Here is a 56,639-nt window from a genome sequence, read left to right as displayed (position 1 = left end):
TGGATGAGGCTGTCGAACCACATGGTCCTGTCCTCCGTCTCCAGCTTCACCGCCTCCGGATAACCGCCCGCGCACATGAGGTTCAGGTAGTCGAGCGGCCGGAACTTGGACGACGACCCCTGGCGCAGGCTTTCTGGATCGCGGAAGGCCACGTCTACGAATCCGTCCGGGGTTCCGTGCAGCTCGCCTTGGGAGAACGGCCACAGGTCGAGCAGTACGGCCCGGCCGGCGAGAGACTCCGACAGTCCCGGCACCGTGAGGAAGTCGGTCGAGCCGGTGAGGAGATACTGTCCCGGCTTCGGCTCGCGATCCACCTCGAATTTGATCGACCGGACAAGGGCATCGCCGCCGAACTGGATCTCGTCGATAGCCCGGGGCGGTGCCCCGTACTGGACGAACCCGGCCGGATCCACGAGTGCGGCGGCCAGTACCCTGCTGTCATCGAGGCTGCGGAAGGTCCCCGGACGATCAGCCAAGATCTGCCGGACCAGCGTCGTCTTGCCGCACTGACGCGGACCGGTGACGATCACAACGCGGAAGGCGTTGAGCGACCGCTCCACCCTCCTCCTGATCCGCCGACCCACCTCATTCATCACGCCTCCCGCGATGTCACCATTCCGGATCTATCTATGATGACAAGTTGAGCATGAGCCTACTGACAAATTCACACAGCTCCTATTGCTAAAAATGCACCTGGGGTCCGGGGCTGAGCTGGCGTCCCCCGGGCTTACCGATCTGACCTGGGTATCGCGAGGCGAGGGGGCACGGCGCAACGGCGGGAGATGGCCACGCCGGCCAGGCACAGGGCGCCGCCTGCCAGCGTGAGCGGGCCGGGCACCTCGTCGAGCAGCAGCCATGACATGACCACGACCAGCGCGGGCACCACGTAGGTGGTCGCGCCAAGGCGGCCGGCCGTAGTGCGGGCCAGGGCGAAGGCCCAGGTGGTGAAGGCGAGAGCGGTGGGGAAGACACCCAGATAGAGCATGTTGAGCGTCGCCGGTAGCGGGGCGCGGGCGGCCTCCGACACGAGGACGCCGGTGAAGGGCAGGCAGGCCACCGCGCCGATCGCACAGCCGAACGTGGTCACCTGCAGCGCACCGGCATGTCTGAGCGCCGGCTTCTGCGCGACCACGCCCCCGGCGTAGGACGCCGCGGCCACCAGGCAGAGCAGCACTCCGAGCACGGGCGCGCGACCGGCCCCGGACATCGAGACCCCCACGACCACCGCGCCGACGAAGGACACCGCGATGCCCGCCGACAGCGGGCGCGGCAGACCCTCCCCCAGCAGCCTGGCGCCAAGCAGCGCGATGAGGATCGGTCCGATGTTGACCACCATCGCAGCCGTGCCCGCGTCGACCTCGCGCTCGCCCCAGTTGAGCGCGACCATGTATCCGCCGAACCACAGGACCCCCGAGATGACGATGCCCGGCCAGGCGGCCCGCGCGGGCCATCCGGTACGGCGGACAAGGCTGATCACTCCCAGCACCAGGGTCCCGGCGAGGAGCCGTCCCAGCGCCAGGGCACCCGGCGAGTAGGCCGCACCGGCGCTGCGGATGGAGACGAAGGCCGAGGCCCAAAGCACGACCGTGACGCCCGCGGCCGCCGCGGCGGGCCAGGCCGCCCGCCGACGCGATGAGATTTCCATGCGGCGAAGCTAAGCCGCGATCGTTTCGGTGTTCAGCGAAGCGTTTCCGGGCTGATGCCCAGGAGTTCCGCCAGTGCCCGTTCACCACCGGGCGTCACCTTCACCGCCCGGCCGGAACCTATTCGTACGCACCATCCCGCGTCGAACGCGTGGCGGCACAGTTCGGCCCCGGCCGTACCCGCGAGATGCGGCCTGCGCTCGGTCCAGTCCAGGCAGCCGCGCGCGAGTGGCCGCCGGGCCCGTTGCCGCGTCAGGGCCATGCCCTGCTCGCCGAACCAGCGCAGCCCCTCGTCGGTGAGCGCGAACCCGGTGTCCTGCCGCAGCAGCCCGCGCTCGGTCATCGCCTCGGTGATGGCGATGCCGAGCCGCCCGGCGAGGTGGTCATAGCAGGTGCGCCCACGCGCGAGGGCGTTGCCCGCGCTCACGGCTCGGAGCGTGTGCGGCCCTTCCTCCGCGGGCTTCGTTGCCGTTTGTACGGCATGCCCGGCCAGGTCCTCGATGAGGTGGGCGATCTCCGGATCCGCCAGCCGTACGTAACGGTGACGGCCCTGCCGTTCCTCGGCGAGCAGCCCGCCCTCGACGAGCCTGCCGAGGTGTTCGCTGGTGGTGGAGGCGGCCACGCCGGCATACCGCGCGAGCTCGCTCGCCGTCCACGCGCGGCCGTCGAGAAGCGCGAGACAGAACGCCGCCCGGGTTTCGTCGGCGAGCAGGGCGGCCATCGCGGCGAGACGGGCCCCCACGCGCTGCGCACGAGCCGCGCCGACTGGACCTTCTGTACGAGCCATGCCCCCAGCATGCGTCACACCCACTTCGGCCACGACCGAACGTCGTCCACCGGGCCGGTCGTCAGCGACGGCTCCTGCCGGGGCTCGGCGACGGCGACGGCGTCGGCTCGGCAGTCGGCTCGGCGGTCGGCTCAGGTGTCGGCTCAGGTGTCGGCTCAGGTGTCGGCTCGGCAGTCGGTGAGGGAGACGCATCGGGCGCCCCCTCCGGGGTGGCCGCGGGCGTCGGCGTGGGCATCGCCGAGGACGGGACGCAGGTCGGTCCCTCGGTCAGCGACAGGTCCCCATCCTCCTCGACGGGCCGGAGCGGCAGAGGATAGGCGTTGCGGATCGGCGGTTCGCCGTCACAGGGGATCGCGAGCTGCTGGTCGTGCATCTCCGGGTCGACCGTGGTGATCGGCCGACCGGCCTGGTCGTAGAGCCGCACGTTGCGCAGCGGGGTGCCGTCCTCGGCGTACGGGAAGATGTTGTACACGTCGCTTTCGCCGAACGTGGCGGCGTTCGCCACCCACACGTTCCCGGACGAACGCGGCGGGTCGTTGTCGAGGGCGACGTACGATGGCCGTCGGACGTCCGCCAGCGCGATGAGCACCAGGAACACGGCCAGCGCGTTCCCCCCGAGCAGCAGCAGCCGTCCCCAGGTCCGCGCCGCCGGACGCGTGGACCGGCCCAACCACACCGAAGCCCAGATGACGGCGAGCGTGAACACCCACTCCGCCAGATCGTCGGGAAGGTATCCGGGAGTGGGGAACTGGGCCAGCACGCCTATGGCGATCGCGTAACCGCGCAGCACCCACCAGGCGGGACGCAGCTCCGGTGCGAACGCCGCCGCCTGCCGGTAGGGCGGCAGTCGGAGCAGCCGGTCATGCACCCCTCTCGCCGTGGCGGTCACCCGTCTGCCCATCCGACCGACGATGGGCGGTTTCTCGTTCCGGGTCCGCCCCCCGTAGGCGGCCCGTAACTCCGCGGCGTACGCCTCGGGAGAGCCCAGACGTTCTTCCAGGGGCAGCCCGTGCTCGGCCGCGACCTCCGCGAGGTGATCGTCGAGGTCTTCCAGCAGAGCCTCCCGGTCCTTCGCCGGCAGGTCGGCGAGGGCCTCGCGCACGGCATCGGCGTACGCCTTGGGGGTCATCGGGGAATTCATCACGAAGGGACCTCCTTGAGCAGGTCGTTCATGGTGTTGGAGAACGACCGCCATGTCTTGGCCGAGGAGTCGAGGAGCGACCGGCCCACGTCGTTGAGGCCGTAGTACTTGCGGTGCGGTCCCTCGTCGGAGGCGACCACGTAGGAGGTGAGCGCACCGGCCCGGAAGAGCCTGCGGAGCGTTCCGTACACGGAGGCGTCGCCGACGTCCTCCAGCCCGGCCTCACGCAGGCGGCGCACGACGTCGTAGCCGTAACCGTCACGCTCGGCGAGCACCGCGAGCACGGCGAGGTCGAGGACGCCTTTGAGGAGCTGACTGCTGTCCACGCATCGCACACTACTGCGCAATGCATAATAGCGGCAAGATCTCCGCCCTGAGAGAGGAGAAGACGGTGAGGTCAGACGAGAGACCAGGCGATGCCGTCGAGGATGTCGTGCTCGCTGACGACCACCTCGCGGAAGCCGTACCGGCCGACGATGCGGCCCAGGATGAGCGCACCGGCGCCGATGACGTCGACCCGGCCGGGGTGCATGACCGGGACGGCCGCCCGCTCCTCGTGGGTCATCCGCAGCAGCCGGGCGCTCACCTCGTGGACCCGCTCGGCGGGAATGCGGGAGTGGTGGATCCGGGCCGGGTCGTACGCGGGCAGGCCGAGCGCGATGCCCGCGACCGTGGTGACCGAGCCGGCCAGGCCGACCAGCGTACGGGCGTTCCGTACCGGGACCGCGGCCTCCACCCGGTCCATGGCCGCCTCGATGTCCGTGATCGCGGCCTGTACGGCCTCGCGGCTCGGCGGGTCGCCCGCCGACGTGAGATGCCGCTCGGTCAGCCGGACGCAACCGATGTCGACGGACATGGCGCCGGTGACGACGCCCTCGGCCGTCCCCGCGACTGTGCCGACGACGAACTCCGTCGAACCGCCGCCGATGTCCACCACCAGGTACGGCCCCTCCGCGGCCTCTTCGGCTCCCTCGGCGGCCAGACCGCGGGTGGCGCCGGTGAACGACAGCCCGGCCTCCTCCGCCCCGGTGACGACCTCGGGTTCGACGCCGAAGATCTCGCGGACCCCCGACACGAAGTCGGCCCGGTTCGCGGCGTCACGGGTCGCCGAGGTGGCGACCACGCGTACGGGCATCCCCACCGGCGTTCGAGCAGGCTCATCGCCCGGCGCGGCGTGCTCCCTGATCAGCTTGGCGTAGCCGCGCATCGCGGCGAACGTGCGCTCCAGCGCCTCCGGCGCGAGCCGTCCGGTCCGGTCCACGTCCTGGCCGAGCCGTACGATCTCCATCCGCCGCTCGACATCGGTGAGCCGCTCGCCCGAGCTGCCCGCGATGATGTCCGCGATGAGAAGCCGGACCGAGTTCGTCCCGCAGTCGATGGCCGCGACCCGCGTCATGAGTCCTCCTCTTCGCTGCCCGGGGCCGGGGCGGCGCAGGGGCCGTCGGCCCACCATTCGGGCAGGGCGTCGAGCGCCTCCCGACCGAACGGGTTGGCGCCGGGCACCGCGAGCTCGTGCGCGACCAGCGCGTGGAGGCACTTGACGCGGTCCGGCATGCCCCCGGCGGTCTGCGTGCCCCGAGGCAGCGGCTCCACGCCCTCCTCGTCGGCGGCGCCGTCCCGGCGGGCGAGGTAGTCCTCATGCGCCGCCAGGTAGGCGGCGGCCAGCTCGGGCTCCTCGGCGAGCCGATCCTGCATCCGCCGCATCAGCCCCGAGGCCTCCAGCGTGCCGATGGCCGACGCCGCCTTCGGGCAGGTCAGATAGAACAGCGTCGGAAACGGCGTGCCGTCGGGCAGCCGGGGCGCGGTCTCCAGCACGTCGGGAAGCCCACAGGGGCACCGGTGCGCCACCGCCCGCACCCCGCGCGGCGGCCGCCCGAGCTGCGCCCGCGCCGCCGCCAGGTCGGCCCGATCCACCACCACGTGGCACTCCCCCAGTCTCTAGTTCCGGCTCGCCGGAACGCTGTCGCGGCCCTGGTCCGCGGCCTCGACGGACTGCCACAGCGTGACGTACCACGCGGGCGGCTCCGGCTTCTTGCCGCCACCCTGGGGAGCGGACCCGGCCGGCTTCTGGTCGAGCACGACGTAGCACTTCGCGCCCGGCTCACAGTAGTGCAGCCGCTCCTTGAGCATCTGCTTGACGTACTCCGGGTCCTCGCGCTGCTTGCGCCGTTCCTCCAGCGTGCGCAGCCTGTGGAGGGCCTGCGTCTGCTCCTCCTCGAGCCGGGCGATCTCCCGCCGCTGGGCGATGACCTCCCGCGCCGGGTAGGCGAGGCTCATGGCGTTGGCGCAGACGACGACCGCGAGGATCGCCGCCCGCCCAGTCAGCTGCGGCCGTTTCAGCTGTGGTCGTTTCGCCAACGCCGATCAGCCACCCTCCGGCTCGTTATCCCTGGAAGCGGGGGAACGCGGAACGGCCGGCGAAGCGGGCGGCGTCGTCGAGCAGCTCCTCGATGCGCAGGAGCTGGTTGTACTTGGCCACCCGGTCGGACCGGGCCGGAGCGCCCGTCTTGATCTGTCCGCAGTTGGTCGCGACGGCGAGGTCGGCGATCGTGGTGTCCTCGGTCTCGCCGGAGCGGTGGCTCATCATGCAGCGGTAGCCGCTGCGGTGCGCCAGGTCGACCGCGTCGAGGGTCTCCGACAGCGTGCCGATCTGGTTCACCTTGACCAGCAGCGCGTTGGCGGCGCCGTCGCGGATGCCGCGCTCCAGCCGCTCGGGGTTGGTGACGAACAGGTCGTCGCCCACGAGCTGGACCTTGGCGCCGAGTGCGGTGGTGATGGCCTTCCAGCCCTCCCAGTCCTCCTCGTTCAGCGGGTCCTCGATGGAGACCAGCGGGTAGGAGCGGACCAGATCCTCGTAGAACGCGATCAGCTCGGCGGCCGACAGCCCCTTGCCGTCGATCGTGTAAACGCCCTCGGAGTGGAACTCGCTGGCCGCGACGTCGAGCGCGAGCGCGATGTCCTCGCCCGGGGTGAAACCGGCCTTCTCGATCGCCACCATGATCAGGTCGAGCGCGTCGCGGTTGGACGGCAGGTTCGGCGCGAAGCCGCCCTCGTCACCCAGGCCGGTGGCGTACCCCTTCTCCTTGAGCACGCCCTTCAGCGTGTGGTATGTCTCGGCGCCCATCCGCAGCGCCTCGGAGAACGTCTCCGCGCCGATCGGGGCGATCATGAACTCCTGGATGTCCACGTTGGTGTCGGCGTGCGCGCCGCCGTTCAGGATGTTCATCATCGGAACCGGCAGCAGGTGCGCGTTCGCCCCGCCGACGTAGCGGAACAGCGGCAGGTCGGCGCTGTCGGCGGCGGCCTTGGCGACGGCGAGGGAGACCCCGAGGATCGCGTTCGCGCCGATGCGGGCCTTGTTGGGCGTGCCGTCCAGGTCGATCATCGTCTGGTCGATGAGGCGCTGCTCCTCGGCGTCGAGGCCGATGATCTCCTCGGCGATCTCGTCGGTGACGCCGAGGACGGCCTTCTCGACGCCCTTGCCGAGGTAACGCCTCTTGTCCCCGTCGCGAAGTTCCACAGCCTCGAACTGGCCGGTGGAGGCGCCGCTCGGAACGGCGGCTCGGCCCGTGCTGTAGTCGTCCAGCAGGACCTCGACCTCGACCGTGGGGTTGCCCCGGGAGTCGAGGATCTCGCGGGCGGTAACGGCCTCGATGGCAGCCACGAACGCTCCTAGCAATATCGCGGACGGTTTGCCTACCGAGCCTATCGGTCTCTACTACTCAGTACGGCGAAGGCACCCCGATCACTGCGGGCTTCGTTCGCGCTCCCATTCCTCCACCCGGCGGCGGTACTCCCTGGCGGCCGCCCTCAGCTCGGCCTCGGGGTCGATCCCCGCCACCTGCGCCTGCCGTACCAGCTGGAAGAGCCGCGCGCCGGTGTCCGTGGGCAGGCCGTCGCCAAGCCCGTCAGTAACCGCGTCCGGCGCTCCGGCACGGCCGGCCCGGCGCAGCAGCTGGGCGGCGAGGGAGAGCGCGGGCTGGGCCATCGGCACGCCGCTGAGCGCCGACTTCGTCTCGCCCCTGGCGGCGCGCTCGGCCGCCTTGATCGCCTCCCAGTTGTCGCTGACCTCGGCGGCGCCGGACACCCTGACGTCGGCGAACACGTGGGGATGGCGGCGGATCAGCTTGTCCACGATCCCGGTGGCGACGTCGTCGATGTCGAACCCGTCGCCATCCTGCACCGACCTTTCCTGGGCCGACCTTTCTGCGCCCGTTCTCTCCTGGGCGATCCGGGCGTGGAAGACGATCTGGAGCAGCAGGTCGCCGAGTTCCTCCTGGAGCGCCCCGTAATCACCCCGGTCGATGGTGTCGAGCACCTCGTAGGCCTCCTCCACGAGGTACGGCACCAGCGACTCGTGAGTCTGCCCACGGTCCCAGGGACACTCACGTCTGAGGCGGTCCATGACCTGGACGAGATCGAGCAGTCTCGCCCCCGGCAGGTCGTAGGAGCCGGGTACGACCTCGATGACCGGCGGGTCGTCCAGGGCGAGGGCGGCGTGGCCGACGGCGCGCATGAACGCCTCGTCGCCGTCCTGCGCGGCCAGCCAGACGAGTTTCTCCGTACGGCTCCGGCGAGCGACGTCCGCCGGAGCCGAAATCGTGGCCGAAACCGCAGCCGAATCCGCGGCCAGGGCGATCACCTCGACCTTTATGCCCGCCTCGGCGAGGTAGGGCAGATAGGGGTGATCGGCGCGGCCGGTCAGCACCCGCCCATCGCTGAGCGCCTTCCAGGCCGCGGGCGTGAGCAGCCCCGGCGGCACCCGGGGCGAGGTCGTCACCACGATCAACGGCATGTCCCCACCCTAACCACCCCCACGCGTGATCTTGCGAATACCCGCAGACCACCCCACTGACCTGCCCGGCTACATTTCGTGATCTTGCAGAAACTCGCAGCAAGCCACCTTGACCAGGCAGGATGCCATCCGTGATCTTGCAATTGCAAGATCACGGCGGGTTGGGTTGGGTTGGGTTGTTTCTTTTTGGGGTCAGTCCTGGGGGACGGCCGCGGCGGGGGCGGCGGACTGGACGGCTCCGAAGCGGTCGTCGGCGAGGAAGATTCCCTGCTCGTGGTCGTACTTGCCGTAACGCGGGCTGAACTTGATCGGCACTGCCGCTTCGACCTCCTTGCCGAGCTTCTCCGCCGCGGTCCGCGGGTCGGCCGCGGCACCGGCCATCCGCGACCCCAGCTTCTGCTGGGTGAGCAGAGCGCGGATGACCGACCGGCCTTCCGACAGCGGGATGCCGTTCAGCAGCAGCATCTGGTTGACCGTCATGCCCTGCTGCTTGGCCTGGGTCTCGACGCCGATCAGCATGTCGTCGATCTCTCGATCGGTGACCTCGACGCCCTGCCCGCGGCCGTACTCGATCAACTGCCTGGTGGTGGCCATGGTGACCAGCACCTCACGGGGCCCGGGCAGCGGCGGAGTGGCGCGCTGCTTGTCCGCTCCGTCCAGGCCGTTTGCGGCCGCATCCTCATGCATGGACCGGACCGCGGCGTCAAGCTCGCTGGAGCTGACGCGTTCCTTGCCGACGATCGCCGCGGCACCGGCCTGCACGGGGGCGCAAGCGCTCAGCGGGCCGGCGGCGACCGCCGCGACCACGACCGCGGCCGCGACGCGCACACGGTACGACTTCACGTTCTGATCCTTCCGATAGCACCCGGCTGATGCCGATTTCTGGGACATCGCGGAGATTGCGAACGACCGCGGTCACTGTACCCGCATCGGCTCCAGGAACATGGCCTCGACCAGGTCCTCGCACCATTTGAGCAGGTCGAGGTCGCGCAGCGGCTGTCCGCCGATCGGCTTGGTACGCGGCACCGGCACCAGCAGGACGCCGGTCGCCTGCTTCAGGAGCGACTTGGGATAAAGCCGCTGCAACCGCACCTGCTGTGAATCTTTCAGCGACACCGGGGCGAACCTGATCTGCTGCCCCTGGAGCGTGACGTCCGTCAGCCCGGCCTCCCGGGCCTTCATCCGGAAGCGCGCCACCTCCAGCAGGTTCTCCACCTCCTGCGGCGGCCTGCCGTACCGGTCGGTCAGCTCGTCGCGCACCGCGGTCAGGTCGGCCTCGGTGCCGATCGCGGCGATCCGCTTGTAGGCCTCCAGCCGCAGCCGCTCCGACGTCACGTATCCGTGCGGCACGTGCGCGTTGATCGGCAGTTCGGCCCTGACCTCCGGCCGCTCCTCCACCTGCTCCACGCCGGCGAGCTTGGACTTCTGCTCCTGTACGGCTTCCGCCATCATCCGGACGTACAGGTCGAAGCCGACACCCGCGATGTGACCGGACTGCTCGGCCCCGAGGATGTTGCCGGCGCCGCGGATCTCCAGGTCCTTCATCGCGACGTACATGCCCGCGCCCATCTCGGTGTGCTGGGCGATCGTCGCGAGCCGCTCGTGCGCGGTCTCGGTCAGCGGCGCCTCCGGCGGGTAGAGGAAGTACGCGTACCCGCGCTCGCGGCCCCGGCCGACCCGGCCGCGCAGCTGGTGCAGCTGCGACAGGCCGTAGTTGTCGGCCCGGTCGACGATCAGCGTGTTGGCGTTCGGCACGTCGAGACCGGACTCCACGATCGTGGTGCAGACGAGCACGTCGAAGTCGCGCTCCCAGAAGTCCACCATGATCTTTTCGAGCTGGGTCTCGTTCATCTGGCCGTGCGCGACCGCGATCCGCGCCTCGGGGACCAACTCGTGCAGCCGCGCCGCGACCTTGTCGATGCTGCGCACCCGGTTGTGGACGAAGAACGTCTGCCCGTCGCGCATCAGCTCGCGCCGGATCGCCGCCGCGATCTGCTTCTCGTCGTACGGTCCGACGAACGTGAGGATCGGATGCCGCTCCTCGGGCGGGGTGAGGATCGTGGACATCTCCCGGATGCCGGTGAGGCCCATCTCCAGCGTGCGCGGGATCGGCGTGGCCGACATGGCGAGCACGTCCACCTGCGTGCGCAGGTGCTTCATGGCCTCCTTGTGCTCGACGCCGAACCGCTGCTCCTCGTCCACGATGATCAGGCCGAGGTCCTTGAACCTGACCTCCGGCGACAGCAGCCGGTGGGTGCCGACCACGACGTCGACGCCGCCCGACTTGAGGCCTTCGAGCGTCTGCTTCACCTCTCTGTCGGTCTGGAACCGGGAGATCGGCTTGACCGTGACGGGGAAGCTCGCGAACCGCTCGCCGAACGTGGACAGGTGCTGCTGCACGAGCAGCGTCGTCGGCACCAGCACCGCGACCTGCTTGCCGTCCTGCACCGCCTTGAAGGCGGCGCGCACCGCGATCTCGGTCTTGCCGTACCCGACGTCGCCGCAGATCAGCCGGTCCATCGGAGTCGGCCGCTCCATGTCGCGCTTGACCTCTTCGATCGCCTCGAGCTGGTCGTTCGTCTCGGCGTAGGGGAAGGCGTCCTCCATCTCCCGCTGCCAGGGCGTGTCCGCGCCGAACGGGTGACCCGGCGAGGCCATCCTGGCCGAGTAGAGCCTGATCAGCTCGCCGGCGATCTCCCTGACCGCCTTCCTGGCCTTGGTCTTGGCCTTGGCCCAGTCGGCGCCGCCCATCCGGTTGAGGGTCGGCGCCTCTCCCCCGACGTACCGGGTGACCTCGTCGAGCTGGTCGGTCGGCACGTAGAGCCGGTCGCCCCTGGCGTACTCGATCACGAGGTACTCGCGGGTCGCGCCCTGGATCGTGCGCTGCACCATCTCGACGTACCGGCCGACCCCGTGCTGCTCGTGTACGACATGGTCGCCGATCTTGAGCTGGAGCGGGTCGACCATGTTGCGCCGCCGCGACGGCAGCCGCCGCATGTCCTTGGTCGACGCCTTCTGCCCGACGAGGTCGAGATGGGTGATCACCGCCACGTCCGGGGTGATGAAGCCGTGGTCGATGCGGCCGGTGGTGACCCGCACCACGTCGCGGTCCGGCCGCCCGTCGAGCGCGGGCACGAGCCTGGCCGGCACGTCCACGCCCCTGAGCAGCTCGACCATGCGCTCGGCCGGGCCGTGGCCCTCACTGAGCAGGACGACGGCCTTGCCCGTGCCCAGCCAGCCCTTGATGTCGGCCAGCGCCCGCTGCGTGTCGCCGCGGTAGGCCTCCACGTCGTGGGCGTCCATCTCGGCGCCCTCGCCGAACGGCGCGATCGTCCACCACGGCCGGCCGATCTCACGGGCGTGGTCGCGGACCTCCTCCAGCGTCCGGAAGGCGGCCGCCCGCAGGTCGATCGGCGCCTCGCCGCCGGCCGCCGCGTTGATCCAGGACGCCTCCATGAACTCCTGGCTGGTCCGCACGAGTTCCACGGCCCGGGTCCGGATGCGCTCGGGGTCACAGACGAAGACCGCCGACCGCACCGGCAGATGATCGACGAGCAGGTCCATCGACCCGGCCAGCACCGGCGCCAGCGCCTCCATGCCCTCGACCGGCACGCCGTCGGCGAGCTGGTCCAGGACGTCCTTCAATGCCGGGTGCTCGTCCCCCAGGTCACGGGCGCGCCGCCGTACGTCGTCGGTGAGCAGGAGCTCCCGGCAGGGGGCGGCGAACACCCCTTCCTCGGCGATCTCGAGCGAACGCTGGTCGGCCACCTTGAACCAGCGGATCTCCTCGACCGAGTCCCCCCAGAACTCCAGCCGCAGCGGGTGCTCCTCGGTGGGCGGGAACACGTCGAGCAGGCCGCCGCGTACGGCGACCTCGCCGCGCTTCTCCACCATGTCCACGCGGTGGTAGCCGTTCTCGACCAGCCTCGTGACCACGTCGTCCAGGTCGGCGTCGTCACCGGCGCGCAGCCGTACCGGCTCCAACTCCCCCAGGCCCGACACGATCGGCTGCAGCAGCGAGCGGACCGGCGCCACGACGACCCGCAGCGGGCCGGCGTTCGGATCCCCCTGCACCGGGTGCGCCAGGCGGCGTAGTACGGCGAGGCGCTGGCCCACGGTGTCACTGCGCGGGGAGAGTCGTTCATGCGGCAGCGTCTCCCACGCCGGGAAGATCGCCACGGATGCCTCGTCGATGAGGCTGGTCAGCGCGGCGGCCAGGTCCTCGGCCTCACGCCCGGTGGCGGTGACGGCCAGCACGGGCCGTACGCGAGCGAGCGCGGCGACGGCGAACGGCCGCAGCGCGGGCGGCGCGACCAGTTCGGCGCCGGCACCCCCCGGCCCTCCGGAGTCCTCCAGCGCGGCGGCGAGCTTCGGTTCGGCGGAGACAAGGTCGAGCAGTCCGGAAAGAGACATCTATTGCCTTCTGCAGCCCCACGACGGCAAGCGAAACAACCCCGAGCCGAGATCGGACCGGGGGATTATCAGGCTATCCAGGCTACGCCTGTACGGGCACCGCCCGCGCGTACCGTCCAAATCTTGACGAGGCGAATCCACTGCCGATCGTACAAGCATGATTACTCTCGGTGTCATGTCTTCTCAGGTTCAATGGTCGTCCGTGGACCAGCGCGTGGATCAGGACGACGTGTTCAGCCAGCGGATCCGCGAACAGTGGACCGACCAGCTGGGCCGGCGGCTCGACATCCTCATCGCGGGATGCGGCCGGGACGGCGTCCTGGACGTCGGGCGGCACGAGCCTCGGGTCTGCGGGGTGGACGAGGATCTGCCCCCGCTGCGGGCCCATGCCGTCGATCGCAAGGACCTGGACGAGGTGCACCTGGGCGATCTGCGCCTGGTGCCGCTCCAGCCCCGCACGTTCGACGTGGTCTACGTGTCCTTCCTGCTGGAGCGCGTCCGCAACGCGGAGCTGGTCCTCGACCGGCTGGTCGCCGCGCTGCGGCCCGGCGGCCTGCTGCTGCTCAAGATGCGGGACCGGCGGTCGGCGTACGGCTTCTGCGCCCGGCTATGCGATCGTGCCGCCTCGCGATGGCTGCGGCGGATGCTGTGGCGCGGGCTGTCCCCGGCCGAATCCGTGGGGCCGCTCCCTGCGGTGTACGAGCCGCTGGCATCGCGCGAGGGCCTGCAGGCGTTCTGCCTGACCCGGGGACTCATGATCGCAGAGGATTACTCGGCGGTGAGCGGTCCGGCGCGGCAGGGGCCGCACCCCGGTCTGGTCGGCGCGGTCTGCCGGGCGGTGGCCGCGTTGTCGCGCGGCCGGCTCAACGGGACCGAGGACGAGATCGCCATGGTGATCCGCCGCCCCCAGAACCACTTCGCCCGCCTGATATGAACGCCCACTCGATGGTCTCCGCATGCCGTTGAATCCGGATAAGGTGCGTAGCCGACGGACCGATCGGAAGCGGTGACCCATGATCGAGTGGATTCCCGACGCCCGGGAGCTGGCCGACCTGGAGCTGCTGCTCTCCGGCGCCTTCGCCCCGCTGACGGGGTTTCTTACCGTCGCCGAGGCAGACGAGGTCATCGAGCACGGCCAGTTGCCCGACGGCGGCGCCTGGCCCGATCCCATCGCGCTCGCCCTCCCGGAGGAGATCCAACCCGAAGCCATCCGGCTCGGCGACCGGATCACGCTACGGGACCCCGAGGGCGCCGCGGTGGCCGTACTGACCGTGCGGGAACTGTCCGGAGACGGGGACGGGCACGGATATCACGTGGCCGGTCCGGTGGAGGCGCTGGACACGCCGGCGTACGGCCCGTTCGCCCGGCTGCGCCGTACCCCCGAGGAGGTCCGCAAGGAACTGCCCGAGGGGGAGATCCTGGCGGTGACCATGCGCGGGCCGCTGGACGGCACCGCGCTGGAGGACGTGGCGGCGACCGCGGAGGAGCTGGAAGCCACGATCGTGTTGCTGCCCCTCGTCTTCGGTGAGGGCGGCCCGGCGGTGGTGCGCGCCGCGCTCAAGGCGGCCGAGCGGCTGCCCGGCTCGACGGTGGTCGCCGTACCGCTCGCCCCGCGCGAGGACACCGAGATCGACCTGGAACTGCGCGAGCACGTGGCGCGCAACTACGGCGCGACCGAGCACTACGCGGGGCCGACGCCGGTCGCGATCCCCGGCCCGCCGCACCGCCGTGGGCTCGTGGTCTTCTTCACCGGGCTGTCGGGCTCGGGCAAGTCGACCATCGCCAGGGGCCTGCGCGACGCGCTGCTGGAGCGTGGCGGACGGACCGTCACCTACCTGGACGGCGACGTGGTCCGGCGGATGCTGTCGGCCGGGCTGACGTTCTCCCGGGAGGACCGCGACCGCAACATCCGGCGGATCGGCTTCGTGGCGGCCGAGGTCGCCCGGCACGGCGGCCTGGCCGTCTGCGCCCCGATCGCCCCGTACGCCGCGACCCGGGAGGAGGTCCGCGCCATGGCCGAGGAGGTGGGCGCCGACTTCCTGCTCGTCCACGTGGCCACCCCTCTGGAGGAGTGCGAGCGCCGCGACCGGAAGGGGCTGTACGCCAAGGCGCGGGCCGGGCTGATCCCGGAGTTCACCGGGATCAGCGACCCCTACGAGGAGCCCGACGACGCCGACCTCGTCATCGACACCACCGGCATGAGCGTCGAGCGTGCCGTGAGCACCGTGCTCGGCACCCTCACCTCCGGCGGCTGGATCCGCTGACCGGCCATCCGGTAGCCGGCAGGCCGAGGCCCGGCTCCATCAGCTCAGGGGAGCCACAGGTCGGGGCCGAGCCGCCGCAGCCGTTCCCGGGAGTCCGCATGGCCCGGCATCACCCGCTCGACCAGCCGCCAGAACTCCGCACCGTGATCGTGACGCCGCAGGTGGGCGAGCTCGTGCACGATCACGTAGTCGATCAGCGACGGGGAGTTGGTCCGGCAGGGGCAGGCACCGCCGGGGATGCACCGCGAGCAGTCTGCCGAACATCCCCAAAGCGAGCATCCACTTCCGCGCCATCATCCCAGGAACCCGCTCAGCCGGGGAGGTCGTACCACTGGGGAGCGGCGATCCCCTGCGGGTCGGGTGCCGGACCGGAGCCGGGGCCGGGGATCACGAAGAGATCGACGGTGTCGGAGCTGTGATGGCGGGACCCTTCGACGATCCAGTCGTCCCTGACCCGGTCGACTGGGACGGGCTGATCGAAGGAGCCGCCGTCGGGGCGGGTCCAGAGCAGGCGGTAGCCGACCTTCAGCCCGCGCCGCCCCGCCTCGGCACGTGCGGTCGCGACCGTCTTGCCATGCGTCGTGTAGCCGCCCAGCGCCTCCGCTCCGGAAGGATCGCGGGCGGGATCCTGTGCGTACGGTTCGCCCGGCCCGGCGGGGCGGCCGACCCCGAACACGACCTGGCCGGGGAAATCGGCGGGCATCCAGACCTTGCCGCAGAACGCCGAGGCGCACGGGGTCACCCGCTGCACCCCGATGCTGCCGTGCCATTTGAAGCCCTTGGGCACGATCGGGCCGATCAGGCCGCCCACCTCGGCCGGCGCCACCGGGACGACCTTCACGACGACGTCCAGCCCGACCGCGCGGAACGCCTCCTCGAAGCGCCGGTGGTCGGCGGCGGGATCGGTGATGGTGACGCTGAAATGGTCGTCGGTCTTCTTGATCGACACAGCCGCGTTGGCGTACTGGGTGGCCGGACCGCCCGGCAGGACACCGATGCCGATCGTAACGGCCGCCGCCACTGCGGCGATGGCCGCCGAGATCAGGACTGGCCGACGGGCGCGCCCTGGCCTCCGGGACAGCCGACTGCTCCGAACCTGGGTCGTCATGATCGCGTCGCGGAGCTCGCGCGCGCCGGGCCCCTGCGCCGGCGGGTGTGGCGCGAGGTCGATGGCCCGCACCAGGTTGTCGATGTCGTTCATGCCGCCGTTCATGCTTCCCCCATCGCGATTTCCGGGAAATGCCGCCGCTCCAACGTCGCCGTCAGGCGCCTGCGCGCGCGGTGCAGCCGGGTTCGGGCGGCGATCGCCGTACCTCCCACGACCTCCGCGATCTGCTCACCGGTCAGGCCCTCCCAGCAGGCCAGGGCCAGCACCTCGCGATCACGTTCGGGCAGTTCGTCGAAGGCCGCGCGCACATGCTCGAGTTCCACCGGCGTCACCGGGCGCTCGGCGGCCAGCTCCGCGCGCAGCCGCTCGGCGAGTGCCGCCCTGCGTACGGCGCCGCGCCGCTGGTTGGCCAGCACGCGGCGGGCCACGCCGTACAGCCAGAGCAGCGCCTTCTCGCCCTCGGGCACGTCGTCGACGCGCCGCCAGGCGGTGAGGAACGTCTCGGCGATGACGTCGGCGGTGTCATCAGGCGAGCCGGTACGGCGGGCGGCGTACTGATGTATCGCCGGGTAGTAGGCGTCATAGATCGCTTCGAAGCGATCTCGCTGTGACACGGGGTCTCCTCATCGAAAGGTGCCGGACACCCAGGTCAGTGTCCGGCGCTCTCCGATGTGTTGCAGACCGCCGCTCAGGCGGGCGGGACGGAGGGGGCGGTGAACTTCGGGTCGCGGGCCAGCCGGGAGAACGCCCTGCCGGCGCCCGGCGTGGTGTCGAAGCGGGTGTCTCCCCTGGACGCCACCGGCGAGTCGAAATAGACGAGCGCCTTGATCTGCGGGTAGTCGCCGATCTGCCGCTCGACCGAGGCGAAGAAGTCCCGCTTGTAGCGGGGCAGGCCGGGGCGTTCGAAGGCTCCCCACTCGGCGAGCATGATCGGTTTCGCCGGGAAGCGCCCCTGCATCCAGCGGTAGAAGCCCGGCCATTTCGGGCGATCGGACCGGGTCTGGCTCACCAGGCCCGCGAAGTCGCTCACCCTGCCGTCAGCGTAGGAATCGAAGGCCACCCAGTCGACCACGTCATCGCCCGGGTAGAGGCGGTCGAACCAGGGCTTGGACACCCAGACGGGCCCTCCCCTGTAGGTCATCACGATCACCGCGTTACGTACGCCCCGATTTCGCAGCCGGGTGACGACATGGCGATACATGGCCACATAGTCGGCGGCCGAGTAGCCGGCGCCGCGCCGTACGTCGGCCTCGGGCTCGTGCTGGATGGCCAGGAAGAACCGGCCGGGGAATGTCCGGACGATGTGGCGGGCCAGCCGGTCGATGCGCGCGTCCGCCTCTCCCCTCGCGATCTGCGCCCAGGTGCGGTCGGGCGCCGGCCTCCAGTTGATCAACAGCAGCCGGGGTCCCTTGGCTACCACACGCTCCTGCGGCGTCGGGAACAGTTCGTCACCACGGTGGTAGACGTGCACGATGTCGGCGTGGCGGCCCATCCGGCGCTCGGCCATCTCGGTCGCGCGCAACGGCCCCCGCCCGGAGAAGACGTCGGGCGCGATCCCCCACCACGCCCCACAGGTCGGGATGAGCTTGTCCGTCACCGCACAGGCGCCCGGCGTCGCACGCCCCGTGGGCCCGCCCACGCCCGTCGGCCCGCTTCCCCGTGCGTCCCTCCCCGCGCCGCCTGACGCCCCCGCCGACATGCCGTTCGAGGTGCCGCCCGACGCGCCCTCCGGCATACGCTCCGAGGTGCCGGACGCCACCGCGCACGCGGTGCACATCGCGAGGCATCCCCCCGCCATCAGTACGGCCAAGCCGACGACTCCCCGCATCGTGTCCCCTCTTCTCCGCAGCCCCCTGCGATTGGTCAGGATTCACCATTGCCCAACCGGTGAAGCCCCGGGACCGGTTTCCGCTATCTCGCCGAGGAAAAGTTGGCAGAAAATCATGAATAACCGGCAGGCAAAAGACCGTCTCGCCCTATAGTTCGGGACACGGAACCGAGGTAGGAGATGTTCATGAGTCTGCCACCGGACGGCCGGGGGCTCGCCGTCCACGGCCCGCCGCTGCACCGGAGGTGGCCGCTGCTCGCTATCTGGCTGGTCGGAGGGGTGGCCGGCGGTCTGGTGCTGCTCGCCGTGACCCCGCCCGAGCACCCCCTTGTCCCCCAACTCCGGGTGCTTCCGACGAGCATTCCAGACCAGGACAATCCACCGAGTTTCCGACAGCATGAACCTCTCAATCTCGACAGAAAATCTCAGATCGCGCATTCCACCGCCATCAACGGCATCGCCGCCGACATGTCGATAAATCGCGATTTCGACGAATTTCGAAATCGCGGCGGCATGCCGCCGGACAAACCGCTGGAATTCACACCGGAGAACACGTCAACTGGAGGAGGTCCTTCGCGTGCTGTCTCACCGGCTCGCCCCGCGGCGATTGGTCTCACACGTCCGGCGGCATCACGCGCTCGGCCTGCCGGAGGCCGACGATCCACGTGCCATCGAGTCCCACCTCAGTGAAGCCCTCGGCCAGCCGATCCAGATCGTCGTACGGCCGCCGGCCCGCCGGTCTCACGCCGCGCCCGCTCTGGAGGCGTACGGCCCTGCCGGACCGGTCGGCATCGTGAAAATCGGTGGCACGGAGCGGACCCGCGAGGCGGTCAGGCACGAGAGCGAAGTCCTCCGAATGCTCGCCGACCGGCCGCTGAAGACCGTGGTGCCGCCGACCGTGCTGCATCACGGCGCGTCGCGTGATCTCGACGTGTTGCTGCTGTCCCCCCTGCCCGTCCCGTCCCGCCTCTCCGTCAGATCCCGGGTGTCGGCGGACCTGCTCGAGGCGGCCGTGGCGGAGATCGCCACCCTCGGCCCGGTTGACGGCTGCGCCTGGCATGGTGATTTCACGCCGTGGAACGTGGCGGCCGCGGCCGACGGTCGGCTGCTGGTCTGGAACTGGGGGCGGTTCGGCACCGGGGTTCCGTACGGATTCGACGCTCTGCATTACTTCTTCCACCGCTGCCTGCGCCGGATGCGGCCACGGCAGACGGCCGAGGCCTGCCTCGCCCAGGCAGGCCGCCTGCTCGGGACGCCGGAGGATGCGCGCCGAACCGCCGCTCACTACCTGATCACCCTGGCCGACCGCCATCACCGGGACGGCCACGAACCGCTCGGCCCGCCGAGTGAGTGGCTCAACCCCGTGGTAGATCACCTGGAGTCGCTGATGTGAGTTCACGGCTGTCCTGGGCCGCAGATCCCGTTCTCCCATGCCCAGGCGGCTATCTCGACCCGATTGCGCACGCCGAGTTTGCGCTGCACGTTCGCCAGGTGGGTCTTGATCGTGGCCGGGGTCACGTAGAGCTCCAGGGCCAACTCCTCGTTGGTACGGCCATGGGCGAGGAGCCGTACGACATCGAGCTCGCGCTGGGTCAGCGGCTCGATGGGCCCGCGTATCCGCTTTCCGGCAGTGCGCGAAGGGGAAAGGCCACGGTGCCGAGGAGCCATGTGGGCGAGCAGGCGGACGGTGATCGAGGGAGAGATCAGAGCGTTCCCCGCCGCCGCCGCGCGCACCGCCTCGACCAGCAGGGCGGGTGAAGCGTCCTTGAGCAGGAAACCGCAGGCGCCGCCCTGCAGGGCGCCGTAGACGTACTCATCGAGGTCGAAAGTCGTGGCGATCAGGACGTTGAGAGGATCTCGGACGTCCGGTCCCGCCAGCAGCCTGGTCGCCTCCAGGCCGTCCATCCTCGGCATCCGGATGTCGAGGATGCACACGTCGGGTCGTAGCCTGCGCGCCTCCTCGACTGCCGTGGCACCGTCGGCGGCCTCGGCGACGACCTCCATGTCCGGCTGAGAGCCCAAGATCATGCGAAAGGCGGACCGGACCATCTCCTGGTCGTCAGCGATCAGTAGCCGGATCGTCATGTCGTCCATGGTCTCAGACCTGCGGAAAGCGTCCGTTCTGCTATTGATCGCTTCTGTGCTTCACCGGCAAGCGTGCCACTACTCGCCAGCCGGAACCGTTGTCCCAGCCGGCCGTGATCTGGCCGCCGACCTCCTCGACACGCTCAGCCAGACCGGTGAGGCCGAACCCGCCGTCGGAGCTCGCCGACGAACCGGGTGAGCCGGCGTTCTCGCCGTCATCGGTTACCGACACCTCCAACCAGTCATCGTTCCCAAGCCCGGCGGACACCGTGACACGGGTCGCAGCGACGGCGTGCTTGCGCACGTTGGTCAGCGCCTCCCGGGCAACCCCGCCGATCACCTCCACGATCCGCGGCTCGAGATACCGACCGGTCAGGCGGGGATCGACGGTCACCTCGATGAGTGGACCGGCCCCGGCGAAGTCCTCGGACACCTCCATCAGCAGCTCCGGCAGACCAGGCACCGGCCCAAGGGGAGCCGGCGTCTGGTCACGCAGCGTCCGTACCATGCTCCGCATGGCGTCCAGCGCTTTGCCCCCGGCATCCTCGATGCCGGCGAGCATCCGATCCAGCTCTTCCGGACCCTGGGGCAGGCCGGCCTCCGTGGCGAACCGCACGGCCTTGGCCTGCATGACGATCCCGGTGACATGGTGGGCGACGAAGTCGTGCAGATCCCTGGCGTACTCCAGTCGCTGGGCCTGCAGGGCGGCATCCAACTCCCGGGCCCGCAGTCTGTCACGCAGCCGCAGCACAAGGCCCGACATCACCATGAGCGGCAGACAGCACAAGATCGCCACCATGGCCAACGATATGGCGTTGCTCTGGTCTTCGGGGATCCGTACCGGCACCAGGAGAGCGGCCAGGGAGAGTCCCGCCGTCATGGCCACCGCCCGGAGCGGCGAGCAGCGGCGGACGGCCCGGGTGATGAGGAGCAGCAACACGCCCAGCTCGGTCATGCCGGGCGTGTGTTCAGGCCGCACGGACAACTGGAACTGCACCAAGGACAGCGCACAGGACGCCGCCACGGCCATGGCTGTGTAGCGGGAAAACCGCGCCGGTGGCACGACCAGCGCCACCACGCAGAGCGCACCGCAGGCGACGACGCCCACGGTTGTCGGAAGGAACCTGGTGTCGAGCCCCTCCAGCACCAGCAGCGTGGCCACCCCTGCGGCTGCCAGTGCGGCGAGAACCTGCTGGTAGAGGGGACGTGTTCGCCATTCGTCTATCACAGCAGGTGACGCTATCGCCGCCCCGGTCCGGCCACCTCAACCTTTCGGCCGAGTAGCCGGCCGAGCCGGTCGGCTTTCCGGTGGATCCGCCGCCCCCACTTCACATCCCAGGATTGGGACCCGGCAGGTGCCGACACGACCAAGAGACAACCACGAGGGACCGTGTCCGGAAGCCATCGGGCACCCCGGGGAGCAGAGTGTGATGAACCAGCTAATCGACCCCGTGCCGTCAGGGGCGGTCGTCGCAGCGGCCGACGATCTGACGAAGGTCTACGGCGAGGGTGAGGCCAGAGTCATAGCGCTGGCGGGGGTGTCGGCCAGGTTCCGCCAGGGCGAATTCACCGCGATCATGGGGCCGTCGGGATCAGGCAAGTCCACGTTCATGCACTGCCTGGCCGGCCTGGACACCCCGACCTCCGGCAGTGCGAGGATCGGCGAGATCGATCTGGGGCAGCTTGACGACGCGCGGCTGACCAAGGTGCGGCGCGAGCGCATCGGGTTCATCTTCCAGGCGTTCAACCTGCTGCCCACCCTCACCGCTTTGGAAAACATCACGCTGCCGGCGGCCTTGGCCGGGCAGAACATCGATCGGGAATGGTTGAATCACCTGCTGGCCACGATGGGGATCGGCGACCGTCTGGACCACCGCCCCGCCCAGTTGTCCGGTGGCCAGCAGCAGCGGGTCGCCTGCGCCCGCGCCCTCGCCTCCAGACCCGCGATCGTCTTCGCCGACGAGCCCACCGGCAACCTCGACTCCCGCTCAGGAGCCGAGGTCCTGTCCCTGCTGCGGTCCTCCTCCCGGGACCTGGGCCAGACGATCGTGATGGTCACCCATGACCCGGTGGCCGCGGCCCATGCCGACCGCGCGCTGTTCCTGGCCGACGGCCGCATCGTTCATGAGATGCCGCGGCCGACCACCTCCGGCGTGCTGGAGCAGATGAAGCATCTCGACGCCCACCAGCCCTCCGCATCGCTCTGAAGGACATCGATGTTCCGCGCGGCTTTCCGCACATTGCGCTCCCAGATTCTCCATTTCGTGATGCCTGCCATCGCCGTCGTGCTCGGCGTGGGGTTCGTCACGGGCTCATTGATCTACACCCAGTCCCTCGACGAGGCCATGACTCTGGCGACGGTCACCTCCCAGCCGGACGTCTCCGTCATCGTTCGCCCGGATGCGTCCCCCGACTCTCCCGACGTACCTCTCGATGGCAAGCTGCTGCGCCGGCTCCGGGCGCTGCCGGGCGCCGCGGCCGCACGTGGCACCGCCGAAGGCCGGTCCTTCCTCGTCGGCTCCGACGGCGCCCTGGTGGGCTCGCTCGCCTGGGCCGGCGGAGTCAACTACGTCGCCTCCGCCGACGGTCGAGACCACCACTATCCGATCACCGCTGGCCGCGGACCCCATGACAGAGGTGAGATCGCCGTCGACCGGCGATCGGCCGAGCGTGCCGGCTATCGGGTGGGCGAGCAGGTACGGATCGTCGTCAACGGAACGGCCCGAGATGCCCGGCTCGTCGGCGTCTTCACCGCCCACGACCCTCGGCTGACCGCGGGAGGAAGCCTCACCGCTTTCGACACCGCCACCGCGCGGCGGCAGTTCAGCCCCACGCCGGACGGCTACACGGCGATCACCCTGACAGCGGCTTCCGGAACATCCGAGGAGATCCTCGCCGAGCGGGCGGCAAAGCTGCTTCCTCCGGGGCTTGAGGCCGTCACCAGGTCGGCGTTGGACACCGAGGCCGCCCCCGCCGACGACAAATTGAGCATGCTGCTGCTCGGCTTCGCCGGCATCGCGCTGTTCGTCTCGACCTTCCTGATCGCCAACACCTTCACCATGTTGAGCGCGGCCCGTGCCCGCGAACACGCGCTCTTGCGTGCGATCGGCGCGACCAGGGGCTACGTCATGCGTCTCGTCCTGGCCGAGGCCCTGTTGGTCGGAACGATCGCCTCGTTCGCCGGTTATCTCCTTGGGATCGGCGTGGCGGCCGTGCTGAACACGCTGTTCGGCACCACAGTGGACGCGGCCCCGCCGCTGCGGTTCTTCACGGCCGGGCCACTGCTCGCGGCTTTCGCCGTAGGCATCGGCGTGTCCGCGCTGTCGGCCTACGTTCCGGCCCGGCGGGCATCGGCAGTGCCACCGGTGGCGGCACTGCGTACCGGAAGTCCGGCGACCCCCGCGTCGCTGCGTCGCCGCAACGCCGCAGGGCTGGCCGTCACCGCGCTCGGCGCGCTGCTCACCCTCGCCGCGATCGGCACACAGGATCTCCTCTACATCGGTCCGCCCGTCCTCATGGTCGGCCTGATCATCCTGACCCCGCTGCTGGCCGTGGGACTGGCCAAAGCGGCCCGCGCACCCCTGACTCGGCTGGCCGGCATGCGTGGCACGCTGGCCGCGGAGAACGCCCGCCGTAATCCCCGGCGCAGCGGCGCAACCGCCACCGCCCTCATGATCGGTTTCGCCCTGGTCTGCACGATCACCGTGGGCATCACCTCCCTGAGCCATCACGCGGAGCAGAAAGCGCAGAGCCAGATGGCCGGGGACCTGCGCGTCACCGCCGTCGACTTCGCCGACATCAGCACGGACACCGCCGCCAGGATCGCGCGGCTTCCCGGCGCCGAGGCGGTTACGCCGGTGATCGACGCCCCCATCCGCCTCACCGATGACGGATTCCTCTCGGCAGTCGCCGTCAACCCCGCCGGTGTGGCCCGGCTCGGCGCCATCACCGTGCTGCAGGGCTCCCTTGAGCACCTCGACGACGGCGTGGCCGTCACCGAAGACGCGGCAACGGCCCACGGCTGGCAGCTCGGCTCCCGCGTCTCCGGCACGTTCGCCCGCGATGAGCGAGAGATCGACCTTCCGATCGTCGCGATCTACGACGGGCCGGACACGTTCACCCCCGCCCTGCTTTCCACCCGGAGGTTGCCGACCGCCCGCACGGCGGCGGACCGGCCGTTCATCAGCGCGGTCTTCGTCAAGGCCGCCCCCGGCCGGAAAGGGTCGCTCCACCGCGACATCCAGCGCACACTGGACAATCCCGCGCTCCTCGTCCAAAACCGCGCGGAGGTCAGGCAGGAGGCCGGCCTCCCATTCGTTCCATTGATGAACCTCATGTACGCGCTGCTCAGCGTCACTGTCCTGATCGGCGCCCTGGGCGTGGTCAACACCATGAGCATGGCCGTCTATGAGCGTGTCCGCGAGATCGGCGTGCTGCGCGCGCTCGGCATGGACCGGCGGCGGGTCGGCGTCGTCTTGTGGCTCGAGTCGGCAGTGATCTCGGTGCTCGGCGCCGGACTCGGAGTCGTCGTCGGCAGTCTGATCGGCGCAGCGGCCGTGTTGAGCCAGGAGGGAGCCGCCCTTGTCATCCCCTGGACGCGGCTGGCGTTCTTCTTCGCCGCTGCCATCGCGATCGGCGTACTCGCCTCGCTGGGGCCGGGATATCGGGCAGCGCGGATCCCGATGCTGCGCGCTCTGCACTCACCCGTCGAGTGACGGCGTCGGCCCCGGGCCGTACCCGGTCGCCGCGGTTCGCCAGGGTCACAGCTGAGTAACGGTATGCTGTGATCTAAATCACACAATCTTCAGGTAAACCAATGCCTCCCGGTGGCCATGGACCGTCCTCGACGGAGGTGGCCACACGGGCCGCCGACGGGCCCGCGATGCTCGCGGTTCTCCCTGCCCAGACCCGGGTTTACTCATTTTCGCCGACGTTGCTTGCGATCACCCGAGATCCCGAAAATCGGAAAGCCTTTGACCCTACCCCGGCCAACTGAGCCTAAACATCGGGCCGTGGTTCATGACTCCGGAGCCTTGAAGCCAGTTCGCTAGGTTCGTGTTCCATGTCAGGCGAACGCGCCCCGATGCGGACGCAAAGTTCAGGAGATCCAAGAAACGCCTACATGGAGGAGCCGACGATTGACGATGGGTCGCGGCTGTGGCGCATCGCCCGCGACTCCGAAACGTTGGACGTGAATTCTCCCTACAGTTACCTACTGTGGTGTCGCGACTTTTCCGATACTTCGGTGGTCGCGCGGGATGGTAGTGATGCATGTGGTTTCGTGACGGGATTCACTCGCCCGAGGGCAACGGACACGTTCTTCGTCTGGCAGGTCGCCGTCGATCGCTCATGGCGCGGCCAGGGGTTGGCCAGGCGCATGCTCGACTGGCTCGCCGAACGGATGGTGGCCCGGGGGCATCGATACCTCGAAGCCACCGTGACCCCGGACAACACAGCCTCGGAGCGTCTGTTCGAGTCCTTCGCCAGGGACTGGGGGAGCCCGCTTGAGCGGCGTCCGGTCTTCGGAAGCGAGCACTTCCCGGCCTCCCACGAGCCCGAGGTGCTCTTCCGCATCGGCGCGCTGGAGCCCCAGAGCTAGGTCGACGGCCCCCGCCGGCCGTTCCGGACTTCGCGATATCAACCAAGGACACGGTGAATCATGGAAATCTTCGAACGACTCGAATCAGAAGTAAGAGGTTACTGCAGGAGTTGGCCCACGGTGTTCCGCACCGCGCTGGGAAGCCGCGTCTACGACGAGAACGGGCGGAGTTACCTCGACTTCTTCGCGGGTGCGGGAGCCCTGAACTACGGGCATAACCATCCGCAGCTGAAGTCGAGCCTCCTGCTCTATCTCGCCGACGACAACATCGTGCACAGCCTCGACAAGCACACGGTGGCCAAACGCCATTTCCTGGAGAAATTCCAGGAGGTCGTCCTCTCCCCGAGAGGGCTCGACTACAAGATCCAGTTCCCCGGCCCCACCGGCACCAACGCGGTCGAGGCGGCGCTGAAGTTGGCCCGCAAGGTCACCGGCCGCCAGACGATCGTCAACTTCACCAACGCCTTCCACGGCATGACCCTCGGCTCCCTCGCGGTCACCGGCAACTCCATGAAGCGCAACGGGGCGGGTGTCCCGCTGAACCACACCGTCACGATGCCCTACGACAACTACCTCGACGGCCGGACCCCCGACTTCCTGCTCTTCGAGCGCTTGCTGGAGGACAGCGGCAGCGGCATCGACAGACCCGCCGCGGTGATCGTGGAAACCGTACAGGGAGAGGGCGGCCTCAATCCCGCGAGCGCCCAGTGGCTGCGCGGCCTGGCCGACCTGTGCCGGCGGCACGACATCCTGCTCATCGTCGACGACGTGCAGATGGGCTGCGGGCGGACCGGCCCGTTCTTCAGCTTCGAGACGGCCGGGATCACACCCGACATCGTCTGCCTGTCGAAGTCCCTCAGCGGATACGGGCTTCCGCTCGCGCTCACGCTCATCCGCCCGGACCTGGACGTCTGGGAGCCCGGCGAGCACAACGGGACGTTCCGCGGCTTCAATCCCGCCTTCGTCACGGCCGCCGCCGCCCTGGACTTCTGGACCGACGAAAGGCTGCAGAAGGAGACCCTCGAGAAGGGCCTTCAGGTCCGGCAGGCCCTGAATCTGATCACGGCCGAGCACTCCGACGTCATCACCGGTGTGCGCGGGCGCGGCCTCGCCTGGGGACTCGTCTTCAACCGGTCCGAGCTCGCGCCGAGGGTGTGCGAAGCCGCATTCGAGCGTGGCCTGCTGATGGAGACGTCCGGCCCGGAGGGCGAGGTGGCCAAGCTGCTCCCACCGCTCACCACCTCCGACGAGGAACTCACGGAAGGGCTCGAACTGCTCGCCGAGTCCGTCCACGCCGTCTGCGCGAAACAACCCGCCTGATCGGCGGGCACCTCTGTGCCCGACCCGCTGAAAACCCGTGCCCAACCCTATGGAAGGAGTTTCCCGTGATCGTTCGCTCGCTGAACGACATCATCGGCACCGAACGCGATGTTCAGGCGCCGACCTGGTGCAGCCGGCGTCTCGTGCTGGCCAAGGAGCGGGTCGGCTTCTCGCTGCACGACACGGTCCTCTACGCGGGGACCGAGACCGAAATGTGGTACGCGAACCACATCGAGGCTGTGTACTGCATCGCCGGGACCGGCGAGCTCGTCAACCGCGAGACCGGCGAGACGCACCAGATCGCGCCCGGAACGATGTATCTGCTCGACGGGCACGAGCGCCACACCCTGCGGGCCCACACCGACGTGCGCACGGTATGCGTGTTCAACCCGCCCTGCACGGGACGCGAAGTGCATGACGAGAACGGCGTCTATCCCCTGATCATCGAGACCGGCTCCTGAAACGACGGAATTCGGAGGAAAGATCGGCATGCCCATGGACATCTATCCGACGCGTAAGACGATCGAACCGACCCTTGTCTTCCGGCGGGATCCGGTTGTGTACGGCGGACCGGAGGACGGCCCGATCGACGAGAAGACCCTCAAGGAATTCGGAGAGAAGGGGTTCCTCACCGTCGAGCAACTGATCGACCCGGTGGAGGTCGACCGGTACCGCGCCGAGTTGCGCCGTCTCCTCACGGACGAGGAGCTCAAGGGCGACGAGCGGGTCGTCACCGAACGACAGTCGCAGGAAATACGTTCGATTTTCGAGGTGCACCGCATCAGCGAGGTGTTCGCGGAGCTCGCGGCCGACCCGCGCATCGTGGGCCGCGCCCGGCAGATCCTCGGCTCCGATGTGTACATCCATCAGAGCCGGGTGAACTACAAGCCGGGTTTCGAAGGGAAGGATTTCTACTGGCACTCCGACTTCGAGACCTGGCATGCGGAGGACGGCATGCCCCGCATGCGCGCGGTGAGCATCTCGATCGCGCTCACGGAGAACTTCGTGCACAACGGCGGCTTGATGATCATCCCGGGCTCGCACCGCACCCTCGTCTGCTGCACCGGTCAGACGCCTGCCGACCACTACAAGGAGTCGCTGAAGAGCCAGGAGATCGGGACTCCGGACCCGGACAGCCTCAGGTTGCTGGCGGAGAAGCACGGGATCGAGCTGCTCACCGGGCCGGCCGGCTCGGCGACGATGTTCGACTGCAACTGCATGCACGGCTCGAACGGCAACATCACCCCGTTCCCCCGGTCGAACGTGTTCTTCGTCTACAACAGCGTGGACAACGTCTGCGGTGAGCCGTTCGCCGCGAAAACGCCGCGCCCGTCCTTCATCGCCTCCCGGGATTTCACCCCGGTCGGCTGACCGGTCCCGGCCCTTCGCGGGGGCCGTACAGTCCGGGCCCGACCCCGGGCCCGGCGGTACGGCCCTCCCTGCACAGGCCTCGCGAGATGAGTGCCGTCGCTTTACCCAGGTCACAGGTTGACATCAAAATGATGTGACCTCTCTCACAAAAATTTACCATTTCCGAGGCCTCGACCAAGGAGATCACGGATGTCGTCCCCGGTCGGCACCGTGGCCGGCCACACGGCGAGCCGACTGCTCACCCGTCAGCGAAACCCCTGGTCAGTGCGCGGACATCGGCTCCGCAGGCGGTGCCCACGTGATCCCGGACGAACCATGCGGCGACGTGAACCGGCCAAACGTCTCGCCCTACCCGGTGACGCCCCATGTCCAAACATCGGGGCCCGAAGTCGGCCGGGGCGGCCGCGGAAAGCCGTTCGCTAGGTTCGAGGCTCCACCGAGCGGCGGGACATGGTCCCATAAAGATCCGTTCGGGAGAGCAGTGACCGTAGCGACACGAACGGGAGCGGAATGTGACGGCCCAGAGGTGGACGCGTCGTGATTTCTTCAAGAGTTCGGGCCTGACGGCGGCGGCACTGGTCGGCGGCCCTGCCATGCTCGCCGCCTGCAGCCGCGTCGACGACGGTGGCGGTGCCACCGCCTCCGCCACCGCGGAGACCGGCGCCGACCCGCTCGCCCGGTTCCGGGAGGCGGGCAAAATCAAGGTGGGCGTCGCCAACGAGCAGCCGTACGGATATCGCGACAAGTCCGGGAATCTGACCGGCGAGGCCCCGGAGATCGCCCGGGTGATCTTCAAGGCGCTCGGCATCGACGAACTCGAGGCAGAGATCGTCGACTCCTTCGGTTCGCTGATCCCCGGGCTGCAGTCCAAGCAGTACGACGTCATCGCCGCGGGGATGTCCATCACCCCGGAGCGGTGCGGGCAGATCGCGTTCTCCAACCCCGACTACGCCGCGACCACCGCGTTCCTGGTGGCCAAGGGCAACCCGAAGAGCATCAGGAACTTCGAGGACATCGCGAAGGGCGGGGTGAAGGTCGGGGTGCTCGAAGGCGCCGTCGAGAAGGGCTTCGCGACGAGCAACGGGGTGGCAGGCGACCAGATCAAGGTCTTCCCCAACCAGAACGCGGCCTTCAAGGGCATCCTCGCCGAGCGGGTCGACGCGGTCGCGCTGACCTCGACCTCGCTGCGGTGGACGCTGGAGCAGCAGTACGCGGACGAGCCGTTGGAGGTGACCGAGTCCTTCATCCCGGTCGTCGACGGCAAGGAGGTGGTGGGCGCCGGCGGGTTCGGTTTCCGCAAGGAGGACACCGCCCTGCTCGACGCCTTCAACGCGGAGCTGAAGAAACTGCAGGAGGCGGGGGGCGTGCTGCCGATCATCGAGAAGTTCGGATTCAGCGCGACCGATGTCGAGAAGGCGGCGGAGCTCACCGCCCAACAGCTCTGCAGCGCCACCTGACGATCCGGACGAACCTGATGACGATCAGTCCATGCAGCGCGGAGCTGCCCGGGACCTTCGGCGAGGCGATGCCGTTCCTGTGCAAGGGAGCGGTGATCACTCTGCAGAGCACCCTGGGCGGCTCCGTGCTCGCCATCGCCATCGCCCTGCCCGTGGGGCTGATGGCGATGTCGCACCGCGGCGCCGTACGGGCGGTCGCGCGCGTCTACATGGAGTTCTTCCGCGGCACCTCGGTTCTGGTGCAGCTGTTCTGGCTCTACTATGCGATGCCCATCCTCACCGGCTTCCAACTGGACAAGTCCTTCGCCGGCATCCTGGCGCTCGGCCTCAACCTCGGCGCGTACGGCTCGGAGGTGGTGCGCGGCGCGGTGCGGTCCGTGTCCCGGGGTCAGCGAGAGGCGGCGATCGCGTTGAACTTCTCGCCATACCACCGGATGCGATACGTCATCCTGCCGCAGGCGTTCGTCGGAATGATCCCGCCGATGAACAACCTGCTCATCGAACTGCTCAAGGCCACGTCGCTGCTGTCGGTCATCACCGTGGCGGACCTGACGTACCAGGGCAGGCTGCTGGTGAACTCCGGCAGTGACCAGCTGATCGTCTTCGCGCTCCTGCTCCTGATCTACTTCCTGTTCTCCTACCTGATCACGCTGATCATGCGGTTCGTCGAGGGACGGGCCGCACGCATGGTCGGCCGTGACGGACCTCAGGGCAGGCCGCGCAGAGCGTGGCGCTCCCCGCGGCCGCGCCGGCCCGTTCCCTCGGTGGAGATCCCGTCAGTGGAGATCCCGTCGGCGGAGATCCCGTCGGCGGAGACCCCGTCCGTGGAGGGAGCCCGATGATCTGGGACTGGGACTGGACACGTGAGATCCTCCCCGAGCTGCTCACCCAGGGGTTGCTCGTCACCGTCCAGGCGACGCTGGGCGGCGCGGTGCTCGCGTTCGTCCTGGGACTCTTCGTGGCACTGCTGCGCCGCTCACGCAACCCGTTCGTGAGCCGCCCGGTGGGCGCCGTCATGGAGTTCATCCGCAGCACGCCGCTGCTGGTGCAGCTGTTCGTCGTCTACTACGTGCTGCCCGACTTCGGCGTCAAGATGACCGCGCTGATGACGGGGATCATCGGGCTCGGCCTGCATTACGCCTCCTACACCTCCGAGGTGTACCGGGCCGGCATCGACGGGGTGCCGAAGGGGCAGTGGGAAGCGGCGATCGCCCTCAACCTCCCCCGCCACTGGATCTGGATCAGCGTCGTCCTGCCGCAGGCCGTACGCCGATCGCTGCCCGCCCTGGGCAACTACCTCATCGCGATCTTCAAAGAGTCGCCCCAGCTGTCCATCATCACCGTCGTCGACGTGGTGGGCCTCGCCCGGGAGCTCGGCTCGGAGCGGTTCCGCTATCTCGAGCCGATGACCGTCGCCGGTCTGTTCTTCCTTCTCGTGGCGATCCCGGCATCGATCTTCGTCCGTCGTCTGGAGCGCCGCCTTGGCAACTGAAGTCCCATCCCATCACGATTCGCCCGTCGGGACCGAGCAGCCGTGGATGATCCGGTTCGACAAGGTCGTCAAGCGGTTCGGCGACCTCACGGTCCTGCGTGAGCTGGACTTCCATGTACGGCCCGGCGAGCGGGTAACGCTGATCGGGCCGAGCGGGTCCGGTAAGACCACCATCCTGCGCCTGCTGATGACCCTCGAACGAGTCACCTCCGGCACGATCGACGTCGACGGGCAGTGCCTGTCCCATACGAAGCGCGGCGACAGACTCGTGCCCGCCGACGAGCGGCACCTGCGCAGGATCCGCAAGAAGATCGGCATGGTGTTCCAGCAGTTCAACCTGTTCCCGAACATGAACGTGCTGCGCAACATCACCGAGGCGCCGGTGCGGTCGCTCGGCGTCCCCCGTGAGCAGGCCGAGGAGAAGGCCCACGAACTGCTGGAGATGGTCGGCCTGGCCGACAAGGCGCTCGAACACCCCTCGCGGCTGTCCGGCGGTCAGCAGCAGCGGGTCGCCATCGCGCGGGCACTCGCGATGGAACCCGAGGTGCTGCTGCTCGACGAGGTCACCTCCGCGCTCGACCCGGAACTCGTCTCGGGCGTACAGGACCTGCTGCGCGACATCGCGCACCGGGGCGACCTGACACTCCTCTGCGTCACCCACGAGATGCGATTCGCCAAGGACATCTCCCACCGGGTCCTCATGTTCGACCAGGGACGGATCGTTGAGGACGGCCCGCCTGAGCAGATCTTCAGTGAACCGACCCACCAGCGCACCCGAGAATTCCTGCAGGCGGTGCTGGACGCCTGAGGACGCGCCCCGTGGAAAGCAGGCATCGCGGGAGGCCGGCGACGGCGGGCTGTGCCGTCTCCCCGGTAGTCCCCCCGGCAAGAAGTCCGCTTCAATCGGTCCATACACCATTCGGGGCCCTGAAGTGGTGATTTTTTGGTGAAACAGCAGTAACAGCATGAGATGCGGCGCTAAGCTCCTGGCGCTCGTTTCACCAACAGAATGGGAAGAAATGTCCATTTCACTTACCCGGCTGATCGCCGTCGCCTTCGTCGCGGCGCTCCCGCTTGCGGGCTGCGCGGCAGCCGACGAGGGCACGGCGGCCGCGGCGAACACGGCGGAGAAGTCACCGATCTGCGGCGAAGTCACCAAGGCCCTCGACGGGGTCACCAAGACCCTGACGAAGGACACGCCCGACGCGAAGGCCCTGCAGTCCGCGGTCGACGGCATGCGGACCAAGTTCAGCGATCTCGCCGACCAGGCCGGCGACACCGACCTGGCGAAGGCTCTGAAGGAGTTCGCGCAAGGCGCGACGATGGACGGCCCGGACGCCCTGCTCAAGTTCTCCGAGGAGATGAACGAACTACACGACAAGGCCTGCGGCTGACGGCAGCGGGACGGCGTCGTTCGACGCCGAACACTTGCTGATCTTGAGCCGGCCGTCCTTGGGGGGCGTTTGGCCGCAGGCCCAGACGTGCGCGGTCCGGCCGGCCAGGACCCGCTGCCGTCCCCACCCTGAAAGAACAACACACTCGTGCGGGGATCGCCTCACGCCGGCGGTGTGTCGCCCAACGACTCCAGCAGAGTGCGCAGCGCACCCGACAGCTGATCACGCTGCTCGGGGGGCAGCGCCGCCAGGAGGCGGACCTCGTTCGCCACGTGCAGCCCGACGAGCTCCTCGACCTTGGCCAGCCCCTGCTCAGTCAGGCGTATGCGCACCGACCGCCGGTCCTCCTCGTCCGGGATCCGCTCGACCAGTCCCTTGACCGCCATCCGGTCGACACGGTTGGTGATCGCGCCGGAGGTCACCATCGCCGCCCGGTACAGATCGCTCGCCGTCAGTTCGTACGGCGGGCCGGAGCGGCGCAACGTCGCCAGCACGTCGAACTCCCAGCGTTCCAGCCCGTGCCCGGCGAAGAAGTCCTTCAGCTCCCGGTCGAGCAGCCGCGAAAGCCTGGAGATCCGCCCGATGACGCCCATCGGCCACGCGTCCAGGTCGGGACGCTCCCGCCGCCACTGGGCCAGCACCACATCCACCGCGTCGCCCATCGAACTCCTCTCACCGGAGAGATTATGAACGTTGATCTACTTGACGTAGAGACGAGTGCCATGCTGTTATCTCAACGTTGAGACTATCAATGAGGAGCGATCAGGATGGGCGTCATCGCCGGCACGCGCACTGCCGGGGCCTTGCCGCACGCGGGGACTCTCGCTCTCACCACGTTCACACCGCTGGTGTGGGGCTCAACCTACGCCGTCACCACGGAGTTCCTGCCGCCCGACCGTCCGCTTTTCACCGCGTTGACGAGGGCGCTGCCGGCCGGGCTGGTGCTGCTCGCCATCACCCGGACGCCGCCGCGCGGGGCGTGGATCTGGCGGGCGGCCGTGCTCGGCGTGCTGAACATCGGCGCGTTCTTCCCGATGCTGTTCCTGGCGGCGTACCGGCTGCCCGGCGGCGTCGCGGCCGTACTGGGCGCGGTGGGTCCGCTGTTCACGCTCGGCTTCGCCGCCGCGCTGCTCGCCGAACGGCCGACGCCGCGCAGGCTGCTGGCCGGCCTCGCCGGAGTGCTGGGGGTCGGCCTGGTCGTCCTGCGTGCCAACGCTCAACTGGACACCGTCGGGGTGCTCGCCGGTCTGGCCGGGGCGGCGTCCATGGCGGCCGGTACGGTACTCACCAAGCGCTGGGGCCGCCCCGACGGCGTCAGCGCGCTCACCCTCACCGGCTGGCAGCTCACCGCCGGCGGGCTGCTGCTCGTCCCCGTCGCCCTGCTCATCGAGGGCCCACCGCCCGCCCTCACCGGTGAGAACGTTCTCGGCTACGTCTATCTCGGCATCGTCGGCACCGCCATCGCGTACTGGCTCTGGTTCCGCGGCCTCTCCCGCCTCCCCGCGACCTCGGTCGCGTTCCTCACCCTGATCAGTCCGCTGTCCGCGGCGGTCATCGGCTGGGCGGCCCTCGGCCAGGCCCTCACCCCGCTCCAACTGCTGGGCATGGCCATCGCCCTCGGCGGCACCCTGTTCGGCCAGACACCGGCGAGGCCCGCTGTCGGCGGACGGTCCCCATCACCCGGTTCGGGCCCCGCGCGTCAGATTCTCGCCGATGAGAGCTGCCGGACGCGCTGACCTCGCAGGACGACCGTCAGTCGGCCCGATAGAGGCGTTCCGGATCGACCAGGAGGATGCGGCGGTCGACGGCCGCGGAAGCCCGAAGCCCTTCGGTGAAACCGGACCCGCCATAACAGGCAAGGACCGTCTCCCGGGTGTCGTATCCCTTCAACGCGAGAAGATCACGTGCTCTCGCCAGGCGCTCCACGTGGTGATGACCCATCGTCTCGCCCCACTTGACCTCACCCAACGAGAGGATCCGGCGCGGCCTTCCATGATCTTCCGCGTCGAGAACGGCCACGTCGATCTCGATCTGGCAGCGGCCCGCCGGATCGTTCACCGCTCCTGAGCCGACCTCTGCGGGAAAGTCGCCGTACAGCGCCTCCCCGGACTCCACGGCGAAGCTCCGGCTCAGCGCCTCGAAATGCGGCCCCACCACCTGTGCTAGGAACGTCTGCCGCAGCGAGGACCAGGCTCTCTCCGCCCGGTGGATCTCAAGCTCCGCCCAGCGCCGCCGCATTACCGCCTGATAGAAGGTGATCAGCGGCTCCACGATGCGGTACCGGACGCGGCCCGCCCGGAAAAGGTCAGGCTCCCGAGCGATCAGAGCGCTGTCTTCCAGAACGTTGAGCGGATGAGTGATCTGGTCGGACTTACGACCGATGTAATGGGCGATGCCGCCGTTGGTGGTGTTGCCACTCGCGATGGCGGCGAGCACCGAATGATAGAGCGCCGGGTCGCGGATGTCCGTCTCCTCCGCCAGGAGATAACGCGCCTCCCGGAAGAGCGGCTTCTGCGGATTCAGCACTGTCCTGATCACCCAAGGATCGAAGTCGGCGATCCCCTCCGGCGCGTCACCCTGGGTGAACTCATAGCGGTATGCCGGGGTTCCACCGACGATCGCATGGACGAGGACCGCCAGCCGGGGGTCGTCGATCCCCCAGAACTGCGCGGCGTCCCGATAGCGGAACGGCTGGACCACGAGTTCGAGACCGGCTCGGCCCCGCAGCGGGGCGTTCCCCGACAGGAGCCCTCCCATCACGGACATGGCCGATCCGCAGAGCACCAGGCGCGCGTCGCTCTCCCCTCCGCTGCCGCCGGGACCGAGCTCCCGCTGAATGATCGACGGTAGAGACGGCGACACCTTGGACAGGAAGGGAAACTCATCGATGACCACGGGAACCGGCCGACCGCGGAAGGCCCGGAAGAGGTAGGCGATGGCGTCGTTCCAGTCCCGGAAGGGGATGCTCACGATCTCCCGGCTGTATCGGGTGAGGGCCTCGGTGAAGAGCCGGAGGGACTCCGCCTCCGTCGCCTCGGTCGCCGCGAAGTACAGCCCGCCGGTCGCCTCCGTCAATGCCTGCAACAGGAAGCTCTTCCCCTGACGGCGTCGCCCGCTGACGACTCCGAGGCCGGCGCCTCCCGGTCCCGGTCCCTGCCGCACACCCGTGGCGAAAGCGACCAGCCCTTGCCACTCGCGCACCCGATCGAAGATCCGCTCCGGCTTGGCTACCATCAGCTCCCCCACACCGGCCATCCGCTGCAGCTCACAGAACTATACTTCCGGGAACTACAGTTGCGTGAATGCCTGACCATCAGCGATAGGCGTAGCAGTAGTTGGACTTGCCCTTGAACCGGTGGAAGGCGTGCGGGTCGTTGAAGCGCCAACGGCAGCCCGCGTCACGTTGGCTCTGCGTCAGGTACGTGGCGGCCTTGTCCTTGTTCTTTACGCAGTAGGCACCCGGCTGGGGCGTCTCCCGATACTCCACCCACTCCCAGCCGATCGACACGCAGTATTCGGTGAAGTGCCCCGGACCGAGCTCGACCAGCTGTGTCGGCGCCGGTGACGGTCGAGGGGGCTCCGTCTGCGCCGGGGGGCGCGACGAGGTTGTCGGCTTCGGCGCGGTTGTCGGCTTCGCTGGGGGCCGATGTGTAGCCGTCGCCCTGGGCGTCGGCTTCGCCGTGGGGCGTTGCGTGGTCGTGGCGGGGGTCGTCGGCCTCGGCGCCGCCGTCGGTTTCGTGGTGGGGCGACGTGTGACCCTGGCGCGGGGGCTCGGCGTGGCCAGGTCGACAGGCTTACCGGTCTCCAGGGCCACCGGGGCCGCGGTCTCCGGGACGGCCGCACTCACCACCGGCGTCCGCACCGGGACCTCCGCGCCGACCGGCTGAGACGGCGTCACGCCGCCGCCGGGCAGCAGGGCGACGGCCAGGGCGACACCCGTGACGACCACGGCCCCCGTGGCGGACATGGCGGCGATCCACCTGCCCCGGCGCGGCGCCCGGCCCGCCGCGGTCCCCGGCTCGATCACAGGGCCCGTAGGCGGGCCGGAAGGCGAAACGGGGAACGGGACCGAAGGCGGAACTGAGGGCGGAACGGCGCTGCCCACCAGCCGGTCGAGGATCTCCCGGGCCGACGGGCGACGCTGGGGATCCTTGGCGAGGCAGCCGGCGAGCAGGTCGCGAAGCGGCTGCTCGATGCCGTCAAGCCGCGGCTCCCCGTTCAGGATCCTGGTGATGACGGCTGGGATCTCGTCGTTGCCGAACGGCGGGCGGCCCGACGCCGCGAAAGCGATGGTGGACGCCCAGGCGAACACGTCCACGGCGAGCCCGAGCGGCCCCGCGGTGAGCTGCTCGGGCGCCATGTAGGCGGGTGTGCCGACGACCTGGCTGGTCGTCATGCTGTTCCCGACGAGAGCCCTGGCGATGCCGAAATCGATGACCCTGGGGCCGTCCGGGCCGAGCAGCACGTTCTGCGGCTTGAGGTCCCGGTGGACGATCCCGGCGTCGTGCAGGGCGATCAGGGCCGTGGCCGTGGCGACGGCGAGCCGTTCGAGGCCGCTCCCCGAGCGTGGTCCCTCCGCGTTGACCACCTGGTGCAGCGAGGGCCCGGGAACATATTCACTGACGATGTACGGCCGGTTGCCCGCGATGCCGAAGTCCAGGACCTGGGCGGTGCAGAAGCGGGCGACCCGCTTGGCCACCTCCAGTTCGCGGATGAAGTCGTCGCGGGCGGCCGAGTCCAGGTCGAACCGGGCGTGGAAGAGCTTTACGGCCACCGGCTTCCCGGCCTCCGCCTCACCCAGATAGACGGCGCCCTGGCCGCCCTCCCCGATCCGTCCCCTGATCCGGTAGGGGCCGAGTTGAGTCGGATCACCTGGCTCTGGGGGATGTGGGGCAGACATCCGTTCTCCGACGGTGGGGGGACGCGGTCGGCTACGACTCTAACCATTTCAAGGTCATCTCGCGCCCGCCGATCATGTCGTCGCGATCAGCGCGTATCGCTCGTCGTCGATCTCCCGGCCCCACAGCACCGGATCGTTCAGCGGCTCGACCCACCGATCGGCCACCAGCCCTTCGAGAGCATCCACAAGTGTGGCGGCACACACGCCGCCCATCCACGGCATGGCCTCGGCCCCCTGGGCGTACGGGATGCCGGTCGGCGGGCTGTTCCACCGCCCCTCGATCAGCACGAGGCGGCCGCCCGGCCGCAGCAGCCCGAACCAGCGCCGTAGCGCGGCGTGCGGATCGGGCAGAGTCCACAGCAGGTGCCGCGCCAGCACTACATCGAACCGGCGTTCCCTCACCGGGGGATCTCCCGCGTCACCGACCACCACCTCGGCGCCAACCCCGATCAGCTTGGCCCGGGCCTGCTCGACCATCCTCCGCGAGAGATCGACTCCCACCGGCCGGTGCCCCTGCTCGGCCAGAACCAGGCTCAGCGATCCGGTCCCGCAGCCCAGATCCAGCACGTCTGACGGGCTGTCGGGCAACCACGCCCGCAGCCGCTCTGCCCAGGAAGCCCGCACCGAGGCGTCCCTGAGCCCGTGATCGGTTTCCTCGTCGAAGCGCCCGGCCTCGGCGTCCCAGTATTCGGCGATGGAAGGAGTCGATGTCATGACCGCATCATCACAACCGCCACCGACACTCCGGCAGGACGTACTCGAGGCGGATCGCCGCGATTCGACCCTCCAGTGACCTGAGCACCTTCACTTCGGAACGTATTCCGAAGTACTATCTGGTATGGCCATGTTGAGTGTCCCGTTCTCCGATCTGTCCAAGCACTCCAAGCGTGTCGCCGAGACCCTCGACCGCGTTCATCGAGTACACGTCAAACGCCGCGACGGAGAAGACCTGTTCATCTCCACGGCCCGGCATGACCGGCAGCGTGAGGAGACCGCGGACGTCGCCGCCCGCATGATCGCCGCTCTCCTCGCCAGTGACGAGGGCGTTCGTGCCGTCCTACATGCCCTGCCTGCGGTCTTCCCGTGGGTCCGGCATCTTTCGGTTGACGAGACACAGGAGTTCGTACGGGACCTCGTCGACGCGACGCGGGACGCGGTCGACCTGGACGTTCACGCGACTCTGCACCGGGTCATCGTCGAATGGCGTGCTACCGCTCGTATCCTGGCCGATCCCGCGCTGACCGCTCAGCTCACCCGTGCGCTGCCCGATGAGGATCACGGCGAGGTGACCGCGCCATGAGTCCCAAGCGTGGCGACGCTGTGGCGCCGCCACCGATCGGCGACGAGTGGCATCTACGCTTCGCCACCAGTGACGCGGCCAAGGGATGGATCGATCTGTGCGCCGAGGCCGCCGGCAATACCCGGCGCTGTTTCGAAGCGTTGCGTGACAATCCGCTGTCACAGGAAGATCCAGAGCGGCAGCACCGACTGCGCGGCCGCCTTGCCACGGGGACGCTGGGAGGTCGTGAACTTCCACAATGGGAGTATGAGGTGACTTCGGGAGGCCGAGTGCGTTACCTCGTCGACGAGTCCCGACGAATCGTCCACCTCGTCTATGCCTCCACCCGACATCCCAAGGACACCGACAGCTGAGCCGAGCGCCACGGTGGTCAGCCGGTGGGGTTGACTGCGTCGCCGCGGGTCAGGCCGGTTCCGTCGGGGGCGTCGGCGGGGTCGGCGCCGACTTGGACGATCTTGTTGTCGCGGTCGACGAAGACCACGCTCGGCTTGAGCGAGCCCAGCTCCTCCTCGGCCACCAGCGCGTACGCGATGATGATCACGAGGTCGCCCACGCCGACGAGCCGGGCCGCGGCGCCGTTGATCCCGATCACCCCGGAACCCGCCGGACCCTCGATGACGTACGTCGACAGGCGGTTGCCGTTGTCGATGTCGACGATGTCGACCTTCTCGCCCGCCACGAGATCGGCGGCGGCCATGAGGTCAGCGCTGATGGTGACTGATCCGACGTAGTGCAGGTCGGCCTGGGTGACGGTGGCACGGTGGATCTTCGACTTCATCAGTGTGCGGAACATGAACTCTCGCAGGCTTGGAGGACGATGCGCCGTCGATGATATGTGGCCGTCGGACCCGCGACGCGCTCGCCCGTCGCCGTGGCGTCAGGACGCCGAGGCGGTAGCCGTACAGGAGGAGCAACGGCCACGTCAGCGCGGTGACCAGCCAGCGGTGGGTGGCCGGAAGCTCCACCGGACGGTCACGGAACCCGATCCGGCCGACGCCGAACCGCAGCGGATTGCCGGCGACGGTGTGCGCGACGCCGATCCGCGCCTGCCGATCGCCGAGGAACGCGAAGGACTCCGTCGCGTGCGGCAGGCCGAGCCGGGTGGTCAACGCGTCCAGCGTCTCCGCCGGCCGGGCCAGCAGGTCCTCGTAGCGGACGCGGACGACGTCCACGCCCTTTCCCCGGAGGAACTCGAAGGCGAGGTTCTGCACGAGCCAGTCGACGGCCGTCCTGACCGGCGTCCACCGGGTCTCCTGCCGGGTCGTCGGCCGGGTCGTCGGCCGGCCGTCCTCCGGCAGGCGCGGCTTCCTGCGCCGTGCCTTTCCACATCTGGAAGCGGCTACGGCCCGCGGGTCACGCACCAGATGGACGATCCGCAGATCCATGATCGCGGATAGACAGTACGCCAGGGAGGCGTGCCTGCTCGAGTCCACGACGGTGTGGGCGTCGGCGATCTCGGCGGCCGCGGCGTAGATCCGGGTGTACGAGCGGACGTACTCGACCAGCTCCGCCTCTCGTGACACGAACCCGAGGGCGTACGCCGGGATGCGGCGAGTGCGGTCGACCCGCACGCACAGCCGCCTCAGCCACCCGATCTGGCTCTCCCGCCACTGGCCGAAGCCTCGGGCGCCCACCTTCCGCCAGAACGGGCAACGCTCGAACGGCTGCCCGCAACCACAGGGTTCGCCCGCCTGTACGCCGTGCCGCCACAGGTGGGCGACCTCTCCGAGCGGCGCGACCCCGGGCAGCTCGCCGAGCAGGCGCTCCAGCAGCATGCTGCCGCTACGCCCGAGCCCCCCTATGAAGATCACCGGATCGGCCTCGGCCACTGGTCCTCCACGTTATCGATACGAAACGCGATGAACCTAACGCGGGGTGTTACCGCCGGATCGAGGTTGCTCCGATGATCTACTCGGCTCTGGGGATCTCCGTACCCAGACGTCGCACGTGTAATTTCAGGTTTGTCATTCGAGACGTGAACGTGGGGATGGGCGGGTGCTCCGGCGTTCCCGCCCGTCCCCCTTCGAGAACCTCAGTGCGAGTCGATGATCATTCCGGCGCCGACCGTGCCGTTGGTGGCCTCGTCGATCAGGATGAACCCGCCGGTGAGGCGGTTGCGCGCGTACTCGTCCACGAAAAGCGGCTGGGTCGTGCGCAGCGACACCCGGCCGATCTCGTTGAGGCCGAGCGAGGCCGCCGTCTCGTCCCGGTGCAGGGTGTTGACGTCGAGCCGATAGTGCAGGTCCCTGACCAGGGCCCGGGCCGTACGCGTGGTGTGCTTGATCACGAGCTTGGTCCTCGGCTGCAGCTTGAGGCCGTCGGCCATCCAGCAGATCATCGCCTCGATCTCCTGGACGGCCTTCGGCTGGTTGTTCGGCCGGCAGATCATGTCGCCGCGCGAGATGTCGATGTCGTCGTCCAGCCGGAGCGTGACCGACATGGGGGAGAACGCCTCCTCCACCTGGCCCTCGAACGTGTCGATCGCCTTGATCGTGGTGGTGAGCCCCGACGGCAGGTGCATGACCTCGTCGCCGGCCTTGAGCACCCCCCCGGCGACCTGCCCGGCGTACCCGCGGTAGTCGTGCAGTTCCTGGCTGGTGGCGCTGTGCGGCCGGATGACGTACTGCACCGGGAACCGCACGTCGACCAGGTTGCGGTCGGAGGCGATGTGCACGTTCTCCAGGTGGTGGAGCAGCGAGGAGCCGCCGTACCACGGCATGTTCTCCGAACGGGCGACCACGTTGTCGCCGTGCAGCGCGGAGATCGGAACGAACGTGAGGTCCGTCGCGTTCAGCTTCGACGCGAACGCGGTGAACTCCTCACGGATCTCCTCGAACCGCTCCTCGGAGTAGTCGACCAGGTCCATCTTGTTCACCGCGAGCACGAGATGCGGCACCCGCAGCAGCGTCGCGAGGAACGCGTGCCGCCGCGACTGCTCCAGCACGCCCTTGCGCGCGTCGATCAGGATGATCGCCAGGTCGGCCGTCGAGGCGCCGGTCACCATGTTCCGGGTGTACTGGATATGACCCGGGGTGTCGGCGATGATGAACTTCCGCCGGGGGGTGGCGAAGTAGCGGTAGGCGACGTCGATCGTGATGCCCTGCTCCCGTTCGGCACGCAGGCCGTCGGTCAGCAGGGACAGATCGGTGTATTCGGTGCCGCGGTCGCGCGAGGTGCGCTCCACAGCCTCCAACTGGTCCTCGAAGATCGCCTTGGAGTCGAAGAGCAGCCGTCCGATCAGCGTGGACTTGCCGTCGTCGACACTTCCCGCCGTCGCGAAACGAAGGATGTCCATTACTCTCCCGCTACTCCAACTCTGGCGAAGGTCGTACGGCTCTCACCCGGAAGATCACCCGCGCGCGTGAACGCGCCGCGGGCCGTGGGAAGGCGCATCAGAAGTAGCCTTCCTTCTTGCGGTCTTCCATCGCGGCCTCGGAGGCCCGGTCGTCGGCCCGGGTGGCGCCGCGCTCGGTGATCCGGGTGGCGGCGATCTCGTCGATGATCTGGTCCACCGTCGTGGCGGTGGACTCCACGGCTCCGGTGCAGGTCATGTCGCCCACCGTGCGATAGCGGACCATGGCCTCGAAGACGGGCTCGTCGTCGCCCCGCTGGACCACGGTCGCGTCGGCGAGCAGCATGCCGTCGCGCTCGAAGACCTTCCGGGTGTGCGCGTAGTAGATCGACGGGATCTCCACGCCCTCCCGCCGGATGTAGTGCCACACGTCCAGCTCGGTCCAGTTGGACAGCGGGAACACCCTGATGTGCTCGCCCGCGCGAATCCGGGTGTTGTAGAGGTTCCACAGCTCGGGCCGCTGGTTCTTGGGGTCCCACTGGCCGAACTCGTCTCGGAAGGAGAACACCCGCTCCTTGGCCCGGGCCTTCTCCTCGTCGCGCCTGCCGCCGCCGAACACCGCGTCGAACCGGTTGTCCTCGATCCCGTCGAGCAGCGTGGTGGTCTGCAGCCGGTTGCGGGAGGCCCGCCGCCCGGTCTGCTCGACCACCCGGCCCGTGTCGATGGACGCCTGAACCGAGGCGACGACGAGGCGCGCGCCCAGCTCGGCCACCCGCCGGTCCCTGAACTCGATCACTTCGGGGAAGTTGTGGCCGGTGTCCACGTGCATGAGGGGGAACGGGATGGGGGCGGGCCAGAACGCCTTCTCCGCGACCCGCAGCATCACGATCGAGTCCTTGCCGCCCGAGAAGAGCAGACACGGCCGTTCGAACTCCGCCGCGACCTCACGCATGATGTGGATCGCCTCGGCTTCGAGCACGTCGAGCTGCGACGTCGTGTAGTCACGCTGAAGCATGTGGCTTCCTTAGGGGAGACTGCAGGTCACGGATTCCGGCGAGCAGGGTTGTCGCCAGATCCGGTAGGGAGACCAGGATATCCGGGAGCCACGGGTCCGCCCGGTTGTAGGTCAGCGTTGTGCCATCGATCCTGCTCGCGTGGGCCCCCGCCGCGAGCGCCACCGCCACCGGAGCCGCCGAGTCCCACTCGTACTGCCCGCCCGCGTGGACGTACGCCTCGGCCTCGCCGCTCAGCACCGCGGCGATCTTACCTCCGGCGGATCCGATCGGTACGAGCTCCGCGCCCACTTGATCGGCCAGCTCCGGAAGGAACTCGGCAGGCCGGCTGCGGCTGACCGCGATGCGGAACCGTCCCGCCGGCTCCGGCAGGACGGGCGGTTTCGCCGTCGTGAGCGTACGGCCCTGAGCCGGGAGCGCGACGGCGCCCGCGGCCAGCCTCCCGTCCTCCCACAGGGCGACGTGCACGGCCCAGTCGGACCGGCCGGCCTCGCCGAACTCGCGGGTGCCGTCGAGAGGATCGACGATCCACACCCGCCGGGCGGACAGCCGCCGGGGATCGGCCCGCTCCTCGCGGGTCGCCTCCTCCGACAGCACCGCGTCGCCGGGCCGCAGGCGCGCCAGGGCCTCGGTGAGGAAGACGTGCGCGGCGCGATCCCCGGCGTCCCGCAGGGCCCGCCGATCCTCGAACCCGTGACGGGCGCGGAGCTCGAGGAGTCGCTCCCCCGCCTCGGTGGCCAGGTCACCGGCGAGGGAATGGTCGTCCCGGATCGTCATCAGCTACGCTCCCGCCCGGCGGGCCACCGTGGACCATGTCTTCCACAGGATCCGCAGATCCAACATCACAGACCAGTTCTCGACATAACGCAGGTCCAACCGTACCGATTCCTCCCACGACAGGTCGGCACCGCCGTCAACCTGCCACGGCCCGGTCATCCCCGGCCGGACCACCAGCCGCCCGCGCGCGTGGTCGCCGTACCGCTCGACCTCCTCCGGCGGCATGGGGCGCGGGCCGACCAGGGACATGTCACCGCGCAGCACGTTGATCAGTTGGGGGAGCTCGTCGAGCGAACGCCGTCTCAGCCGGACGCCGAGCGGCGTCACCCTCGGATCCCGCCCGATCTTTAGAAGTGGACCGTGCCGGTCGCTGACGAGATCTCCGAGGAGCTCGACCCTCCGGTCCTGCGCGCCCTGCCGTGTCGTACGGAACCTCAGGAGCGTGAACTCCGCGCCGTCCCTGCCGATCCGTCGCCGACCGACCAGCGCCGGCCCGCGGCTGGTGAGCCGTACGGCCACGGCGATCGCGGCCATGACCGGGCTCAGGACGATCAGCGCGACGGCGGCGACCATCCGGTCGAAGCAGGCCTTGCCGAGGCGTCGCGCACGCGTCGGCCCGGATGGTGCAGCCCCGGAGGGTCGAACCTCGGATGGCCGCATGGAGGGCGGCGACCCGCCGGTGAACGACTCACTGCCGGTGCTCGCCGGGGGCATCTCACCGTCCAGCACGCGTGCCTCCAGGCTGCTGATCGCAACTCGACTACCAAGGGTGATTATAGAATCACCCAAGGTCGTCATTGTGGATGACAGCTCCGGCGTGTACTCCGCCGCTCACACAGCGGGCAGTCTTCAGGGGGGCGGCTTCAGCGTGGCGGCTTCGCCGGGTTGAGGTCCGCCGCGTGGAACTTGTTCTGGGTGGCCTCGACACCGGCGGTGAGCAGCGACTCCGCCATGTCGGCCGCGCGGTCGACCAGGAACGGCAGATCCTTGCGCTCCACCGTGGCGAAGTCCCGCAGCACGAAGGTCGCCGGGTCCATCCGCCCGGGAGGCCGCCCGATGCCGAAGCGGATCCGCAGGTAGTCGCGGGTACCCAGGGTCTTGGTGATCGACTTCAGCCCGTTGTGGCCGTTGTCGCCGCCGCCCGCCTTCGTGCGCAGCGCGCCGTACGGAATGTCCAGCTCGTCGTGCACCACGATCACGCTGTCCGGCGTGACCTTGAAGAAGTCGGCGAGCGCCTTGACCGGGCCGCCGGAGAGGTTCATGAACGACAGCGGCTTCACCAGGACGACCGGCGTGCCCGCCAGCCTGCCCTCGACGATCTCCGCCCGCGACCGGTGCGCCTTGAACCGCCCGCCGACCCGGGAGGCGAGTTCGTCCAGCACCATGAAACCCACGTTGTGCCGGTTTCCGGCGTACTCCGGCCCCGGGTTGCCCAGGCCGACGATCAACCACCGCCGTTCGGCGACTCCATTGCCGCGGGAAAGCATCGCCGTCTCCTCAGACAGGTCTGGTCATCACAACAGAGAAGTCCTCCACAGGCGATCCCGTGGAGGACTCTCTCACTCGACCGTCATAGCGGCGGTCGATTCGTACGTTGCCCGGCCGTTACTCGGCGGCCGCGGCCTCGCCCTCGGCGGCCTCCGGCAGGGCGGCGGCCGGCGCGGCGATCACGTGCAGCACCAGCGCCTCGGGGTCGTCGACCAGCGTGGCGCCCTGCGGCAGCGTGATGTCGCCCGCGTTGACGACGAAGCCGACGTCCTTGCCGGCGACGTCCACCTCGACGCCGGTCGGGATGTCGGTCGCCTCGGCCTCGACGGCGAGCGTGACGAGCTGCTGGTCGACGATCGCGCTGCCGATCGGGTCGCCCGTGACCGTGACCGGGATCTCGACGGTGACCTTCTCGCCCCGCTTGACCAGGAGCAGGTCGATGTGCTCGAGGAAGCCCTTGATCGGGTCGCGCTGGACGCCCTTGGGCAGCGCGATCTCGTCGACGCCCTCACCCTGGAGGTGGATCAGCACGTTCGGCGTGCGCAGCGCGAGCAGCAGCTCGTGACCCGGCAGGGTCAGGTGCCGCGGCTCGGTGCCGTGGCCGTACAGCACAGCGGGAACCTTGTGGGCGCGACGGATCTTGCGCGCGGCGCCCTTGCCGAACTCGTTGCGCGGTTCGACGGAAATGACGACGTCAGCCACAGCACATCTCCTAGGGATGAACTCGACGGATGGATGTGCGCTCCCCCTCACCCGCCCTAGCGGAAGGCGTTACGAGCGCAACCCCACTACCTTACCGCGGCCGCGTCGGTCAGCTGTCGCCCTCGAACAGGCTGGTGACGGAGCCGTCGGTGAACACCTGCTCGATGGCTCGAGCGATCAGCGGGGCGATCGACAGGACCGTGAGGCTGTCGAACCTCTTCTCCTCCGGGATCGGCAGCGTGTTGGTGACGACCACCTCGGAGATCCGCGAATTCTTCAGACGGTCCACGGCGGGGTCGGAGAACACCGCGTGCGTCGCCGCGGCGATCACATCGGTCGCGCCGTGCTCATAGAGCGCGTCCGCCGCCTTGCAGATCGAGCCACCGGTGTCGATCATGTCGTCGATCAGCACGCAGGTCCGGCCCCGGACCTTGCCGACCACCTCGTGCACCTTCACCTGGTTGGCCACGTCGAGGTCGCGCCGCTTGTGGATGAACGCCACCGGGGTGCCCAGCGTGTCGGACCAGCGCTCGGCCAGCCGCACGCGGCCGGTGTCGGGTGAGACGATCGTCGTGGTCGCCGGGTCGAGTTTGCCCTGGAGATAGTTGAGCAGCACCGGAAGGGCGAAAAGGTGGTCGACCGGACCGTCGAAGAACCCCTGGATCTGGGAGGTGTGCAGGTCGATCGACATCAGCCGGTCGGCGCCGGCCTCCTTGAAAAGGTCCGCGATCAGGCGGGCCGTGATCGGCTCACGGCCACGCCCCTTCTTGTCCTGCCGCGCGTAGCCGTAGAACGGCATGATCACAGTGATCCGCTTGGCCGACGCCCGTTTGAGGGCGTCCACCATGATCAACTGCTCCATGATCCACTGGTTGATCGGCGCAGTGTGGCTCTGCAACACGAACGCGTCGCATCCGCGAACGGACTCCAGATAGCGGACGTAGATCTCGCCGTTGGCGAAATCCCGCAACGCGGTGGGGGTGATCTCGATATCGAGATTGGTCGCGATCTCCTCGGCCAACTCCGGGTACGCACGGCCGGAGAAGAACATCAGGTTCCGCTCTCCCGTGGTCTTCTTGCCGCTCATGCCGTGCTCCTCACCTTTCGACCCTGCCTCCATGGCCGGTCGCATGCCTGGTCGCATGCGCGGTCCCGCTGGTAGCTCACGGTGTCCTCCCGCCCCCGGGTTCGGAGGCTGCGCGCTCGGGTCCGCGCATCGGTCTTTCGTTCTCTTCTTCGCTGTTTCCGCTTACGTACGGCACCCGCGGCCGATCCGGCCGAGCCACCGTACGGGTCCCCTGTGCCAGGGCGTGTTTCCCCTACTCGGCCGTGCCCTCCACGTCCTCGGCGGCGATCGCGTCATTCTCGGCGGCCGCGTTTTCGGCGGCGATGGCACGCTGGGCGGCCGCCGCGGAGGCGGTGCCGGCCCGTCGGCCGGCCACCCACCCTTCAATATTGCGCTGCCGACCGCGTGCCACCGCCATCGCCCCTGGCGGGACATTCGCGGTGATCACCGAACCGGCCGCGGTGTAGGCGCCGTCACCGATCGTCACGGGCGCGATCAGCATGTTGTCGCTGCCCACCCGCACGTGATCGCCCACCACGGTGTGATGCTTGGCGACGCCGTCATAGTTCACGAAGACGCAGGCCGCCCCGATGTTGGAACCGGTGCCGATGGTGGCGTCCCCGACATAGGTCAGGTGCGGAACCTTCGATCCGTCGCCGATCGTCGCGTTCTTGGTCTCGACATATGTGCCGATCTTGCCCTTGCGGCCGAGCACGGTGCCCGGGCGCAGGTAGGCGAAGGGGCCGACGGACGACTCCGGCCCGATCTCGGCGCCGTCGCAGACCGCGTTGCGCACCACCGCGTCGGCCCCGACGACGGTGTCGGTGAGCGTGCAGTCCGGGCCCACCTGGGCGCCGGACCCGATCCTCGTCGCACCCCTGAGATGCGTGCCGGGATGGATCACCGCGTCGGGCTCGAGCGTCACGTCCGCGTCGATCCAGGTGGCGGCGGGGTCGACGATGGTCACCCCGGCCAGCATGTGCGCCCGCAGGATGCGCTCGCCGAGCACGCGACGGGCGAAGGCGAGCTGCACACGGTCGTTGACGCCCTCGACCTCGACGTGGTCCGCCGCGATGTGGGCGCCGACCCGGTGCCCGTCCTCCCTCAGGATGGACAGCACGTCGGTGAGGTACTCCTCGCCCTGGGCGTTGGCGGCCCCGACGCGGCGGACGGCGTCCGCCAGCAGCGCTCCGTCGAACGCGTAGACGCCGGAGTTCATCTCCCGGATCGCCCGCTGCGCCGGAGTGGCGTCCCGGTCCTCGACGATCTCGAGTACAGCGCCGTCCGCGTCGCGGATGATCCGGCCGTATCCGCTCGGATCGGGCACCTCGGCGGTGAGGACCGTGACCGCGTTGCCCTCGCTGCCGTGCCGGTCGAGCAGGGCGGCGAGCGTCTCGGTACGCAGCAGCGGCGTGTCGCCGTACGTCACGAGGACGGTCCCGGTGATCGGGTCCACCGCTTCCAGGACGGTCCGTACGGCATGGCCGGTGCCGTTCTGTTTCTCCTGGACGACCGGCAGCGCGTCCGGCGACGTGGCCGCCAGATGGGCCGTCACCTGCTGCCTGGCATGGCCGACGACCACGATCAGCCGCTGCGGGGCGAGCCCGCGTGAGGCTGCGAGCATGTGGTCCACGAGCGCGCGACCGCAGATCTCGTGGAGGACCTTGGGGGTTTTCGACTTCATCCGCGTACCCTCGCCCGCTGCGAGGACGATGACGGCGGCCGGACCCGGCACACTCACGGACTGAGCTCCCTCGGCATCGCGGCTGACACGAGTCGAAGCGCCTCCCGCGCACCCGTTCGGGGCGTCACACGGTCATCCGCCCGACAAGCTCAGAGCTTACCTTCCGCCCTCCCGGACCCGATCCAGACCCTCCCCCTGAAACTTCGCCAAACGAGCAGCTCCGGCGTCAGGACTCGAACCTGAACAACGGACACCAAAAGACCGCGGGCTGCCAATTACCCCACGCCGGAAAGATCAAAACTACGAGCTCACCTATATGATCGTCGCCTTGACCCCCTCCACCTTACCGGTAAACGCTCCGGTCTCGCGATGATCGGTGCACGTGGCGTTCACGTCTACGAAGGCTCGGAGACCGGAGCCTCGATTTCGTGCACGACGCCCCTCACCCATCCCTCGATCTTCCGATACAGCCACATCGATCGACGCACGTCTATCCGCAGGCAGCCACGGTAGCCGTCACCCACGTTGCGCCGAACGGTCTTGGGGTTGTGGCGCTTCAGACTCGGCTCTTTGAACAGCTCGGCGGACGCGCCCGTGATCTCCCGCCAGTACTCCTGCGCGGCGACCACGTCGGCACTCTCATGGATCATGAGGCGAAAAATGAGATCCCCGCGATCGACACCGGCCACGTCGAGGAACCGCAGGAAGAGCTTGATCAAGCCAGCGTCGCTGTTGACGAATGTCAAGCGATCGTAACGGTGGTGCGGCTTGTTCTTCGCCCCCTCGCACCAGTAGGCGATCGCACCGAGCATCAGGATCTCCCGGTCGGTCAACGAGCCGATCTCGCCCGCGGCGGCGTCACTTATGGCACCGCGAGCGGCCTCGCGCGTGCGGCGCTCCTGGTCCCAGTAACGGCGTCGCCCCTCGTCGTTCCGCTTACGGAACTCCTCATAGCTGAGCCGCCCCTCCCGAGGAAGATCCCTGACCCACAGGGAGATCGAGGACTTGGACACTCCGAGTTCCGCGCCGATCTCCCGATAGGTCCACCCCTGGGCACGCAGCTCGCGAGCGCGCTGCCGCAAGTCGTCCTTGGCTCGCGGCCGGAGCAGCGACTCCGGCGGGACGGTGCCCTTCAAGAGTTCGTCGAGGGTTCCGTTGCCGCGGATGCCGAGGGTCTCCTTGATCTGCATGCGGGACTTGCCGGCCGCGCGGAGGGCCACCGCCTCCGCGCGGAGGGCTTCGAACCTGTCGGCCCGCTGGGAGGTCTTGGACATGCTCGAACTCTAATTCGGGTCACTGACAGTTTCCGACTGACTACCGAGACCAGGAGGCGACGGGGCGGTCGCGCACAGGCCGCCGGGAGGGAAATGGGCGGCGTTAGCAGATGGGGTGACCGTGATGCAAGACACGGAGTCACCACCAGATGCAGGCGGGAGCGTCACCTTCCCGACATTCACCCTTGGCTCTTCGTAACTTACGATGGCGTAGGTTACGGTTGCGTAGCCACGACATGCGTCGCGACAAACCATGAGGTAGTAGCCCATGACCGTTCTGACCGAACGCCCAGGACCACAGCCGAAGCCGGAATTCGAGCCTGAGAAGAAGACGAAGGCCGAGCTGATCATCTTCGGCGTCGTCGTCGGGGCTCCCATCCTCGCGGTGATCGCCGCCGTGCCGTTCGCCTGGGGCTGGGGCCTGGGCTGGACCGATGTGGCGATCGCCCTCACGTTCTACGTCGTCTCCGGGCTGGGCGTCACGGTCGGATTCCACCGCTACTTCACGCACAGCTCGTTCAAGGCGACGCGGCCCATGAAGCTCGTCCTGGGCATCGCCGGCAGCCTCTCGCTCGAGATGTCCGTGCTCGACTGGGTCGCCACCCACCGCAAGCACCACAAGTTCTCCGACAAGGACGGCGACCCGCACTCCCCGTGGCGCTTCGGCCCGGGCTTCAAATCGCTGTGCAAGGGGCTCCTCTACGCACATATGGGTTGGCTGTTCGAGACCGAGCGCACCAACCGGGCGAAGTACGCGCCGGACCTGATGAAGGACCCGGACGTGATGAAGCTGCACAAGTGGTTCCCGAAGCTGGCGATCACCTCTCTCGTGCTTCCCGCCCTGCTGGGCGGGCTGTTGACCTGGTCCTGGCAGGGCATGGTCACCGCGTTCTTCTGGGGCACGGTGATCCGGATCGGGCTGCTGCACCACGTCACCTGGTCGATCAACTCGATCTGCCACGTCTTCGGCGAGGAGACGTTCGAGGTGCGCGACAAGTCGCGCAACGTGTGGTGGCTGGCGATCCCGTCGTTCGGCGAGTCCTGGCACAACCTGCACCACTCCGACCCGACCTGCGCCCGCCACGGCGTGCTCAAGGGCCAGATCGACCTGAGCGCCGGCCTGATCCGCTGGTTCGAGAAGGCCGGCTGGGTGCACGACGTGCGCTGGCCGAACCCGGAGCGCCTGGCGGCGAAGCGGCTCAGCTGACCGCCTGCCTCACCTCTTCGGCTCGGGCGGGGCGGGTACGCGCCCGGCGGTCCCCGCCCAACAGGTCGGCGAATTCCCTGATGAATCCGGCCAGACCCCTCACCAGATCTGGATCCGATCGGTAGAAGATGGAAACCGTGAGTGAGACCTCGCGAAAACGCATGACCGGCGCGGAGCGACGCGAGCAGTTGATCCAGATCGGCCGGACCCTCTTCGCGGAGAAGGGTTTCGACGGCACCTCCGTCGAGGAGATCGCGGCCAGCGCCAAGGTCTCCAAGCCCGTCGTCTACGAACACTTCGGCGGTAAGGAAGGCATCTACGCGGTGGTCATCGACCGCGAGATGCAGCGGCTGCTCAGCCTGGTCACCCAGGCCCTGTCCGCGTCGCACGCGCTGGTGAAGCTGGAGCGCGCCGCGCTCGCCCTGCTGCAGTACATCGAGGAGAGCAGTGAGGGGTTCCGCATCCTGGTGCGTGACTCGCACGCCGCCTCCGGGACCGGCACCTTCGCGAGCCTGATCAGTGACATCGCGAGCCAGGTCGAAGACGTGCTGGCCGACGAGTTCAAGGAGCGCGGCTACGATCCCGATCTCGCTCCGATGTACGCCCAGATGCTCGTGGGCATGACCGCGCTGACCGGCCAGTGGTGGCTCGACGTGCGCAAGCCGCGCCGGGAGGATGTCGCGGCCCACCTGGTCAACCTCTCCTGGCACGGCCTCACCGGTCTCGATCCCGCTCCTGCCCTCACCCCCGGGTCGCGTGGCCTCGTGCTCGCTCCCGTGCCGGAGGCGCGTACGGCCCGGCCGAGCGAACGGGAGTCCAAGGAGTTGGAGAAGGCCCGGGAGCGGAAGCTCAAGAAGCAGGAGAAGCTCCGCCGCGAGCAGGAGAAGCAGCGCGAGCGCGAGCTCAAGGGGCAGCAGAAGGCCCTGCGCGAGCAGGAGAAGCAGCGTGAGCGCGAGCAGCGGGAGCTCGCCAGGCAGCGCGAGCGCGAAACCCGCTAGACCCGCTGCCGCGTCGCCGGCCGGACCCGCGCGACGACGAAGATCCGCCGGAACGGAAACGGCGTGCCGTACGGCCGCCGAGGATATGCCTCGCCCAGGGCGCGGGCGCAGTCGGCGAGGAAGCCGGCGTGACGCCCGGGCGGCAGACGATCGAGCATCGGCCGCAGCGCCGTACCCTTCACCCAGTTCAGCACGGCGTCGCCCCCCGGCAGCACGTGGACGTACGTCGTCTCCCAGGCGTCCACCTCGCAGCCGAGCCCGGCGAGCAGGTCCAGGTATTCGGCAGGTTCGCCCACCGGTGATGTCCTCGAGATATCGCCCAGCTCATCCCGCCACGCGGCCGTACGGCACAGCGCGCGGATGACCCGGTGGCTCGGCGCGTCGAAGTTGCCGGGCACCTGGAAGGCGAGCGTGCCGTCCTCGGCCAGCTGTCCGACCCAGCGGGCCAGCAGGTCACGGTGCTCGGGGATCCACTGCAGGACCGCGTTCGAGACGATCACGTCCAGCGGCCTGGCGGGCCGCCAGTCACGGACGTCCGCCACCTCGAACGTCGGTCCGGTCGACGCCTGCCCCGTCGTCGCCCTCCCGATCATCGACTGTGACGAGTCGACGCCGTGGATCTCGGCCTCGGGCCAGCGGCGGCACAAAGTAGCGGTGAGCTCGCCGGTCCCACAGCCGAGGTCGACTACATATGCGGGTTTGTCGGCGTTCACCCGGCTGAGGAGTTCGAAGAACGGCCGGGCCCGCTCGTCCGCGTAGCGCCCGTAGACCTCCGGGTCCCAGATGTCGCTGGTCGCCATGGATGCCCTCCCTAATGTCTTGACGTCAAGATATCAGGCGTTTCCCGGGATATCTCGATGTCAAGACAGCTAGACTCGGGCCTATGAGCTTCCCGAGGCCCGCCGAGGACGAGGTCGACCGGCTGGTCGCGGCATGGCGGCAGGAGCGTCCCGACCTGGACGTCTCCCCGCTCGAGGTGCTGAGCCGGGTGTCCCGGCTGAGCCGGCATCTCGAACGCGAGCGTCGGGCCGCCTTCGCCGCGCACGACATGGAGTCATGGGAGTTCGACGTGCTTACGGCACTGCGCCGCGCGGGCAAGCCGTACGAGCTCAGCCCCGGGGCGCTGCTGCGGGCCACGCTCGTCACCTCCGGGACGATGACGAACCGCATCGACCGACTGGCCGCCGCCGGGCTGGTCACTCGGAATCCCGACCCGGAAGATCGGCGGGGTGTACTGGTACGGCTGACCGCGGCCGGTCTCGCCCGGGTCGACGCCGCCTTCACCGACCTGCTGCGCCGGGAGTGCGAACTCCTGGCCGGTCTCGGACAGCACGAGCGGCAGGCCCTCGCGGGGCTGCTGCGTACACTGCTCGTCCCCTTCGACGCCTCCGCCGAGAACGCGGGAGCCCACCACCCGCCCGTGGGCCGCACCTGACGTTCCCCTCGGGGCCTCCGCGGAGCTTGCTCAAGGCGAGAGGCGGGACTCGAAGGAGTGGGTTCCTAATCGGACGTACCGACCGAGTCTGCCCGTGCCACCTTTTCTGTGTGATTTAGCTCACAACTAGAGCGGGAGCGGCACCTCACGCTGCGTGAGGCGCTGTCCGCCGCCATCCCCGTGATCAGGAAAGACACGAGGAGGTCTCGCGAACGACGGAAGGAACACCGGGTATGTCAGTTTCGGTCACCCTAAAAGTAGATCTATAAAGATGCGCCCACTCCTTGGTCCTTGGGTTAGCGTTTTGAGCATTCCTTTACTGACGAATGGGGCGAAAGCGTCGCTCCACGACAGACCAGGGAGAAAGTAATGAAGCGGACTCTCGCTCTCGGCGGAGCTGTGGCCGGCATGCTGGCCACCGCCGCCATCGCGGCGCCGGCTCACGCCGCCGACGCGCCCCCGGCGGTCAACCTGGCGAACACCAACTTCGCGGCCCAGCAGGTCGTGCAGTACTGGATCGCCGAGGCCAAGGCCAACCTGATCAACGCGACGCCGTACGCCGTGGAGACGACGCTCTCCACCAGGGGCGTCAAACACACCGCGGTGACCAGCGCCAGCGACAAGCCCGGCACCGTCGGGTCGAGTGGCGACCAGAAGGCGGCGACCGCCAAGACGAAGAACGTCAACCTGCCCCGGACCGTGGGCAAGGTGTTCTTCACCGGTGGCGACGGCAGGCCGCACTGGTGCACGGCCACCTCGGTTCAGGGGCAGTACAAGAACCTGGTGGCGACCGCGGGCCACTGCGTCTACGACACCGCAAAGAACAAGGAGACGCTGGGCAACTGGGTCTTCATCCCCGGTTACTACCAGGGCAAGACCCCGTGGGGCATCTACGTGGGCAAGACCGCGTACACCCACAGCGACTACACCGTGTTCGAGGACGGCGACCGCGACTACGCGTTCGTGACCGTCTACAACGGTGTCCAGGTCACCGACGTCAAGTACAACGGTCGTGACTACGACTGGGGTCACGGCAGCAAGGGCCACAAGCACGACAAGGGCCACAAGCAGGACAAGGGCCGCACCCACGACAAGGGCCGGGACTACGAGAAGGGTCGCGGCCACGACGACCGCTCGAAGGCCCGGCAGATCAGCGTTCGCGAGTTCCAGAGCCTGAACGGGAACCGGGACGTCAAGGGCAACGGCCCCTGGGCCAAGGGCACGAGCGTCGTGACCCAGGAGATCAGCGGCAGCAAGTACGAGGACAGCCGCGGCGACTGGTACGTCGGCGACAACGGCACCGCCCTCTACTTCAGGACGAAGGTCCAGGGCGGTCAGCACGACGACGACCACAAGGGTCCCGGCAAGGGCAGGGACTGGGAGCACAAGGACGACCAGAAGATCGGCCCTGGCCCCGGCATCACCGCGGCCAGCGACGAGCTGACGACCCTCGCGGGCAGCCCCTCCGAGTCCCCCGCGCCGTCCGAGTCCCCCGCGCCGTCCGAGACCCCCAGCCCCTCTGCGACCGCCAACCGTCACCCCGACAAGGGCCAGCACCCCGACAGGGACAAGCACCCTCGCAAGCCCGGTGACCACGGCAAGGACAAGCCGCGGTACAAGTACTACAAGCGGACCTTCTGGGCGAAGTCCTACCGCGACGACCACGGGCGCGACCACGACCGCGGTCGTGACCACCGCAAGCCGCGCGTGACGCTCGTCCTGAAGGACGTCGGCCGCCTGGGCGACAACGTGGGCGGGCAGGGCCTGGCCTACAACCAGAAGGTCGGCACCGCGGTCTTCATGTTCGGCTACCCGAGCGGTTCGCACCCGGACGGCAACTACGCCTTCACGGGCCAGACCCTCAAGTGGGCGTACGGCAAGACCTCGAAGGCGCCGGTCGTCGCGAAGATCAAGGGCGAGGAGCTGGTGGCCCTCAAGTCCTCCTTCACGGGTGAGGGCTCCATCGGTTCGCCGTGGCTGTACCGCTACAGCAACGCCAAGCGGCTCGGCTACCTCAACGGTGTCACCACCGCGCTGGCCGACACCGACGGCAACGACCGGGTCGACCACAGCCTCTCCCCGTACTTCGACGGTGAGACGCTGGCCGTCTACAAGATTGCCGAGAAGAACTGGTCCGGCAAGATCGTCTAACCTCTGGGCGAACACTTGAAGTAAAGGAAAGGACCCGGCATCCAGCCGGGTCCTTTTCGTGTTTCATTTCGGCCGTGGCGGCTTTACCCGGCGTTGAATCTCTTGGTGGCTGAAGAATCGACACCCCAGGGATCGACCAGAAGGCCACCAGAAGGCCACCAGAAGGCTCGGCACGCGACCGCTTGTCCGGTCACCCGCGATGGCGGCCGCCCGGCCGTCCGCCGAGGGCGAGACCGCGCTTCGCGTCCGCACTCCCCCGAGCCGGCGCTCCCGACCCCCTATGGGGCCGTCCATCGCCTTAACACGCCTTCACACGCCTTCACACCAGGGGTTTCCAGACCCGACGCGGTGTGGTCACCGAGCCCCCGCCGGACGACTGATGATCCGTTGGACGTGGTCGCGAGCGCCTGCGGTTTCACCGAACCTGTGTGATTTAGGTCACACAGGTGGTTGTACCGGTCCATCGCACAGCGTTACCAAGATCCTTTGAGAGCCCCAATGATCAGCGGAAATACCGTAAAGCCGAGGTAAAGGACTGAACCACTCCGACCGCCTCAGCCCGATCTGGTTCCACATTCCACTTACATCCGCTCAATTCCTCCTATAGCTTTCTCCTCGTTCCTTCACTGACGGATGGGGCGCAAGTGACGTCCCA

The 56,639-nt window shown here is 68.8% G+C and carries 54 protein-coding genes, 1 tRNA gene and 1 pseudogene (1 of these 56 running past the window's edge); 21 read left to right on the top strand and 35 right to left on the bottom strand.

All coding sequences use genetic code 11. The features are described 5' to 3' along the window. From ACFHYQ_RS06620 to mfd, 12 genes are all read right to left on the bottom strand, one after another. Positions 1-593, bottom strand: the start of a protein-coding gene (locus tag ACFHYQ_RS06620; RefSeq protein ID WP_394300185.1) for an ATP-binding protein. The gene continues 655 nt to the left of window position 1, outside the view; 593 of the gene's 1,248 nt are visible here — the first part of the coding sequence; its start codon is at positions 591-593; its stop codon lies beyond the left edge, outside the window. A gap of 134 nt (positions 594-727) precedes the next feature. Further along, positions 728-1,645, bottom strand: a complete 918-nt coding sequence (locus ACFHYQ_RS06615) for a DMT family transporter (RefSeq protein ID WP_394300184.1) — start codon at positions 1,643-1,645, stop codon at positions 728-730. Positions 1,646-1,677: 32 nt separating this feature from the next. After that, positions 1,678-2,430 (bottom strand): ArsR/SmtB family transcription factor, encoded by a 753-nt coding sequence (locus tag ACFHYQ_RS06610; RefSeq protein ID WP_394300183.1) that lies wholly within the window; start codon positions 2,428-2,430, stop codon positions 1,678-1,680. Between the two features lie 61 nt (positions 2,431-2,491). Next, positions 2,492-3,571 carry an HAAS signaling domain-containing protein gene (locus ACFHYQ_RS06605; RefSeq protein ID WP_394300182.1) on the bottom strand — a complete coding sequence of 360 codons (1,080 nt, stop codon included), beginning with the start codon at positions 3,569-3,571 and terminating at the stop codon, positions 2,492-2,494. Continuing rightward, positions 3,571-3,897, bottom strand: coding sequence for a PadR family transcriptional regulator (locus tag ACFHYQ_RS06600; RefSeq protein WP_394300181.1), 327 nt, complete (start codon positions 3,895-3,897; stop codon positions 3,571-3,573). The genes ACFHYQ_RS06605 and ACFHYQ_RS06600 overlap by 1 nt, the downstream gene beginning before the upstream one ends. Before the next feature lie 71 nt (positions 3,898-3,968). Continuing rightward, positions 3,969-4,967, bottom strand: a complete 999-nt coding sequence (locus tag ACFHYQ_RS06595; RefSeq protein WP_394300180.1) for a Ppx/GppA phosphatase family protein — start codon at positions 4,965-4,967, stop codon at positions 3,969-3,971. Then, a complete protein-coding gene (locus tag ACFHYQ_RS06590) occupies positions 4,964-5,488 on the bottom strand; it encodes a DUF501 domain-containing protein (protein ID WP_394300289.1) in 525 nt (174 codons plus the stop codon). Before ACFHYQ_RS06590 ends, ACFHYQ_RS06595 begins: the two co-directional genes overlap by 4 nt. A gap of 21 nt (positions 5,489-5,509) precedes the next feature. Beyond that, positions 5,510-5,929, bottom strand: a complete 420-nt coding sequence (locus tag ACFHYQ_RS06585) for an FtsB family cell division protein (RefSeq protein ID WP_394300179.1) — start codon at positions 5,927-5,929, stop codon at positions 5,510-5,512. Between the two features lie 25 nt (positions 5,930-5,954). Continuing rightward, positions 5,955-7,235 (bottom strand): phosphopyruvate hydratase, encoded by a 1,281-nt coding sequence (eno, locus tag ACFHYQ_RS06580; protein ID WP_394300178.1) that lies wholly within the window; start codon positions 7,233-7,235, stop codon positions 5,955-5,957. An 81-nt stretch (positions 7,236-7,316) separates the two neighbouring features. Continuing rightward, positions 7,317-8,366, bottom strand: a complete 1,050-nt coding sequence (mazG, locus tag ACFHYQ_RS06575; protein ID WP_394300177.1) for a nucleoside triphosphate pyrophosphohydrolase — start codon at positions 8,364-8,366, stop codon at positions 7,317-7,319. Positions 8,367-8,558: 192 nt separating this feature from the next. Continuing rightward, entirely contained in the window at positions 8,559-9,209 is a 651-nt protein-coding gene (locus tag ACFHYQ_RS06570; RefSeq protein WP_394300176.1) for a SurA N-terminal domain-containing protein, read from the bottom strand. A 72-nt stretch (positions 9,210-9,281) separates the two neighbouring features. Further along, complete coding sequence (mfd, locus tag ACFHYQ_RS06565) at positions 9,282-12,779, bottom strand: transcription-repair coupling factor (protein WP_394300175.1); 3,498 nt, start codon at positions 12,777-12,779, stop codon at positions 9,282-9,284. 175 nt (positions 12,780-12,954) lie between these two features. Here mfd and ACFHYQ_RS06560 point away from each other — a divergent pair, with 175 nt between their 5' ends. Further along, positions 12,955-13,713 (top strand): class I SAM-dependent methyltransferase, encoded by a 759-nt coding sequence (locus ACFHYQ_RS06560; RefSeq protein ID WP_394300174.1) that lies wholly within the window; start codon positions 12,955-12,957, stop codon positions 13,711-13,713. A 79-nt stretch (positions 13,714-13,792) separates the two neighbouring features. Further along, a complete protein-coding gene (cysC, locus tag ACFHYQ_RS06555) occupies positions 13,793-15,043 on the top strand; it encodes an adenylyl-sulfate kinase (RefSeq protein WP_394300173.1) in 1,251 nt (416 codons plus the stop codon). Positions 15,044-15,087: 44 nt separating this feature from the next. Here cysC and ACFHYQ_RS06550 read toward each other — a convergent pair whose 3' ends face one another. The 4 genes from ACFHYQ_RS06550 to ACFHYQ_RS06535 all read right to left on the bottom strand — a co-directional run bounded on the left by ACFHYQ_RS06550 (position 15,088) and on the right by ACFHYQ_RS06535 (position 17,979). After that, positions 15,088-15,237, bottom strand: a complete 150-nt coding sequence (locus tag ACFHYQ_RS06550) for a M48 metallopeptidase family protein (RefSeq protein WP_394300288.1) — start codon at positions 15,235-15,237, stop codon at positions 15,088-15,090. A gap of 116 nt (positions 15,238-15,353) precedes the next feature. Continuing rightward, complete coding sequence (locus ACFHYQ_RS06545) at positions 15,354-16,244, bottom strand: hypothetical protein (protein WP_394300172.1); 891 nt, start codon at positions 16,242-16,244, stop codon at positions 15,354-15,356. Between the two features lie 8 nt (positions 16,245-16,252). Next, complete coding sequence (locus ACFHYQ_RS06540; RefSeq protein WP_394300171.1) at positions 16,253-16,765, bottom strand: RNA polymerase sigma factor; 513 nt, start codon at positions 16,763-16,765, stop codon at positions 16,253-16,255. A 74-nt stretch (positions 16,766-16,839) separates the two neighbouring features. After that, positions 16,840-17,979 carry a glycoside hydrolase family 26 protein gene (locus ACFHYQ_RS06535; RefSeq protein ID WP_394300170.1) on the bottom strand — a complete coding sequence of 380 codons (1,140 nt, stop codon included), beginning with the start codon at positions 17,977-17,979 and terminating at the stop codon, positions 16,840-16,842. Between the two features lie 577 nt (positions 17,980-18,556). Here ACFHYQ_RS06535 and ACFHYQ_RS06530 point away from each other — a divergent pair. Continuing rightward, positions 18,557-19,372, top strand: a complete 816-nt coding sequence (locus ACFHYQ_RS06530; RefSeq protein ID WP_394300169.1) for a hypothetical protein — start codon at positions 18,557-18,559, stop codon at positions 19,370-19,372. Between the two features lie 2 nt (positions 19,373-19,374). Here the strand turns inward: ACFHYQ_RS06530 and ACFHYQ_RS06525 are convergent, their stop codons facing one another. Continuing rightward, positions 19,375-20,064: a response regulator gene (locus ACFHYQ_RS06525; protein ID WP_394300168.1), complete on the bottom strand. Its 690-nt coding sequence runs from the start codon at positions 20,062-20,064 to the stop codon at positions 19,375-19,377. 40 nt (positions 20,065-20,104) lie between these two features. After that, positions 20,105-21,292: a sensor histidine kinase gene (locus tag ACFHYQ_RS06520; protein WP_394300167.1), complete on the bottom strand. Its 1,188-nt coding sequence runs from the start codon at positions 21,290-21,292 to the stop codon at positions 20,105-20,107. A gap of 202 nt (positions 21,293-21,494) precedes the next feature. Between ACFHYQ_RS06520 and ACFHYQ_RS06515 the strand changes: the two genes are divergently transcribed. The 11 genes from ACFHYQ_RS06515 to ACFHYQ_RS06465 all read left to right on the top strand — a co-directional run bounded on the left by ACFHYQ_RS06515 (position 21,495) and on the right by ACFHYQ_RS06465 (position 32,697). Then, the gene (locus tag ACFHYQ_RS06515; protein WP_394300166.1) at positions 21,495-22,271 is read left to right on the top strand and encodes an ABC transporter ATP-binding protein; all 777 of its coding nucleotides are present in this window, start codon (positions 21,495-21,497) and stop codon (positions 22,269-22,271) included. Between the two features lie 60 nt (positions 22,272-22,331). Continuing rightward, the gene (locus ACFHYQ_RS06510; RefSeq protein ID WP_394300287.1) at positions 22,332-24,779 is read left to right on the top strand and encodes an ABC transporter permease; all 2,448 of its coding nucleotides are present in this window, start codon (positions 22,332-22,334) and stop codon (positions 24,777-24,779) included. A gap of 347 nt (positions 24,780-25,126) precedes the next feature. Continuing rightward, on the top strand, positions 25,127-25,663 hold the full coding sequence (gene ectA, locus ACFHYQ_RS06505; protein ID WP_394300165.1) for a diaminobutyrate acetyltransferase: 537 nt from the start codon (positions 25,127-25,129) through the stop codon (positions 25,661-25,663). Positions 25,664-25,723: 60 nt separating this feature from the next. Next, positions 25,724-26,983, top strand: a complete 1,260-nt coding sequence (gene ectB / locus ACFHYQ_RS06500) for a diaminobutyrate--2-oxoglutarate transaminase (RefSeq protein ID WP_394300164.1) — start codon at positions 25,724-25,726, stop codon at positions 26,981-26,983. A gap of 65 nt (positions 26,984-27,048) precedes the next feature. Next, a complete protein-coding gene (locus ACFHYQ_RS06495) occupies positions 27,049-27,444 on the top strand; it encodes an ectoine synthase (protein WP_394300163.1) in 396 nt (131 codons plus the stop codon). A 28-nt stretch (positions 27,445-27,472) separates the two neighbouring features. Further along, positions 27,473-28,354: an ectoine hydroxylase gene (gene thpD / locus ACFHYQ_RS06490; protein ID WP_394300162.1), complete on the top strand. Its 882-nt coding sequence runs from the start codon at positions 27,473-27,475 to the stop codon at positions 28,352-28,354. Between the two features lie 512 nt (positions 28,355-28,866). Beyond that, the gene (gene ehuB / locus ACFHYQ_RS06485) at positions 28,867-29,811 is read left to right on the top strand and encodes an ectoine/hydroxyectoine ABC transporter substrate-binding protein EhuB (protein WP_394300161.1); all 945 of its coding nucleotides are present in this window, start codon (positions 28,867-28,869) and stop codon (positions 29,809-29,811) included. A gap of 17 nt (positions 29,812-29,828) precedes the next feature. Next, positions 29,829-30,653, top strand: a complete 825-nt coding sequence (gene ehuC / locus ACFHYQ_RS06480; protein ID WP_394300160.1) for an ectoine/hydroxyectoine ABC transporter permease subunit EhuC — start codon at positions 29,829-29,831, stop codon at positions 30,651-30,653. Further along, a complete protein-coding gene (gene ehuD / locus ACFHYQ_RS06475) occupies positions 30,650-31,303 on the top strand; it encodes an ectoine/hydroxyectoine ABC transporter permease subunit EhuD (protein WP_204017547.1) in 654 nt (217 codons plus the stop codon). The genes ehuC and ehuD overlap by 4 nt, the downstream gene beginning before the upstream one ends. A 46-nt stretch (positions 31,304-31,349) precedes the next feature. Further along, on the top strand, positions 31,350-32,111 hold the full coding sequence (gene ehuA, locus ACFHYQ_RS06470; protein ID WP_394300286.1) for an ectoine/hydroxyectoine ABC transporter ATP-binding protein EhuA: 762 nt from the start codon (positions 31,350-31,352) through the stop codon (positions 32,109-32,111). A 211-nt stretch (positions 32,112-32,322) separates the two neighbouring features. Then, positions 32,323-32,697: a DUF8711 family protein gene (locus ACFHYQ_RS06465; RefSeq protein WP_394300159.1), complete on the top strand. Its 375-nt coding sequence runs from the start codon at positions 32,323-32,325 to the stop codon at positions 32,695-32,697. 161 nt (positions 32,698-32,858) lie between these two features. Here the strand turns inward: ACFHYQ_RS06465 and ACFHYQ_RS06460 are convergent, their stop codons facing one another. Next, entirely contained in the window at positions 32,859-33,359 is a 501-nt protein-coding gene (locus ACFHYQ_RS06460) for a MarR family winged helix-turn-helix transcriptional regulator (RefSeq protein ID WP_394300158.1), read from the bottom strand. 105 nt (positions 33,360-33,464) lie between these two features. Between ACFHYQ_RS06460 and ACFHYQ_RS06455 the strand changes: the two genes are divergently transcribed. Continuing rightward, a complete protein-coding gene (locus ACFHYQ_RS06455) occupies positions 33,465-34,433 on the top strand; it encodes an EamA family transporter (RefSeq protein WP_394300157.1) in 969 nt (322 codons plus the stop codon). Between the two features lie 16 nt (positions 34,434-34,449). Here the strand turns inward: ACFHYQ_RS06455 and ACFHYQ_RS06450 are convergent, their stop codons facing one another. From ACFHYQ_RS06450 to ACFHYQ_RS06440, 3 genes are all read right to left on the bottom strand, one after another. After that, the gene (locus ACFHYQ_RS06450; protein WP_394300156.1) at positions 34,450-35,943 is read right to left on the bottom strand and encodes an AAA family ATPase; all 1,494 of its coding nucleotides are present in this window, start codon (positions 35,941-35,943) and stop codon (positions 34,450-34,452) included. A gap of 67 nt (positions 35,944-36,010) precedes the next feature. Continuing rightward, positions 36,011-37,597, bottom strand: a complete 1,587-nt coding sequence (locus ACFHYQ_RS06445; protein WP_394300155.1) for a serine/threonine protein kinase — start codon at positions 37,595-37,597, stop codon at positions 36,011-36,013. 72 nt (positions 37,598-37,669) lie between these two features. After that, positions 37,670-38,311, bottom strand: a complete 642-nt coding sequence (locus ACFHYQ_RS06440) for a class I SAM-dependent methyltransferase (protein WP_394300154.1) — start codon at positions 38,309-38,311, stop codon at positions 37,670-37,672. Positions 38,312-38,441: 130 nt separating this feature from the next. On the opposite strand from ACFHYQ_RS06440, the gene ACFHYQ_RS06435 reads away from it, so the two are divergent. Together ACFHYQ_RS06435 and ACFHYQ_RS06430 are read left to right on the top strand one after the other, a co-directional pair. Continuing rightward, positions 38,442-38,897, top strand: coding sequence for a hypothetical protein (locus ACFHYQ_RS06435; RefSeq protein ID WP_394300153.1), 456 nt, complete (start codon positions 38,442-38,444; stop codon positions 38,895-38,897). Continuing rightward, positions 38,894-39,250, top strand: a complete 357-nt coding sequence (locus ACFHYQ_RS06430) for a hypothetical protein (RefSeq protein ID WP_394300152.1) — start codon at positions 38,894-38,896, stop codon at positions 39,248-39,250. The genes ACFHYQ_RS06435 and ACFHYQ_RS06430 overlap by 4 nt, the downstream gene beginning before the upstream one ends. A 17-nt stretch (positions 39,251-39,267) precedes the next feature. Here ACFHYQ_RS06430 and panD read toward each other — a convergent pair whose 3' ends face one another. The 12 genes and pseudogenes from panD to ACFHYQ_RS06370 all read right to left on the bottom strand — a co-directional run bounded on the left by panD (position 39,268) and on the right by ACFHYQ_RS06370 (position 50,193). Then, the gene (gene panD, locus ACFHYQ_RS06425; protein ID WP_394300151.1) at positions 39,268-39,690 is read right to left on the bottom strand and encodes an aspartate 1-decarboxylase; all 423 of its coding nucleotides are present in this window, start codon (positions 39,688-39,690) and stop codon (positions 39,268-39,270) included. Continuing rightward, positions 39,599-40,726, bottom strand: coding sequence for a sulfotransferase (locus ACFHYQ_RS06420; protein ID WP_394300150.1), 1,128 nt, complete (start codon positions 40,724-40,726; stop codon positions 39,599-39,601). The genes panD and ACFHYQ_RS06420 overlap by 92 nt, the downstream gene beginning before the upstream one ends. 203 nt (positions 40,727-40,929) lie before the next feature. Beyond that, on the bottom strand, positions 40,930-42,192 hold the full coding sequence (cysN, locus tag ACFHYQ_RS06415) for a sulfate adenylyltransferase subunit CysN (RefSeq protein WP_394300149.1): 1,263 nt from the start codon (positions 42,190-42,192) through the stop codon (positions 40,930-40,932). Positions 42,193-42,289: 97 nt separating this feature from the next. Continuing rightward, positions 42,290-43,204, bottom strand: a complete 915-nt coding sequence (gene cysD, locus ACFHYQ_RS06410; protein ID WP_394300148.1) for a sulfate adenylyltransferase subunit CysD — start codon at positions 43,202-43,204, stop codon at positions 42,290-42,292. After that, positions 43,191-43,979 (bottom strand): 3'(2'),5'-bisphosphate nucleotidase CysQ, encoded by a 789-nt coding sequence (locus tag ACFHYQ_RS06405; protein WP_394300147.1) that lies wholly within the window; start codon positions 43,977-43,979, stop codon positions 43,191-43,193. Before ACFHYQ_RS06405 ends, cysD begins: the two co-directional genes overlap by 14 nt. Positions 43,980-43,982: 3 nt before the next feature. Next, a pseudogene (locus ACFHYQ_RS06400) lies at positions 43,983-44,585 on the bottom strand (sugar transferase); the annotation flags it as partial. Between the two features lie 257 nt (positions 44,586-44,842). After that, positions 44,843-45,466 carry an aminoacyl-tRNA hydrolase gene (gene pth / locus ACFHYQ_RS06395; RefSeq protein WP_394300146.1) on the bottom strand — a complete coding sequence of 208 codons (624 nt, stop codon included), beginning with the start codon at positions 45,464-45,466 and terminating at the stop codon, positions 44,843-44,845. A 118-nt stretch (positions 45,467-45,584) separates the two neighbouring features. Beyond that, complete coding sequence (locus ACFHYQ_RS06390; protein ID WP_204017531.1) at positions 45,585-46,169, bottom strand: 50S ribosomal protein L25/general stress protein Ctc; 585 nt, start codon at positions 46,167-46,169, stop codon at positions 45,585-45,587. Between the two features lie 109 nt (positions 46,170-46,278). After that, entirely contained in the window at positions 46,279-47,256 is a 978-nt protein-coding gene (locus tag ACFHYQ_RS06385) for a ribose-phosphate diphosphokinase (RefSeq protein WP_394300145.1), read from the bottom strand. A gap of 232 nt (positions 47,257-47,488) precedes the next feature. After that, the gene (gene glmU, locus ACFHYQ_RS06380) at positions 47,489-48,976 is read right to left on the bottom strand and encodes a bifunctional UDP-N-acetylglucosamine diphosphorylase/glucosamine-1-phosphate N-acetyltransferase GlmU (protein WP_394300144.1); all 1,488 of its coding nucleotides are present in this window, start codon (positions 48,974-48,976) and stop codon (positions 47,489-47,491) included. Positions 48,977-49,137: 161 nt separating this feature from the next. Beyond that, positions 49,138-49,209 (bottom strand) — tRNA-Gln (locus tag ACFHYQ_RS06375). Between the two features lie 105 nt (positions 49,210-49,314). Next, a complete protein-coding gene (locus ACFHYQ_RS06370; protein ID WP_394300143.1) occupies positions 49,315-50,193 on the bottom strand; it encodes a helix-turn-helix domain-containing protein in 879 nt (292 codons plus the stop codon). A 268-nt stretch (positions 50,194-50,461) separates the two neighbouring features. On the opposite strand from ACFHYQ_RS06370, the gene ACFHYQ_RS06365 reads away from it, so the two are divergent. Then, positions 50,462-51,400 (top strand): acyl-CoA desaturase, encoded by a 939-nt coding sequence (locus ACFHYQ_RS06365; protein WP_394300142.1) that lies wholly within the window; start codon positions 50,462-50,464, stop codon positions 51,398-51,400. A gap of 128 nt (positions 51,401-51,528) precedes the next feature. Continuing rightward, a complete protein-coding gene (locus ACFHYQ_RS06360; RefSeq protein ID WP_394300141.1) occupies positions 51,529-52,398 on the top strand; it encodes a TetR/AcrR family transcriptional regulator in 870 nt (289 codons plus the stop codon). On the opposite strand, the gene ACFHYQ_RS06355 is transcribed toward ACFHYQ_RS06360, so the two are convergent. Then, complete coding sequence (locus ACFHYQ_RS06355; protein ID WP_394300140.1) at positions 52,395-53,198, bottom strand: trans-aconitate 2-methyltransferase; 804 nt, start codon at positions 53,196-53,198, stop codon at positions 52,395-52,397. The genes ACFHYQ_RS06360 and ACFHYQ_RS06355 overlap by 4 nt on opposite strands. 83 nt (positions 53,199-53,281) lie before the next feature. Here ACFHYQ_RS06355 and ACFHYQ_RS06350 point away from each other — a divergent pair, with 83 nt between their 5' ends. Both ACFHYQ_RS06350 and ACFHYQ_RS06345 read left to right on the top strand, forming a co-directional pair. Next, positions 53,282-53,833, top strand: coding sequence for a MarR family winged helix-turn-helix transcriptional regulator (locus tag ACFHYQ_RS06350; RefSeq protein ID WP_394300139.1), 552 nt, complete (start codon positions 53,282-53,284; stop codon positions 53,831-53,833). Between the two features lie 369 nt (positions 53,834-54,202). Continuing rightward, positions 54,203-55,984, top strand: a complete 1,782-nt coding sequence (locus ACFHYQ_RS06345; RefSeq protein ID WP_394300138.1) for a trypsin-like serine peptidase — start codon at positions 54,203-54,205, stop codon at positions 55,982-55,984. Positions 55,985-56,639: the final 655 nt, after the last annotated feature.

It is taken from the genome of Sphaerimonospora cavernae (assembly GCF_042435035.1).
In the GTDB taxonomy this organism is placed as follows: domain Bacteria; phylum Actinomycetota; class Actinomycetes; order Streptosporangiales; family Streptosporangiaceae; genus Sphaerimonospora; species Sphaerimonospora cavernae.
This window is presented reverse-complemented; position numbering and strand designations above follow the sequence as displayed.

Bases quoted from the DNA above. Each gene is read 5' to 3' on its own strand.
- ACFHYQ_RS06440 (WP_394300154.1), bottom strand. From the start codon at position 38,311: ATGACATCGACTCCTTCCATCGCCGAATACTGGGACGCCGAGGCCGGG.
- ACFHYQ_RS06535 (WP_394300170.1), bottom strand. From the start codon at position 17,979: ATGCGGGGAGTCGTCGGCTTGGCCGTACTGATGGCGGGGGGATGCCTC.
- ACFHYQ_RS06465 (WP_394300159.1), top strand. From the start codon at position 32,323: ATGTCCATTTCACTTACCCGGCTGATCGCCGTCGCCTTCGTCGCGGCG.
- ehuC (WP_394300160.1), top strand. From the start codon at position 29,829: ATGACGATCAGTCCATGCAGCGCGGAGCTGCCCGGGACCTTCGGCGAG.
- ACFHYQ_RS06350 (WP_394300139.1), top strand. From the start codon at position 53,282: ATGAGCTTCCCGAGGCCCGCCGAGGACGAGGTCGACCGGCTGGTCGCG.
- ACFHYQ_RS06345 (WP_394300138.1), top strand. From the start codon at position 54,203: ATGAAGCGGACTCTCGCTCTCGGCGGAGCTGTGGCCGGCATGCTGGCC.
- ACFHYQ_RS06605 (WP_394300182.1), bottom strand. From the start codon at position 3,571: ATGAATTCCCCGATGACCCCCAAGGCGTACGCCGATGCCGTGCGCGAG.
- ACFHYQ_RS06460 (WP_394300158.1), bottom strand. From the start codon at position 33,359: ATGGGCGACGCGGTGGATGTGGTGCTGGCCCAGTGGCGGCGGGAGCGT.
- mazG (WP_394300177.1), bottom strand. From the start codon at position 8,366: ATGCCGTTGATCGTGGTGACGACCTCGCCCCGGGTGCCGCCGGGGCTG.
- ACFHYQ_RS06445 (WP_394300155.1), bottom strand. From the start codon at position 37,597: ATGTCTGCCCCACATCCCCCAGAGCCAGGTGATCCGACTCAACTCGGC.
- ehuD (WP_204017547.1), top strand. From the start codon at position 30,650: ATGATCTGGGACTGGGACTGGACACGTGAGATCCTCCCCGAGCTGCTC.
- ACFHYQ_RS06510 (WP_394300287.1), top strand. From the start codon at position 22,332: ATGCCTGCCATCGCCGTCGTGCTCGGCGTGGGGTTCGTCACGGGCTCA.
- ACFHYQ_RS06515 (WP_394300166.1), top strand. From the start codon at position 21,495: ATGAACCAGCTAATCGACCCCGTGCCGTCAGGGGCGGTCGTCGCAGCG.
- ACFHYQ_RS06560 (WP_394300174.1), top strand. From the start codon at position 12,955: ATGTCTTCTCAGGTTCAATGGTCGTCCGTGGACCAGCGCGTGGATCAG.
- ectA (WP_394300165.1), top strand. From the start codon at position 25,127: ATGTCAGGCGAACGCGCCCCGATGCGGACGCAAAGTTCAGGAGATCCA.
- ACFHYQ_RS06370 (WP_394300143.1), bottom strand. From the start codon at position 50,193: ATGTCCAAGACCTCCCAGCGGGCCGACAGGTTCGAAGCCCTCCGCGCG.
- ACFHYQ_RS06365 (WP_394300142.1), top strand. From the start codon at position 50,462: ATGACCGTTCTGACCGAACGCCCAGGACCACAGCCGAAGCCGGAATTC.
- panD (WP_394300151.1), bottom strand. From the start codon at position 39,690: ATGTTCCGCACACTGATGAAGTCGAAGATCCACCGTGCCACCGTCACC.
- ACFHYQ_RS06615 (WP_394300184.1), bottom strand. From the start codon at position 1,645: ATGGAAATCTCATCGCGTCGGCGGGCGGCCTGGCCCGCCGCGGCGGCC.
- ectB (WP_394300164.1), top strand. From the start codon at position 25,724: ATGGAAATCTTCGAACGACTCGAATCAGAAGTAAGAGGTTACTGCAGG.
- ACFHYQ_RS06455 (WP_394300157.1), top strand. From the start codon at position 33,465: ATGGGCGTCATCGCCGGCACGCGCACTGCCGGGGCCTTGCCGCACGCG.
- cysC (WP_394300173.1), top strand. From the start codon at position 13,793: ATGATCGAGTGGATTCCCGACGCCCGGGAGCTGGCCGACCTGGAGCTG.
- ACFHYQ_RS06355 (WP_394300140.1), bottom strand. From the start codon at position 53,198: ATGGCGACCAGCGACATCTGGGACCCGGAGGTCTACGGGCGCTACGCG.
- ACFHYQ_RS06545 (WP_394300172.1), bottom strand. From the start codon at position 16,244: ATGAACGACATCGACAACCTGGTGCGGGCCATCGACCTCGCGCCACAC.
- cysN (WP_394300149.1), bottom strand. From the start codon at position 42,192: ATGGACATCCTTCGTTTCGCGACGGCGGGAAGTGTCGACGACGGCAAG.
- ehuA (WP_394300286.1), top strand. From the start codon at position 31,350: ATGATCCGGTTCGACAAGGTCGTCAAGCGGTTCGGCGACCTCACGGTC.
- ACFHYQ_RS06435 (WP_394300153.1), top strand. From the start codon at position 38,442: ATGTTGAGTGTCCCGTTCTCCGATCTGTCCAAGCACTCCAAGCGTGTC.
- thpD (WP_394300162.1), top strand. From the start codon at position 27,473: ATGCCCATGGACATCTATCCGACGCGTAAGACGATCGAACCGACCCTT.
- mfd (WP_394300175.1), bottom strand. From the start codon at position 12,779: ATGTCTCTTTCCGGACTGCTCGACCTTGTCTCCGCCGAACCGAAGCTC.
- ACFHYQ_RS06430 (WP_394300152.1), top strand. From the start codon at position 38,894: ATGAGTCCCAAGCGTGGCGACGCTGTGGCGCCGCCACCGATCGGCGAC.
- ACFHYQ_RS06385 (WP_394300145.1), bottom strand. From the start codon at position 47,256: ATGAGCGGCAAGAAGACCACGGGAGAGCGGAACCTGATGTTCTTCTCC.
- ACFHYQ_RS06610 (WP_394300183.1), bottom strand. From the start codon at position 2,430: ATGGCTCGTACAGAAGGTCCAGTCGGCGCGGCTCGTGCGCAGCGCGTG.
- pth (WP_394300146.1), bottom strand. From the start codon at position 45,466: ATGCTTTCCCGCGGCAATGGAGTCGCCGAACGGCGGTGGTTGATCGTC.
- ACFHYQ_RS06405 (WP_394300147.1), bottom strand. From the start codon at position 43,979: ATGACGATCCGGGACGACCATTCCCTCGCCGGTGACCTGGCCACCGAG.
- ACFHYQ_RS06360 (WP_394300141.1), top strand. From the start codon at position 51,529: ATGGAAACCGTGAGTGAGACCTCGCGAAAACGCATGACCGGCGCGGAG.
- ACFHYQ_RS06595 (WP_394300180.1), bottom strand. From the start codon at position 4,967: ATGACGCGGGTCGCGGCCATCGACTGCGGGACGAACTCGGTCCGGCTT.
- ACFHYQ_RS06525 (WP_394300168.1), bottom strand. From the start codon at position 20,064: ATGACGATCCGGCTACTGATCGCTGACGACCAGGAGATGGTCCGGTCC.
- cysD (WP_394300148.1), bottom strand. From the start codon at position 43,204: ATGCTTCAGCGTGACTACACGACGTCGCAGCTCGACGTGCTCGAAGCC.